Consider the following 57,671-nt stretch of genomic DNA (forward strand, 5'->3'; position numbering starts at 1 on the left):
AAAGTCAAAAATCGCATACACACCCAATCCAATCCAGAGTGCAAATACATAAAACGATCCAACTACAGAATAGTCACGTTCTCTTGGCTCAAATGGTCTGACGTTAGTATAAACTTGAATGGCTAATCCTGTAAAGAGGAAAAAGACTAAGGTGACCCAAAACAGTTTTTTATCTCTGTTAAACAGGAAAAATAGACCTATTAATCCTAAGATTAGCGGAAGGAAATAATAAGTGTTTCGACCTTTATTTTGGGCAACATCACTAGGTAGATTATCCTGCGACTGACCCAAATGCCACTCGTCTATAAATTTAACACCACTAATCCAGTTACCATGTTGGTCGTAACGACCTTGTAAATCGTCTTGACGACCCACAAAATTCCACATAAAATAACGCCAATACATATAACCTAATTGATACTCAAAAAGGTAAGAGATATTATCTGCTAAAGAAGGTTTTTTGATGTTTACAAATTGCCCAAACTGTTTTAAAAAGTTGTGGTAATCTTCATAGTCTATACGTCCACTTGCAACATCACTTTTAAAGTCTATCATAGACTGTACTAAACGTTGTTCTCCTTGATATTCTGGCTTGAGGTTAAATTCTAAAAACCCAGTAAATAACATGTAGTTTTCAGCATTTTCGCCACTCCACATTCTTGGTAAAATGGCAGCTTGCTCAGAATTATAATTCTGTTTTGCACGTTTGTAGTTGTTAACTATAATGTATTTTCCTGAAGCTTCATCTTTTTCATATTTAGGCTTATCATCTACATAAGGTTCGTTTTCGTCTAGACCAGTGTATTGATCTGTAAATAATGGTCCATAAAACAAGTGGGTTTCAGGATATTGCTCTAAGTTATAATAGGCTAATAATTCTCTTGCACTAGATGGATTATTTTCATTAATAACTACGTTAGCATTGGCGCGTATTGGTAACATTAACCACGTAGAAGACCCTATTAACACAAATAATAAGCAAAGAATACCAGTATTTAAATGATGTAATTGTTTTGCTCTGGTGTATTTTAATCCAAAATAAAACGCTGCAGCTAATAAAATAGCAGCTATAATAGACCCAGAATTAAACGGTAAACCTATTTGATTTACAAAAAACAGCTCCAACGCACTAAAGTAACGTAATACGTTAGGAAACATTAATTTGAAAACAAACAATAAAACAGCTACAGCAATAAGGTTGATTTTAGCAAAGTCTAAATTTTCTAAAATAAACTGTTTAACAGTAAAGTCTTCATTTTGCTTGATTAAAGTGTAAAATCCTAACCCAATTATTACTAGTAATACTAAAAGTAATAATAACGAAGAGGTATCTGTAAAAGGGGAAGATGAGGTAATTTCAATTAATACAAAAAGAATTAAGAAAATAGAAAGCACAAAAAGTAAAAACGAATGTAAAAAATGAGCTTTTAAATTAAAGTGATTTTTAAAATAGTAAATCAATCCAATAGCTGGAATGGTTAATAATCCCATAAAGTGAATCCCAAAAGATAAACCTACTACAAAAGCAATTAAAATTAACCAGCGATTACCTCTTGGATTGTGCATGTCTTTTTCCCAGCGTAACCCTAAATAAAACATGACGGTCATTATTAGAGTCGCCATAGCATAAACTTCAGTTTCTACTGCATTAAACCAAAACGAATCTGAGAAAGCAAACGCTAAACTACCCACAAATGCACTACCTAAAATAGCTATTTGTTGACCTTTTGAAAGAGTTTCTGGTTGACCAACTATTTTTTTTAGTAATAAAACAATTGTCCAAAACATAAATAAAATAGCAAATGCACTGGATACTGCACTCATCATATTCATAACAAATCCTATTTGCGAAGGGTCTAATGCAAATACAGAAAATACAGCACCTAGCATCTGAAACAAAGGGGCTCCTGGTGGATGTCCAACTTGTAATTTAGAGGAGGTTAAAATATATTCTCCTGCATCCCAATAACTTACAGTGGGTTCTACGGTAAGTGTATAAGTAATTAAAGCAATTAAAAAAGCGAACCAACTTAAAATTAAGTTCCATTTTTTAAAGTTAAAAGACATCATAAAGTATCAGTTTGTTATGTGTTGGCGAATTTAGTAATTATATTGTAATGGTCACGGTTTTTAAGTTAACGTTAAGTTTTAAATCATATTTTATTAAAAAAATGTTTGCTTGAATAAATATTTGTTTTAAATTTGCGTCCTCATTACGAGATTGGCCTATGGTGTAACTGGTAACACGTTGGTTTTTGGTACCAAAGAGTCTAGGTTCGAAACCTAGTGGGCCAACAAATACCAAAAAAATCCTAACTATAATTTTAGTTAGGATTTTTCTTTTTAAAAAACATTGGGTTGAGAAGTTTAAGCTGAGTGCAGTCGAAGTAAAACCTAGTGGACCAACAAAAAAAGCTTCCTTTTAAAGGAAGCCTTTTTATTTTATGTAATTATTTGGATTATATTTTAAAAGTAATGACTGGTCTTTTGGCATGATTAACTAAATCTTCACTTATGCTTCCGTTAAAAAAATGGGCAATTCCTTGTCTTCCATGAGTGCTAATTCCAATTAAATCGGCATCTACAATTCTGGAAAAGTTTAAAATACCTTTTTCTACGGTTTCGTCATTGTAAATATTTAATGTGTAATTATCAAATGGGCTGTTTTCAATAAACTCCATCATTCTAACTTTAGAAGCAGCAGTGGTTGTAAAATTACTAGGCGTGTTCACATTTAACAAATGGATTTTAGCTTCAAATAATTCAGCTAATTTAACAGCTTGAAGGTAGGTTTCTTTATTATCGTTATTAAAATCGGATGCAAACACAAATTCTTTAATGTCAAAATGCTCATGTTCGTTTTTTATAACTAAAACAGGAGTGTTTGAAGTACGGACAATTTTCTCTGTTGTAGATCCAATAAATAATTCTTTTAAGCCTTCAGCGCCATGAGAGCCCATAACTATTAAATCTACATCATATTTTTTGCAGGTCTCCAGAATTCCGGTAGAAATTTCGTTAAAATCAACAGTTTCATAAACAGTAAGCCCTTTTAAATAGTCTTTTTCCATAACTGTTTCAAATTCTTTATGTGCTAGTTTCATAAAGTAGACAGCTTCTGGTAAATCTGCTGGCATTCCACCTGCGTTTAATTGATTAAATGGCAGCTCTAACATATGCAGAAGTATGATTTCGCAGTCATGTTTTCTAGCTAATTGAGCAGCAACTTTAACCGCATTTTCTGCCTCTTTAGAAAAGTCAGTAGGTACAAGTAGTTTTTTCATAAATGAAGATAGTTAGTTAATAAAGAACTTATTATAAAGTTAGTAATAAAAATTGACTTTTAAAAAGTTATGAAAATCAATAAAATTATGTATATTTGCAGCGTTGTAAGAGAAAAACGAAAATTGAGGGGACCTAAAGTCCCCTCTTTTTATACTTTAAAATGTTTATAGAACAAGTAAAATCTTTATTAGAAGAAGCACTAGCAGAGCGACAAGATTTATTTTTGATAGATTTTAGCGTCACAAACGATAATGCTATCAAAATTATAATTGATGGTGATCAAGGCGTAAAAGTTGAAGATTGCATTTTTATTAGTCGTGCTATAGAGCATAATATGGATAGAGAAGAGCATGATTTTGCTTTAGAAGTTATGTCAGCTGGAGCTGCTGCACCATTGACATTACCTAGACAATATCCAAAACATGTTGGACGTATTTTAGAGGTTAAAACAGCAACACAAAAAATAGAAGGTAATTTAACTGCTGCTAATAGCGAAGAGTTTACTTTAGAGTGGAAAGCTAGAGAACCAAAACCTGTTGGTAAAGGTAAAGTTACTGTAAATAAAAAAGAAAATATTGCCTACAAAGATGTTGTAGAAGCAAAAGTTATTATAAAATTTTAATTCAAGTAGAGTTATGGAAAATATAGCGTTAATTGAATCTTTTTCAGAGTTCAAAGACGACAAGTTAATAGATCGTGTCACCTTAATGGCTATTTTAGAAGATGTTTTTAGAAATGCTTTAAAGAAAAAATTTGGAGATGATGATAATTTTGATATTATTATAAACCCAGATAAAGGAGATTTAGAGATTTGGAGAAACCGTGTTGTTGTTGCAGATGGAGAGGTTGAAGAACCAAACCAAGAAATATCATTATCCGAAGCAAGAAAAATAGAACCAGATTTTGAGGTTGGAGAAGATGTGTCTGAAGAAGTTAAATTAATAGATTTAGGTCGTCGTGCTATTTTAGCATTACGCCAAAACTTAATTTCAAAAATTCACGAGCACGATAACACAAATATTTTCAAGCAGTTTAAAGAGCTTGAAGGCGATTTATATACTGCAGAAGTACATCACATACGTCACAGAGCGGTTATTTTGTTAGATGATGAAGGTAACGAGATTATTTTACCAAAAGACAAGCAGATTCCTTCAGATTTTTTCAGAAAAGGAGATAACGTTAGAGGTATTATTGATAGTGTAGAGCTTAAAGGAAACAAGCCAGCAATTATTATGTCACGTACATCACCTAAGTTTTTAGAAAAACTTTTTGAATCTGAAATTCCAGAAGTGTTTGATGGTTTAATTACCATTAAAAATGTGGTGCGTATTCCAGGTGAAAAAGCTAAAGTAGCAGTAGATTCTTATGATGATAGAATTGACCCAGTTGGAGCTTGTGTAGGTATGAAAGGATCTCGTATACATGGAATCGTACGTGAGTTAGGTAATGAAAACATAGATGTTATTAATTACACCAATAACTTACAGTTATACATCACCAGAGCATTAAGTCCTGCAAGAGTTACATCAATTAAGATTGATGAAGAAAACAAACGTGCAGAAGCTATACTGAAGCCAGAAGAGGTTAGTAAAGCAATTGGTAGAGGAGGTCACAATATTAGATTAGCAGGTCAATTAACCGGTTACGAGATAGATGTGTTAAGAGAAGGTGCAGAAGAAGATGTAGAATTAAGAGAATTCTCTGATGAAATCGAAGAATGGATCATCTCAGAATTTAGCAAAGCAGGTCTAGATACAGCTAAGAGTATTTTAGAGCAAGACGTAGCAGATTTAGTTAAAAGAACTGACTTAGAAGAAGAAACAATTTTAGATGTTATTAGAATTCTTAAGGAAGAATTCGAAGATTAACATATATTTGAGAAAAAAAAGAAAAGGTTAAAGGCAATTTATGGCTGAAACAATTAGATTAAATAAGGTATTACGTGAGCTTAACATCTCTCTTGATCGCGCTGTAGAATTTTTAGATTCTAAGGGTGTCGAGATTGAGAAGCGACCGACTACCAAAATTTCAGAAGAAACTTACAAAATTCTTTCAGACGAGTTTGAAACTGATGCGAACAAAAAAATGGCGTCGCAAGAGGTTAATGAAGCTAAGAATAAAGAAAAAGAAGAGTTGCGTATTAAACGCGAAAAAGAGCTAGAAGAAAAGCAAAAAGCAGAAGACGCTGCAAAAGCTGCTCAGCTTAAAAAAGATCAAGAAGTTATTAAAGCTTCTAAATCACTCTCTGGACCAAAAAAAGTTGGTAAAATCGACTTAGATACCGACAAAAAAGCAGTCAAAAAGGAAGAGAAAGTTGTTGAAGCTAAACCAAAAGCTGATAAACCTGAAGAAACTACTAAAGCTAAAGAAACACCTAAAGCCAAGGATAAGCCAAAGGTAAAACCTGCAGCTAAAAAAGAAGTTGTTGTTGAAGCAGAATCTGACGAACCAGTAGAAGAAACGCTAAAAACACAATACACCAAGCTTTCAGGACCAAAAATTGCTGGAGATAAAATTGATTTATCTCAATTTAAAAAGCCTAAAAAGAAAAAAGAAGATCCTAAAAAAGACGATAACGCAAACAAAAAGAAGCGTCGTCGTATCTCTAAACCAGGTGATAATAGAAATACTTCAGGTCCTTCAAGAGGAAACGATAGATTTAAAGGTAAAAAACCAGGAGGGCGTAAAAGTCCTGTAATCAAGGAGGAGCCAAGCGAGGAAGAAGTACAAAGACAAGTACGTGAAACCTTAGAAAAGCTTCAAGGAAAATCGTCTAAAGGTAAAGGAGCAAAATATAGAAGAGAAAAAAGAGATCAGCATAGAGAGCAGTCAGAAATCGATCAACAAATCGAAGCTGCAGAAAGTAAAATCTTAAAGGTTACAGAGTTTGTTACAGCAAACGAGGTAGCAACCATGATGGATGTTCCAGTGACGCAGATTATCTCTGCATGTATGTCATTAGGAATGATGGTAACCATGAATCAAAGATTAGATGCTGAAACCTTAGCGATTGTAGCTGAAGAATTTGGGTACAAAACAGAATTTGTTACTGCAGATATAGAAGAATCTATTGAAGAAGTTGTTGACAAACCAGAAGATTTAGTAACTCGTGCTCCAATCGTAACCGTAATGGGTCACGTAGATCATGGTAAAACCTCTTTATTAGATTACATCCGTAAAGAAAATGTAATTGCAGGAGAGTCAGGAGGAATCACTCAGCATATTGGTGCTTATGGTGTAACTTTAGATAACGGTCAGAAAATAGCATTTTTAGATACTCCAGGTCACGAAGCCTTTACAGCAATGCGTGCTCGTGGTGCTCAAGTTACAGATATTGCTATTATTGTAGCAGCTGCGGATGACGATATCATGCCTCAAACCAAAGAAGCTATTTCTCACGCACAAGCAGCAGGAGTTCCTATTGTTTTTGCAATTAACAAAATAGATAAACCGGACGCTAATCCAGAAAAGATTAAAGAAGGTTTAGCACAAATGAATTTACTTGTAGAAGATTGGGGAGGAAAAATCCAATCGCATGATATTTCTGCAAAGGTAGGTACAGGTGTTAAAGAATTATTAGAAAAAGTATTACTTGAAGCCGAATTATTAGAGCTTAAAGCCAATCCAAAAAAACCAGCAGTAGGAACAGTAGTGGAAGCCTTTTTAGATAAAGGTAGAGGTTATGTGTCTACAGTCTTAGTGCAAGCAGGAACACTACGTATTGGTGATTATGTTTTAGCAGGTAAAAACAGTGGTAAAGTAAAAGCTATGCATGATGAGCGTGGACATGATATTGAAGAAGCTGGACCATCAACACCAGTTTCAATATTAGGTTTAGATGGTGCGCCTCAAGCTGGTGATAAATTTAATGTATTTGCTGACGAGCGTGAAGCTAAGCAAATAGCAACAAAACGAACTCAATTACAACGTGAGCAGGATGTTAGAACAACAAAAACATTAACACTTGCAGAAATTGGACGTCGTATTGCTTTAGGAACATTTAAAGAATTAAATATCATCCTTAAAGGTGATGTGGATGGATCGGTTGAAGCTTTAACAGATTCTTTCCAAAAGCTATCTACTGAAGAAATTCAGGTAAATATCCTTCATAAAGGGGTTGGTGCCATTACAGAAAGTGATGTGTTATTGGCAACTGCATCAGATGCTATTATTATTGGGTTTAATGTACGTCCTGTTGGAAACGCCAGAACAATTGCAGATAGAGAAGAGGTAGATATCAGAACCTACTCAATTATCTATGATGCTATCAACGATCTTAAAGATGCAATGGAAGGTATGTTATCTCCAGAGGTTAAAGAAGAAGTTACTGGTACAGCAGAAATTAGAGAAGTATTTAAAGTATCTAAAGTAGGTACTATTGCAGGTTGTATGGTCATGAATGGTAAAATATTCAGAAACTCTCAAATTCGTTTAATTAGAGATGGTGTTGTGACATATACAGGTGAATTAGCGTCATTAAAACGTTTTAAAGATGACGTTAAAGAAGTATCTAAAGGATACGATTGTGGTATGCAGATTAAAAATTACAACGACATTGCAATTGGTGATGTTATTGAAGCATTCCATGAGGTAGAAGTCAAGAAAAAACTGAAATAATACTCAGTTTAATATATTAAAAAAGCGATTCATTAATTTTGAATCGCTTTTTTTTGTATCGTTATTTTAAGTAATATTTTATTCTTTCTTCGGTTTAAAAATAAAAGCATCTCCAAACTTGCGTTGTACAGCTACTAAAGCACGATCGGCTTCTAGTCTGGTTCTAAAACTACCCACCCAAACTTTGTAATTTGGCGAGTCAAAAACTAACTGAGAGCGCCATTGTCCAACAGAACTGTCAAACTTAGATTTTGTACTTTCAGCAGTAGCTAAATTACCAGAATAAACTTGTATTTTATAACGATCGCTATTTTTTTCGTCGCTATTCATATCCTTCTTAATGGCTAATAATTTATCAATTGCAGGATCTTCATTTATTACTACAGTTCCTTGCTGTGCGTAACTAAACACTGATAAAAATAGTGTTGCAAATAGCGTTATAAATAAGGTTTTAGTTTGTAATGTTTTCATTTTAAGTGGTATTTAATGCAAATGTAAAAGTATTAAACTTAAAAGTGACTAATTTTATTATTTAGAATTTCTCTAAATTAGCAATTAAGACTTCTTTAAGATTTCTAAAATGGACTTTAAGTATTACTTTTGCATAACGTTTTTTTATGCTGTATTTTCGTGATGTAGATGAAAAAACCATACCAAAGTTTAGAAGTAAATTCAATTTATAATATGAAACAGGTGATTCACCGTAAGTTAAGCAGCAACAATCTTGGTTTAAGCTTAATTTTTTTACTAACATTCTCAATCTCACTTTTCGCTCAAGAAGGCGATCCCGTTGTTGGAAAATCTTTATTTAATGCTAACTGTATTGCTTGTCATAAATTAGACAAGAAAATGACAGGTCCTGCACTGCGTAATGTAGAAGCACGTTTAGCAGAAGAGGAAGGTCTTGACAGAGAATGGCTGTATAAATGGATTAAGAATAGTGCAGGAATGATTAAATCTGGTGATGCTTACGCTAACAAGATTTATAAAGAGTACAACGGAGCAGCCATGAGTGCGTTTCCAACGTTGACTAATGCAGATATTGATAATATTTTAGCATATACTGCTACTGAAGCTCCTGCTCCAGTTCCTGTTGAAACTAATGTAACAGGTGGAGGTGCAACGTCAACAGGTGGCGGAATTTCAAACAAATTATTACTAGGTGCTTTAGGCCTTTTATTTGCTTTATTAGCAGGAGCGTTATACTTAGTAAATCAAACATTGCGTCGTTTTGCAGATGCTAAAGGTGTGGCTTTACCAGAAGTAACAAAACGTACACCTATCTGGAAAGCATTTGTTCAAAACCAATTTTTAGTATTTGTTACCGTAATTGCTTTAATGTTAGCAAGTGCGTACTTTGTATATGGATACTTTATGCAAGTAGGTGTTGATCAAGGGTACGAGCCAGTTCAACCTATACATTACTCGCACAGAATTCACGCAGGTGACAATGGTATAGACTGTAAATACTGTCACTCTTCTGCAAGAGTTAGTAAACATTCAGGGATACCGTCTTTAAATGTGTGTATGAACTGTCACAAATCAATTTACGAAGTAGCTCCTGAAACTCAACAAGAAGGGTTAGCAGAATACGGAGTAGATTATAATGCTGAAATCAAAAAACTTTACAAAGCAGTAGGTTGGGATGATGCAGAGCAAAAGTACACAGGTGAAACGTCTCCTGTAAAATGGATTAGAATTCACAACTTACCAGACTTTGCATATTTTAATCACTCACAACACGTTGTTGTTGGAGGTATAGAGTGTCAAACATGTCATGGACCTGTTGAAGAGATGGAGATTATGTACCAACATGCGCCATTAACCATGGGTTGGTGTATTAATTGTCACAGAGAAACTAACGTAAAAGTTAAGGATAACGCATACTACACTAAAATACATGAACAGCTAGCAAAAAAGTACGGAAAAGAAGACTTTACTGCAGCTCAAATGGGAGGTTTAGAATGTGGTAAGTGTCATTACTAAAAAAGTATCACACTAAGCATAGTCTAAGTGTAGTTTAAATTAATAAAGAAATAAATTCAATTATATAATATGTCATCAAACAAGAAATACTGGAAAAGTGTTGAGGAGCTAAAAGATAGCTCTATTGTTGAGACGCTAAAACAAAACGAATTTGTTCAAGAAATTCCTACTGATGAGTTCTTAGGTGATAAGGATACATTAGAAGCTTCTTCAACAACACGTCGTGATTTCTTAAAGTATGTTGGTTTTAGTACAGCAGCAGCATCTTTAGCAGCTTGTGAAGGACCAGTGGTAAAATCTATTCCGTACGTAGTACAACCTGATAGAATTATTCCTGGTGTTGCAAATTATTATGCAACCACTATTGCTAACGGATTTGATTTTGCAAGTGTTTTAGTTAAGACTCGTGAAGGTCGTCCAATTAAAATTGAAAACAATACACTAGCTAAAACTAATGGTCATGCTAATGCTAGAGTTAATGCATCAGTTTTAGATTTATATGATAGTTTAAGAGTACAAGGTCCTAAGAAAGGTGGAAAAGCCATTTCTTGGTCAGAATTTGATGCTGAAACGACACAAGCTTTAAATAGCTTGAAAGATTCAGGGAAGCAAATTGTATTATTAACACAAACTTATGCTAGCCCATCAACATCTAAATTAGTTGCTGAGTTTACAGAAAAATATGGCAATGTAAACCATGTGGTTTATGATGCTATTTCAGAATCTGCAGCGTTAGATGCTTATCAAGCGATGTATGGTGAGCGTGGATTAGCTAACTACGACTTTTCAAAAGCAATGACTATTGTGTCTGTTGGAGCAGATTTCCTAGGCGATTGGCAAGGCGGAGGATTTGATTCTGGATATTCAAAAATGCGTATTCCTACCAATGGTAAAATGTCCCGTCACATTCAGTTTGAATCTAACATGTCATTGTCAGGTGCTAATGCAGATAAGCGTGTTCCTTTAACACCAACTCAGCAAAAATTAGCTTTAGCACAATTACATAGTTTAATAGTAGGTGGTTCTGTAAATGCAAACGACTTACCAGCTAGAATTAAAGAAGCAGTTCAAAAAGCAGCTTCAGAATTAGTTAAAGCAGGAAGTAATGGTGTTTTAGTAACAGGAATTCAAGATGTTAATGCACAAACGGTTGCTCTAGAAATAAATAAGGCATTAGGAAGCAAAGCTTTTGATCCAAAAACACCAATAAAAACACGCCAAGGTAATAACAAAGCTGTGCAAACTTTAATTTCTGATATGAAATCAGGAAAAGTGGGTGCTATTATCATGAGTGGTGTTAATCCATTATATACACTACCTAATGCAAACGACTTTGCAGAAGGTTTAAAAAACACAACATTATCTGTTGCGTTTACCTCTAAAGAAGATGAAACTGCAGCAGCAGTTCAATACATAGCAGCAGCACCTCATTATTTAGAATCTTGGGGAGATGTAGAATTAAAGAAAGGGCATTTTGCATTAATGCAACCAACTATTCGTCCTTTGTTTGATACAAGACAATTTCAAGACGCTTTATTAAAGTGGAACGGGAATGATGTTGCATTAAACGATTATATTAAATCCACTTGGAAAGACACAATCCTTAACGGAAGTTCTTACAACCAAGCTTTACATGACGGTGTGTTTAGCAGTACAACAACTGTAGAAACTGCATCTGAAGATGTGGAACAAGATGAAACTCCTGCTGGAAATGCAGCTAGAGCTTTAGCAACGTCTGCAACTGGAAAAGGAGTAGAGTTAACATTATATTCTAAAATAGGAATGGGAGATGGTCAACAAGCCAATAACCCATGGTTACAAGAGTTTCCAGATCCTATTACAAGAACGTCATGGGATAATTATTTAACCGTTTCAAAGTCTGATGCTGAAGCTTGGAACTTAGTTAACACTAATGACGCTACAGGCGCATTAAACGGTAGCTATGTAAATCTTAAAGTTGGAAAAGCTGAGTTGAAAAACGTACCAGTAATTATTCAACCAGGACAAGCCAAAGGGTCTGTAGGTTTAGCATTTGGATATGGTAGAACCGCTGGTCTTAAAGACGAAATGAAAACTGGTGTAAATGCATTTGCACTTTACAACGATTTTGATACCGTACAAAACGTGTCAATCGAGCCAGCTACTGGAATGCATGAATTTGCATGTGTACAGTTACAAAACACCTTAATGGGACGTGGTGACATTATAAAGGAAACAACTTTAGAAATCTTTAATACTTATGACAAAGAAGATCATAAGCATGGATGGAATAAAATCCCTGTAGTATCATTAAACCATGAAGAAACACCAGTTACTTCACCAGAAGTAGATTTATGGGATGAGTTTGATCGTTCTATTGGACATCACTTTAACTTATCTATAGATTTAAATGCGTGTACTGGATGTGGTGCTTGTGTTATTGCTTGTCATGCAGAAAACAACGTACCAGTTGTTGGTAAAGAAGAAATAAGACGTAGTCGTGATATGCACTGGTTACGTATTGATAGATATTATTCATCAGAAGAAACTTTTGCTGAAGATGATGCTAAAAAAGAAGGTTTCTCTGGATTATTTGGAGATAATGGTTCTTTAGGAGGATTTGGAGAATTAGAAGATCCTGCAGACAATCCACAAGTAGCATTCCAACCAGTAATGTGTCAGCATTGTAATCATGCACCATGTGAGACCGTTTGTCCAGTTGCTGCAACAGCACACGGTAGACAAGGTCAAAACCATATGGCATATAACAGATGTGTTGGTACAAGATATTGTGCAAACAACTGTCCTTATAAAGTAAGACGTTTTAACTGGTTCTTATATAACGGAAATGACGAATTTGATTACCACATGAATAACGATTTAGGTCGTATGGTAATTAACCCAGACGTGACTGTTCGTTCTCGTGGTGTGATGGAAAAATGTTCTATGTGTATTCAGAAAACACAAAAGACAATTCTTGATGCTAAACGCGATGGACGTGAAATTAAGGATGGCGAATTCCAAACTGCTTGTTCTGCTGCTTGTAGCAATGGTGCAATGGTATTTGGAGATATTAACGATAAAGACAGTAAAGTTGCAAAACTTTTAAAAGACGATCGTATGTATCACTTATTAGAAAGTGTTGGTACTAAACCTAATGTTCAGTATCATACTAAAGTGAGAAACACGAAAGAAGCATAAAAAAAATTAATTAATAAACAATTATAAAAGGATTATGGCGTCTCATTACGAAGCACCTATTAGAAGACCTTTAGTTACTGGCGAGAAATCGTATCACGACGTAACTGTAGATATCGCAGCTCCTGTAGAGGGTAAAGCAAATAAACAATGGTGGATAGTCTTTTCTATCGCTCTTGTGGCTTTTCTTTGGGGAATAGGTTGTATTATTTACACCATTTCAACAGGAATTGGAACTTGGGGTCTAAACAGAACAGTAAACTGGGCTTGGGATATTACTAACTTCGTTTGGTGGGTTGGTATTGGTCACGCAGGAACATTAATTTCTGCAGTACTTTTATTATTCCGTCAAAAATGGAGAATGGCAATTAACCGTTCTGCAGAAGCAATGACCATCTTCTCAGTTGTTCAAGCAGGTTTATTCCCAATTATTCACATGGGTCGTCCATGGTTAGCCTATTGGGTATTGCCAATCCCTAACCAATTTGGTTCGTTATGGGTAAACTTTAACTCACCATTACTTTGGGATGTATTTGCAATTTCTACGTATTTATCAGTATCATTAGTATTCTGGTGGACAGGTTTATTACCAGATTTTGCAATGCTACGTGATAGAGCGGTAAAACCTTTTCAAAAGAAAATATATAGCTTATTAAGTTTTGGATGGACAGGTCGTGCAAAAGACTGGCAACGTTTTGAAGAAGTATCATTAGTATTAGCAGGTTTAGCAACACCATTAGTATTATCTGTACACACTATTGTATCTTTTGACTTCGCAACGTCTGTAATACCTGGATGGCATACCACTATATTCCCTCCTTACTTTGTTGCTGGAGCGATTTTCTCTGGTTTCGCGATGGTAAACACACTACTTATCATCATGAGAAAAGTGTGTAGCTTAGAAGATTATATTACTGTACAACACATCGAGTTAATGAACATAGTCATCATGATTACAGGTTCTATAGTAGGTGTGGCTTATATTACTGAGTTGTTTGTAGCTTGGTATTCTGGAGTAGAATTTGAGCAATATGCTTTCTTAAACAGAGCAACAGGACCTTACTGGTGGGCGTATTGGGCAATGATGTCTTGTAACGTATTTTCACCTCAATTTATGTGGTTTAAAAAATTACGTACAAGTATTATGTTCTCGTTTGCAATTTCAATTGTAGTAAATATCGGAATGTGGTTTGAGCGTTTTGTAATTATTGTAACATCGTTACACCGTGATTACTTACCATCTTCTTGGACAATGTTCTCTCCAACATTTGTAGATATTGGAATATTTATAGGTACTATAGGATTCTTCTTTGTGTTATTCTTATTATACTCTCGTACATTCCCAGTAATTGCACAAGCAGAGGTTAAAACTATCTTGAAATCATCTGGACAACGTTATAAAAACATTAGAGAACGAGGAGATAGTCTTGTAGGAACAGGATCTGATGCTAGAACATCAGTACCAAAATTAAAAGATGAAACGACTCTAACTCCAACTTTTGCAAAGGATTCGGATAAAGTAGACAGCATTTTAAAAGGTGTAGGTGTTTTTGATCCTAGCGTTCAAACAGCAGACGATCTTAAAAAGATCAATGGTATTGGACCAAAAATGGAGGAATCACTTAATAGTATAGGTATTTATACTTATGCTCAAGTAAGTAAAATGACAAAAAGAGAATATACCTTGTTAGACGAAATTACTGGTTCTTTCCCAGGAAGAGCAGAACGTGATGATTGGTCTGGACAAGCTAAAAAATTAATAAACTAAAAGTAGCATATGGAAGCTTCAAAAGTAATTCACGCTATTTATAACGATGACGATGTGTTAATGCATGCAGTTAAAAAAGTGAAGGCTGCAAAACATCATATCGAAGAAATATATACACCTTTTCCAGTTCACGGACTAGATAAGGCAATGGGATTAGCGCCTACAAGATTAGCAATTTGTGCATTTATGTATGGTTGTGTTGGTTTAACAGTAGCTATCTTAATGATGAATTTTATAATGATTGAAGATTGGCCACAAGACATAGGTGGTAAACCAAGCTTTAGTTATTTAGAAAATATGCCAGCATTTGTACCAATTATGTTTGAGTTAACGGTATTTTTCGCAGCACACTTAATGGTAATTACATTTTATTTAAGAAGTAAAATGTGGCCATTTAAGAAAGCAGAAAACCCAGACCCAAGAACAACAGATGATCATTTCTTAATGGAAATCCCGGTTCATGGTAATCAACAAGAATTACACGACTTGTTAGCCCAAACTGGTGCAGTAGAAATTAACGTAGTAGATAAAGCACATTAATTAGATATAATGAAACATTTAATTAAAATAACAATTATAGCCATTCTTGCAGTGTCGTTTACGTCTTGTAATAAAAAGTCACGACCTAATTATCAATACATGCCTAATATGTATGAGTCTGTAGGTTATGAAGCTTACCAAGAGTCTGATGCATTTGCAAATGGTCAAGAAGCACAGTTGCCAGTAGAAGGGACTATTTCAAGAGGTTATACATCTTTTGATTACACTAATGATGTAGAAGGGTATGATTTAGCTAAAGCTGAATTAAAATCACCACTTGATTCTACACAATTTGACGAGCCAAGAGCAAAAGAATTATATACAATTTATTGTGGAATTTGTCACGGTAACAAAGGAGCTGGGCAAGGTAAGCTAGTAAAAAGAGAAAAAATTCTTGGAGTACCAAGTTACGATGATGCTGGACGAGCAATTAACGAAGGAAGTATTTACCACGTCATTTATTACGGTAAAAACTCGATGGGTTCTTATGCTAATTTTTTAAGTGAAGAAGAGCGTTGGCAAGTAGTGTCATACGTTATGAAACTTAAAGCAGACCTAGAAAAATAAGATTTAGATAAAGTTTATATATAGATATGTACACACTTTCAAATAGACTAAAAATAGTTTCTCTTATCCTAATCATCTTAGGAGCAATTATGTGGGGAACAAGTTATTATTCGTCACATCACGTAACTACAGAAGATGTTAAAACGATGTTAGCTGAAGAAGCTAGTCATGGTGGTCATGGTGATACTCACGCTACAGAAGATGCACATCATGGTGAAGAACATGCTACTACCTCTCATGAAAATGAAGCACATGCAGATGCAGGAGAACATCATGGTGATGAGCATGCAGAGCATGTGATGCACCAAATTCATAACAGACCTTGGTCTGCATTATACGTTGCAGCATTTTTCTTTATGATGATTTCATTAGGCGTATTAGCATTTTATGCAATTCAGTTTGCAGCTCAAGCTGGATGGTCTCCATTATTATTTAGAGTAATGGAAGCAATTACTTATTACTTATTACCTGGTGCATTAATTGTGTTAGCAATAGCAGTATTAGCTGGAGATCATATTTTTGTATGGATGAATCCTGATATGGTTAATCCAGAAAGCGCCGACTATGACAAATTAGTAGCTGGTAAATCAGGTTGGTTAAATAAAACTGGATTTATTATTAGAGCTTTAATATTTATTGGTGGATGGAGTTTATATAGATTCTTTGCACGTAAATTCTCTTTAGCTCAAGATGAAGCTCCAGAAGGTGATATTAGAAACTTCAAAAAATCATTCCGTATTGCAGCAGCATTCTTAGTATTTTATATTTATACAGAATCTATGATGTCTTGGGATTGGATAATGAGTGTAGACCCACACTGGTTTTCAACATTATTTGGATGGTATGTATTTGCAAGTATGTTTGTAAGTGGTATTACTGTTATAGCTTTAATGACTATATATCTTAAATCAAAAGGCTTATTACCTGCAGTTAATGATAGTCATATCCATGATTTAGCAAAATTCATGTTTGGTATTAGTATCTTTTGGACCTACTTATGGTTCTCTCAATTTATGTTAATTTGGTATTCTAATATACCAGAAGAGGTAACTTATTTTGTGACTAGAATTGAAGATTACAAGTTGCCATTCTTTGGTATGGTAGCCATGAACTTTATATTCCCATTATTACTATTAATGAATAGCGATTACAAGCGTATACCTTGGTTTGTAGTTATGGCTGGTATAGTTATTTTGGCAGGTCACTATTTAGATATATTTAATATGATCATGCCAGCAACAGTAGGTGATAGATGGTTTATTGGTATGCCAGAAATAGGTGCAATATTATTGTTTGCAGGACTATTCTTATTATTAGTATTCTATGCATTATCTAAAGAATCGTTGACTGCAAAAGGAAATCCTTTTGTTAAAGAAAGTGAACATTTCCATTATTAATAAAAATTAAATAAAGAAGAACGATAACAATGACGACTTTATTATCAATTTTAGTTTTAGTATTTATTTTCGTTGCTATCTGGCAAATGGTTAAAATCTTTGATTTAACTCAAGTTGGAAAAACAACCGATAATAATCAAGTTGCTAACGATAACGACAACAAAATAAACGGTTATTTAATGATAGGTTTTTTAATCTTCATTTATGTAATTACTATTGTTTGCTTTGTAAAATATGGGGATTTACCTCTAATGTCTAATTCTGCTTCAGAGCATGGTCCAGGATTAGATAATTTAATGGTAATTTCAATGATAGTAATATTCTTTGTGCAAACAGTAACACAATTTTTATTACACTATTTTGCTTATAAATACAGAGGTGAAAAAGGTAAAAAAGCCTTATTCTATGCAGATAATAATAAGCTTGAAGCTATCTGGACAATCATACCAGTAATTGTACTTGCAGGATTAATTATACAAGGACTTTTTACTTGGACTAGCATCATGAATATCGATGAAGAAGCAGACCCAATGGTTATAGAGTTGTATGCACAACAATTTAACTGGAAAGCTAGATACTCTGGCCCAGATAACACATTAGGAAAAGCTAATGTTAGATTAATTGATATCAATAATGCTAACGAGTTAGGGGTTGATGCTAATGATCCAAATGCAAAAGATGATGTTATAGTTACAGAATTACATTTACCAGTAGGAAGACCAGTAGTATTTAAAATGCGTTCTCAGGATGTATTACACTCTGCTTACATGCCTCACTTTAGAGCCCAAATGAACTGTGTTCCAGGAATGATAACTCAATTTGGATTTACTCCTACTGTTACTACTGCTCAAATGCGTGAAACGCAAGAAATGCAAGAAAAAGTAGCTAATATTAATAATATTAGAAAAGAAAAAAGTCAAGCTTTAATAGCAGATGGTAAAGAAGGGTTAGAACCTTACGAATTTGACTATTTACTATTATGTAACAAAATTTGTGGTACATCACATTATAACATGCAAATGAAAATTATTGTCGAAACACAAGAAGAGTTTGATGCATGGATGAGTGAGCAAAAGCTATTTGTTGATTCATTAGTAAAAAATTAAAAGAAAAAGAAAACAATTTAAAAGATTTTAGATTATGTCAGCACACGTAGAAGAACATGGACATGACGATCATGGTCATCATCATAAAGAAACATTTATAACTAAATACATATTTAGTCAAGATCATAAAATGATTGCCAAGCAGTATTTAATTACTGGTCTTATCATGGGAATCATAGCTGTAGTAATGTCAATCATGATGCGTATGCAAATTGCTTGGCCAGAAGAATCTAACCCACTTTTTAAAGCATTACTAGGTAAATGGGCTCCTGATGGTGTCATGAGTGCGGATATTTATTTAGCATTAGTGACTATTCATGGTACAATCATGGTCTTTTTTGTTTTAACTGCAGGTTTAAGTGGAACGTTTAGTAACTTATTAATTCCGTTACAGATTGGAGCACGAGATATGGCATCAGGTTTTTTAAACATGGTTTCGTATTGGTTATTCTTTACTTCTAGTGTAATAATGGTTTGTTCTTTCTTTGTTGAAGCTGGACCAGCTGCTGCAGGTTGGACAATTTATCCTCCTTTAAGTGCTTTACCAATGGCTCAGGGTGGATCTGGTTTAGGGATGACTTTATGGTTAGTCTCTATGGCTATCTTTATTGCATCATCTTTATTAGGATCATTAAACTATGTTGTAACTGTAATCAACTTACGTACTAAAGGAATGTCTATGACTAGACTACCTTTAACTATCTGGGCATTTTTTGTAACTGCTATAATTGGTATTATTTCATTCCCAGTATTATTATCTGCTGCATTATTATTAATAATGGATAGAAGTTTTGGAACTTCATTCTTCTTATCAGATATCTTTATTCAAGGTGAAGTTTTACATTATCAAGGAGGTTCTCCAGTATTATTCGAGCACTTATTTTGGTTTTTAGGTCACCCAGAGGTTTATATTGTATTACTGCCAGCATTAGGTATTACTTCAGAGATTATTGCAACTAACTCTCGTAAACCAATTTTTGGTTATCGCGCAATGGTCGCTTCAATTTTAGCAATCGCATTTTTATCGACAATTGTTTGGGGTCACCACATGTTTATTTCTGGAATGAATCCATTTTTAGGATCTGTATTTACATTTACAACCCTATTAATTGCAATTCCATCAGCTGTAAAAGCATTTAATTATATAACTACACTATGGAAAGGTAATCTCCAGATGAATCCAGCCATGCTATTCTCCATAGGATTAGTATCTACATTCATTACAGGAGGATTAACAGGAATTATACTTGGAGATAGTGCACTTGATATTAACGTACACGATACTTATTTTGTAGTTGCGCATTTCCACTTAGTAATGGGTATTTCTGCACTTTACGGATTCTTTGCTGGTGTTTACCACTGGTTCCCTAAAATGTTTGGTCGCATGCTTAATAAAAACTTAGGTTATGTACACTTTTGGGTAACTGCTGTTTGTGCTTACGGAGTTTTCTTTCCAATGCACTTTATAGGTATGGCAGGTTTACCAAGACGTTATTATACAAATACTAACTTCCCATTATTTGATGATTTAGCAAGTGTAAATGTTGTTATTACAGTATTTGCTATTGTAGGTAGTATTTTCCAAATTGTATTCATATATAATTTCTTCTCTAGTATTTTCTATGGTAAGAAAGCAGAGCAAAACCCTTGGAAATCTAATACATTAGAATGGACAACTCCAGTAGAGCATATGCACGGAAACTGGCCAGGTGCTATTCCACATGTACATAGATGGGCTTATGACTACAGTAAACCAGGTCATGATGAAGACTGGGTTTCTCAAATTGTTCCTTTAAAAGAAGGCGAAGAAGAGCTACAGCATTAATAAATTAAACATACTTATATAAAGCGCATTTTATTATTTAAATGCGCTTTTTTTTTATCTCTTTTTTGAGTAAATGTTAAAAAAAATTAAAAAAAATCGATGAAATACAAAAAAATCAGTTAAATTGCCCTGTTAAAAATAATTACTCAGTAATTACTTTAAAGTGTAAATATTAAATTTTATTTGAAAAAATTTAGTGAAACTATTAACTAACTTAACCTATAATTATGAAAACAAAATCCTTGTTTGGGAAGGTGGCTGTTGCTATAACTTATCTTATAGTTTTTTTGAGCGGTATATCAAACACCTATGCTCAATGTCCTACAATTACAGATTCAAACCCAATAGTTTGTGATGCATCTGGTTTAATTTTTGATGACCTAAATATTTATGCTACAAGTAGCAATGGTATTATTTGGTATGATCAGCCAACAAACGGTAATCCTTTTAACGGTAGTCAACTAGTTAATGAAGGTACTTATTATGCAGATGATAATACTGGATCTTGTGGTGTTAGAAACTCTATAACAGTATCTTTTCAAGTACCACCTACAGGTCAAAATCTAGATGCCATATTTTGTGATAATGAAAATGCTACAATCCAAACTTATATAGATCAGGAGTTACAGTCTCATATACCAATTGGTGGTTCCGTAGCAGTATATTATGATGTCAATTTAACAAGCCAAGCAAATAGTACTGATGTAATACCATTAGGTGCTACAAACTATTTTATTGTATTCATAGATAGTTCTGGTTGCGAAAGCCAAATTGAGCCAGGTAGTACAGCAGTATTTTCTGCACCTGCAGATCCAACACCAGCAGATCCGCAAGAGTTTTGTTCTGACACAAATCCCACAGTTGGAGATCTTGATCCGGGAACCACTGGGTCGTTTAGTTGGTATCAAAATATTAATGGATCTGGAGATCCTATTTTACCAGCACTACCTAATGGAACCCCTTTAATAAACGGGAACACTTACTACGTTCAAGTAAACGATTTATTTTGTAATAGTAACACAGTGCCTGTAACTGTAATTATTAATGACCCAGTAGATCCTGGTATGTCCAATACCTTAGAGTATTGCGAAGATAGTATACCAACCTCAGATTTTAATTTGTATGATGTTTTAGGTGGTACTCCAGATACAACAGGTAGTTGGTCAGGACCATTACCAACCACTGGTGGACATTTAGGGACAGTTAATATTTCTACATTAACAGCACCTGGAGATTATGTGTTTACATATACTGTACCAAGCACTGGTGTTTGTCCAGATGGTGTGTCTACTGTTACAATAACGATATATCCAGTATTATCTTCAGGAGTTCCTTCTGCAGCAAATCCTGCGACATTTTGTGTTGCCGACTTACCTGCTGCTTACGATTTATTTTTGTTATTAGATAATGAAGACCCTAACGGACAGTGGTCTCAAAATGGAACAAACTTAACTTCTCCAGCAGATTTAACTGGTTTGACACCTGGAACATATGATTTTATATATACTCAAAATTTAGCGCCAAATCCATGTCCAGAAGAATCAACAACTGTTCAGGTTGTAGTGCTTCAGGATCCTGAAGCAGGAAATGCTATTAATCAGGTGTTTTGTGAAAATGATTTAGCAGCAAATTCGCCTTTCGATCTATTTAATGCATTAGATGGAACACAAGATAATAATAATGGTGTTTGGACTGATGCTGCAAATGTTGTAGTTTCTAATCCTATAGATATTTCAACGTTTACGGTAGCAGGAAGCCCTTATTCATTTACATATACTATTGACAATGGTACATGTATGGATTCTGAAACAATAACAATTACAGTAGAACCTGCTCCAGAATCAGGAACACCTGTTGCAACTTTTCCAGAGTTTTGTGAAGGTGAAGCACCTTCTAACTTTGATTTATTCGATTTATTGGATAACGAAGACCAAACAGGAACATGGTATTTAGGAACAGATAATACTGGTTCAACAATTGCTAATCCGGTAGATTTATCAGGATATACTGATGGAACGTATAATTTTACTTTTGATGTTGATGCAATAGGATCTTGTGATGATGTTTTAGTTACAGTACAAGTAACTATTAATCCTTTACCAAATACTGGAGTACCGACGCCTGCAACATTTTGCGAAAATGATTTAGCAGCCAATTCTCCATTAGATTTATTGGGACAATTATCTGGTCAAGATGCTGGTGGTACATGGACTGATGATAATGCAACTGGAGCTTTGTCCGGAACCAATGTAGATTTAACAATATTAACAATTGGTTCTTATAATTTTTCATACACCATTACAGATGCTAATGGATGTACTAATAGTAGTACAGTTGTAATTACAGTAGAAGAAGCACCAGAATCTGGAAATGCTTTAATGCCAGTAGAATTTTGTGAAAACGAAGTAGCAGCTAATTCACCATTTGATTTATTTTCATTATTAGATGGAACACAAGATAACAACGGGACATGGTATGTTGGATCAGATACATCAGGATCTGTAGCAACTAATCCAGTGGATATTTCAGGTTTAACAACAGGAACTTATGACTATACTTATTCAGTACCAATTATTGGATCCTGTAGCGATGTGGATGTAACAGTACAAATTATAATTAACCCAATACCAAATACAGGAGTACCGACGCCTGCAACGTTTTGTGAAAATGACCTAGCAGCTAATTCGCCATTAGATTTATTGGGTCAGTTATCAGGTCAAGATGCTGGTGGAACTTGGACAGATGACGATGCTACAGGAGCATTGTCTGGTACAGATGTAGATTTAACTTTATTGACTATAGGTTCATATAATTTTACATATACCATTACAGCTAATGGATGTACTAATAGTAGTACAGTTGTAATAACTGTAGAAGATGCTCCGGAATCTGGTACAGTAAATGCACCAGCAGAGTTTTGTTTGGCAGACATAACTACAGGTCAAACTTTTAATTTATTTGATTTATTAACAGATGAAGATCAAACAGGTACTTGGACTGACGATGATGCTACAGGTGCTTTAACTGCAAACACAGTTGCTTTAGATGCATTATCTACAGGGACTTTTAATTTTACATTTGATGTTGATGCAATTGGAACTTGTGATGACGTGTTAGTTACTGTAAGTATAATCATTAACGACACACCTGCACCTACAGTTAATGCAAATCAATCTTTTTGTGATAATGCTACAGTAGCAGATTTAACAGCAACAGGGAATTCTATTCAGTGGTATGATGATGCAACTGGAGGAGTTGCTTTAGCAGATACAACAGTTTTAGTTGATGGTGAAAATTATTTCGCTTCTCAAATAGATCCTGTAACTGGCTGTGAATCTTCAACAAGATCTGAAGTTATAGTTACTATAAATCCAACACCTAATCCAGGTAATCCTGCAACAACTCCAATATCTGTGTGTAATGATAATAATGCTGTAGATTTAAATACAGGATTAGATGGTACACAAGATACAGGAGGAGTATGGCAAGATGATGATGCTACAGGTGCTTTATCTGGTAATATTTTGGATGCAACTGGGTTAACAGCTGGTTCATACAATTTTACATATTTAGTAACAGCTACAGCACCTTGTATAGATCAGAGTACAACAATTACAATAACAGTTAGCGAACCTTTAAATGCAGGGACAGACGCTATTTTAGATGTGTGTGATGATAGTGGGACAACAGATTTATTTACCTTACTAGGTACAGCAGATACTGGTGGAACATGGTCACCAACTTTAACTAGTGGAACAGGTGTATTTGATCCATTATTAGATGCTGAAGGTACATATACTTATAGTTTAATTAACGCTTGCGGAATTGATTCTGCAGACGTTATAGTTACAGTTACACAAGCTCCAAACGCTGGTTTAGATGGTAGTTTTGATATTTGTGTAGTAGATATAGATACCACAAACAGTACTTTAGATTTATTAACTGTTTTACAAGGGACACCAGATGCAACAGGAACATTTGTTAACAACGATGGTGCAGCAGGCTTTTCGGGTACGCAACTAGATTTAACTGCAGTTGCAGTTGGAACCTATACTTTTACATATTCCGTTACCGCTATGTCACCTTGTACAACTGATGCGACTTCAATTGCAACAGTAACTGTTAATGATAGTCCATCCGTAACTATAATAGACGCTAATCCAGAATTTTGTAGCTCAGAAAATCCAACAATTGCAGATCTAAACGCTTCAGTTAGCGGAACAAATATTGTCTGGTATGAAGATGCTAATTCAACTACACCTTTGGATGCGACAGATGCATTACCATTAGGAACTGAAGATTATTTTGCAACTCAATCTACAGGTTCAGGTTGCGAGTCTTCTGTTAGAATTCAAGTTAATGCTACGGTTAATGATGTACCAACTCCAACTCTAATAGATCCAAATCAAGAGTTGTGTATTAATGATGCTCCAACAATTAATGATTTAACATTAAATATATCAGAATACGATTCAACATTAAATAATGTAATATGGTATGATGCAGCAACAGGAGGTTCAGCTTATAATAGTACAGCCTTGCTTATAGTTGGGTCAACGTACTTTGCTGTGTTAGTAGATGCAAGTACAGGTTGCGAAAGCAGTGTTAGACTTCAAGTAACACCAGATTTAACAGGTTGTGGATTGTTAGTTATTCCAGATGGGTTTTCGCCAAATGGAGATGGAACTAACGATACTTTTGATATAGATAATGTTAACATTCTTTACCCTAATTTTGAAATTGAAATTTTTAATCGCTACGGAAACATAGTATATAAAGGAAATGCATCTACTCCTCGTTTTGACGGTAGATCCAACCAGTCTGGCTCTATGAATCAAGAAGAATTACCAGTTGGTGTTTACTTCTATGTTTTCAACTTTAATGATGGAATAAACAAGCCTAAGCAAGGACGTTTATACCTAAGCAGATAATTTTAAATAAACAAAATTTTAAAAAATGAAAAATTTAAATATATATCATAAATCGGCTATCATTTTAGTTCTGGCATTAGTGTCATTAAAAAGTGTAGCGCAACAAGATCCTCAATTTACACAGTACATGTATAATATGAGTATTATTAATCCTGCTTATGCCACAGCAGATGAAGGCATGCTAAATCTTGGAGGATTATACAGAACACAATGGGTTGGTATAGATGGTGCACCAACCACAGGAAGCTTTTTTGCACATACACCAATCAATGAAAAAATTGAAGTAGGATTATCCTTTACCAACGATAATATTGGTGATGTTGTAAACGAAAACAATATTTATGCAGACTTTGCTTATGTATTACCTGTTGGACTTGATGCAAAATTATCTTTTGGGTTAAAAGCAGGTGTAACCTTGTTTAATACAGATTTTAATGGATTTAACTTACAATCTGGAGACCAATCTACAGATACAGCATTTAACGAAAATACAAGTAAAACGTTTCCAAATTTAGGTATTGGTGCATTTTACTTTTCAGATAATTATTATATCGGATTATCAGCACCTAATCTGTTAACTACCAAACATCTTGAAACAGAAAACGGAATTAAAACCACAGGAGTGCAAAATGTACACTACTTTTTAACGGGCGGATATGTGTTTGATATAAATAAAGATTTAAAATTTAAACCTTCCTTTATGGTTAAAGGTGTTACAGGTGCACCATTGGCAATAGACATAAATGCTAATGTTTTAATTAATGAAAAACTAGAAGCAGGTTTAGGATATCGTTTAGAAGATGCCATAATGGCAATGGTTAATTTTAAAGTAACACCTCAATTAAGAGTCGGTTATTCTTATGATTATACCATCTCAAACTTAGGCGATTATAACTCAGGATCCCATGAAATATTTTTACTATTTGATGTAGATATATTCGGATTTAAAGGTGGATATGATAGATCACCACGTTTCTTCTAATAAAAAACTGAAAACAATGAAAAAATATATATACCTATTAGTAACTTTTTTAATAAGCACCTTGTCTGTTGCTCAAAAAGGAAGTTTAAAACGTATTAATCAACTTTTCGAAATGAAAGCTTATGCAGAAGCTGCAGATTTATACGAAACAAAAGAACGAACTCAAGAAGTATTGCAAAATTTAGCAGATAGTTATTATTATAATAGCGCTATGCAAAAAGCTAATAAAACTTACAGAGAGTTATTTTTAACTTACGGAGACTCTATAGAAATAGAATACTATTTTAAATACGGTCAAGTTTTAAAGGGTGTTAAACAATACAAAGAAGCAGATAAATACTTAGATATTTACTACGGTAAAAGACAAAATACATTAGCCTTTTTTGAACAATTAGCTAAAACCACTCCTCATACTTTCAAGTTAAAACCATTAGAAAATCCTAACTCAAAAAACGATTTTGGATTATCTTTTTATGGTAAAGATAAAGTGGCTTTTGCTTCTGGTAGAAATAACAATAATCCAGCATTTGCTTGGAATAATTTACCATACCTAGATTTATACCATGCTACTTTAACCCAAAATAGAACACTAGAAAACATTACACCTTTTTCAGATGCTATTAATACAGACACGCATGAAAGTAATGCGGTGTTTACTAAAGATGGTAAAACAATGTATTTTAATAGAACCAATACAAAACGTACCAAAAAAGATGAAGAGCGTGTAGCACATATTAAAATTTATAAAGCCGAGTTGATTGATGGTCAATGGACAAACGTAACACCATTACCATTTACTTCAGATAAATTTAGTACAGAGCATCCTGCATTAAGTAATGACCAAAAAACATTATACTTTGCAAGTGACCAGCCAGGAGGCTTTGGAGGTTTTGACCTTTATAAGGTTTCCATTATGGAGGATGGTACATATGGTACACCAGAAAATCTAGGAAGCACAATTAATACTAAACATAGAGAGCAGTTTCCGTTTATTAGTAGTTTAGATGTCCTGTATTTTGCTTCAGATGGTCATCAAGGTTTTGGAGGATTAGACGTGTTTAGAAGCAATTCAGTTAACGGTAATTTTGATAAACCTGTTAATTTAGGAGAGCCAATTAATAGTAATTTAGACGATTTTGCTTATGTTGTTAAAGAAAAAGAAGACAAAGGGTATGTGTCTTCTAATCGTTCTGGTTACGACAGGTTATATGGTTTTGGTAGAGAAGAAAATATCTTAACAAAATACCTTGTAGAAGGTGTAGTAACAGATAAAAACAGTAAAGAACTTCTAGTAGGTGCTTTAGTAACATTATTTGACGATTCCGATAGAGTATTACAAGACACTATAGTTGGTAATGATGCTACCTATTTATTTAAAATAGAACCTAATAAAAAATATAAAGTCCGTGGGACACGTAAAGCTTATATTCCTCAAGATGTCGAGTTTTCAACAGATAGTAAAGGAAAAATTCAACATAATATAGAGTTGATTTTAGAGTCTTATGCAGATGCTGAAGAACGAGTAAACGAAAACGAAAAAGGAGATGTGCTAATTACGTTAGACAGAATATACTTTGATTTTGATAAATCAGATATTCGTCCAGATGCTGCAAAAACACTTGATGTGTTAGTAGATATCATGAAAAAATACCCAGATATGGAGGTGGAAGTATCCTCTCATACAGATGCAAGAGGACCAGATCAATATAATTTAGATTTATCTAAACGTCGTGCAGCTTCAACAGTAGCATATATTGTAAGTCAAGGTGTATCTGCTAACCGACTTAGAAGTATTGGTTATGGAGAAATGCAACCTTTAAACCAATGTGTTAAAGAAGGAATATGTACAGACGAAGAATATGATATTAATCGTAGAAGTGAATTTAAAATTTTGAATTAGTAAATTTTAGTTTCGTTTAAACAGAAACCTAAAAGCCTTTTAGTTAATTAATAAAACTAAAAGGCTTTTTCTTTATATTTGTTTTATAGAACTATTAGTTATTTCTGCATAGGCAGGAATCCACTTATAATCAAAAGATTTCCACTAACGTGGGAAATGCTATGAACGAAAACCTAGACCCAACAAACGAAAATTTTTCTACAGAAGAGTTTGATGCAGAAAAGCAATTAAGACCCTTGTCATTTGATGATTTTACAGGTCAGGATCAAGTGTTGGAAAACCTTAAAATATTTGTTCAAGCAGCCAATAAAAGGGACGAAGCTTTAGACCATGCGTTGTTTCATGGACCTCCAGGATTAGGTAAAACTACTCTTGCAAATATTTTAGCAAACGAGCTAGAAGTGGGTATTAAAGTTACCTCTGGTCCAGTTTTAGACAAGCCAGGAGATTTAGCAGGTTTACTAACTAACTTAGATGATAGAGACGTTTTATTTATTGACGAAATCCACAGGCTTAGCCCAATTGTAGAAGAGTATTTATATTCTGCAATGGAAGACTATAAAATTGATATTATGATCGAGTCTGGTCCAAATGCAAGAACCGTTCAAATCAATCTTAACCCGTTTACTTTAGTTGGTGCTACCACACGTTCGGGATTATTAACAGCTCCTATGAGAGCGCGTTTTGGTATTCAAAGCAGATTACAATATTATAATACAGAATTGCTAACTACCATTATTCAACGTAGTGCATCTATTTTAGATGTACCAATATCTATGGAAGCTGCAATAGAAATAGCAGGACGTAGTCGTGGGACACCTAGAATTGCTAATGCCTTATTACGTCGTGTGCGTGATTTTGCACAAATAAAAGGTAATGGTAGCATCGATATTAAAATTGCAAAATATAGCTTAGAAGCATTACATGTAGACGCCTATGGTTTAGATGAAATGGATAACAAAATCTTATCTACCATTATCGATAAATTTAAAGGTGGTCCAGTTGGTATAAGTACCATTGCAACAGCAGTATCAGAAAGTACAGAAACAATTGAAGAAGTTTATGAACCCTTTTTAATTCAACAAGGCTTTATTATGCGAACACCTCGTGGTCGTGAAGTCACAGAATTAGCCTATAAGCACTTAGGAAAAATTAAAGGACCTACACAAGGTGGATTGTTTTAATATCGCATCATTATAAACTGAAATATCAGATACTAGAATTTCTTTCTTATTAATGCTGCTGTCAGTCTGAGCGTAGTCGAAGACTCTTTATAAAAGATAAATGAAAAAGAAAATACCAGAAGTTTCACTACTAAAATTCATTAAGCATTCACTAGAAATTCTTAAAAATCCATTACCCTTTCACAATAAAAATTTTACTCAAAAAGGCGATATTTTCAAGTTAAACGTTGGCTTTAATTCTAAAATATATTTTTGTCGTGACGCAGGTCTTGCCCAATATGTACTTCAAAAAAATCAAAAAAATTACGTTAAGTCTTCAATTCAAACAGTAGATTTAGTCAAATATGTCGGAGAAGGATTGCTAACTTCTGAAGGTGAAAAATGGAAAAAGCAACGTAAAATGATGCAACCAGCTTTTCATAAAAAGCAATTGCAAAATTTACTTAGCGAAATGCAAAACACCATAGTTTCAGAATTTAAAAAAATTGAAACTAAAAAGACCATAGATATCTATCCATTACTTAATGATTTAGCATTTCAAACGGTTGTAAAATCTCTGTTTACGCAAGCTGCAAATACTAAAGATATGGAACGCCTTCAGTTTATTACTGAAGCTAATCAACGAATGTTGGTTAAAGAATTGCGTCAACCTTACTTAGGTTGGTGGTTTAAGATTGGTGGTCAATTAAAAAAGCATTTAAAATTGTCTGAAGAAGCTAGAACAATTTTGAAACAGATAGTTGAAGAAAGGAAAGCATCAGGAAAACGTTATGATGATTTGTTGGACATGCTATTAGAAACCAAATACGAAGACGGTAAAGGTATGAGTGAAGAGCAGCTTATAGATGAAATATTAATCATATTTACAGCAGGACACGAAACCACTGCAAATGCATTAACCTTTACCTTTCAATTGTTGGCAAAGCACCCAGAATGGCAAAAAAAAATTTATGAAGAATGGCAGAATCTAGGAGGAGACAAAACCGATGTAATGACGCGTATTTCTACATCCAAAGTATGCCAACAAGTTTTAGAAGAATCTTTACGCTTGTATCCTCCAGCTTATTTTATAGATCGCGTCAATATTAAAGCAGATAATTTTAATGATTTACAGTTTGAGCCTGGTTGTAATTTATTGTTCTCGGTTTACGAAATGCATAGGCATCCAAAGCTATGGAAGCAACCAGAACACTTTTTACCAGAACGATTTGCAGATGGAGGTCGTCAATATTCAGCACAATACTTTCCCTTTGGAGCAGGTCCACGTAAATGTATTGGAAATAACTTTGCGATGTTTGAAATGATTATAGCTGTAACAGAACTAATCAAAAACTATAAAATAATTCCAGAATTTAAAGAAATTGGTATTACGCCTTTAATTACTTTAAAACCTAAAAACGCGTATCTTAGATTTGAGACTAGGGTCTTGTAATTTATTATATATAGAGAAGAAATAAAATGTATAGTAATAAAGCACTTCGACAAGCTCAGTGTGACAAAAAGAAGTTTAACTGTCAGTCTGAGCCTGTCGAAGACTTTTGAAGCAATAACATACAATTGAACAATAAAGCTAAATACACGCAACAAATAAAAGCAGAAGCCAAGCGCCTAGGGTTTTTGTCTTGTGGTATTAGCAAAGCAGGCTTTTTAGAAGTAGAAGCGCCAAGATTAGAAAAATGGTTAAATAACAATATGCATGGCGAAATGCAATACATGGAAAACCATTTTGATAAACGCTTAGACCCAACCAAATTGGTTGAGGATTCTAAAAGTGTGATTTCGTTATTGCTCAATTACTATCCAAGCCAAGAGCAAACAGATAATAGCTATAAAATATCCAAATATGCTTATGGAAACGATTATCACCACGTTATAAAATCAAAACTAAAAGAGTTAACACATTTTATTCAAGATGAAATAGGTGAAGTGTCAGGTCGTGCTTTTGTGGACTCTGCTCCAGTTTTAGATAAAGCTTGGGCTGCAAAATCTGGACTAGGGTGGATAGGAAAACATAGTAATTTATTAACGCAACAAGTAGGTTCATTTTATTTTATAGCAGAACTAATTATCGATTTAGAACTGGAGTATGATCATGCAACAACAGACCATTGTGGGACTTGCACAGCCTGTATTGATGCCTGTCCAACTCAAGCTATTACAGAACCTTACATAGTTGATGGTAGTAAATGTATTAGTTATTTTACTATTGAATTAAAGGAAAATATCCCTACAGAATTTAAAGGAAAAATGGACGATTGGATGTTTGGTTGTGATGTCTGTCAAGACGTGTGTCCTTGGAATAAGTTTTCTAAACCACACAACGAGCCATTATTTAATCCACATCCAGAGTTATTAGAAATGACAAAAAAAGATTGGGAAGAGATTACTGAAGATGTGTTTAAAAAAGTGTTTCAAAAATCTGCTGTAAAGCGAACTAAGTTTTCTGGTTTACAGCGAAATATTAGTTTTTTAAAACCAAATTAGTAGATTCTCGTTTAATAAGTTTAGTATTAAGCTCTATTATTTTTGGAATGATAGGCTCATCTTTTTTAACTTTTTTAATTTCTTTATATAATTGTTTAAAAGCTGTTTTACCCATTAAATAACCTGGTTGGTCAATGGTACTTAAAGTGGGAGAGATTACAGAAGACATAAACCAATTACTAAAGCCAACAATAGAAATATCTTCTGGAATTTTAACTCCTAATTTATTAAATTCAGAAATAGCTCCAATTGCAACTAAATCTGTATTAATAAAAATGCCATCAACATCATCATGATCTTCTAATAATTGTTTAGCGGTATTTTTACCATCTTCAAAACTAGTGTCTCCACAGTCACATATATAGACTAAAGAAGGGTCGTAAGGCAAGTTGTTATCCAATAAGGCTTTCTTGTAACCAAGAAACCTGTCTATTGAGTTTTGTGGTAAAAGCGGTCCTCTAAAATGAGCAATTCTTTTACAACCAATATCAATCAAGTGTTGCGTAGCTGCATAAGCAGCTTTCCTGTCGTCAATTATAACTTTAGAGCATTTAACAATTTTAGCTATTTTATCAAACATCACGATTGGTTTGTCTTGATCAATAACCTCATTTAAATGTTTAAAATCTGCAGTACCATTTGCTAAAGAAATTAAAATACCATCAACACGTTGACTTAATAATAAGTCCAGTTGTTTTTTCTCCAGCTCATAAGATTCGTTAGACTGAAGTATAATTACCAAAAACCCTTTTTTTTCAGCTTGTTCAACAATTCCCTTAATAACATTCGAAAAAAAGTGATGAACAATTTCTGGGATTATTAATCCTATTGTTTTGGATTCTTTATTTCTTAAATTAACAGCAAAAGAATTTGGTTTATAATTAAGCGTTTTTGCAAGTTCTTTTACTAAACCTTTAGTTTTATTACTTATATCTGGATAATCTTTTAAAGCTTTAGAAACTGTTGTAACAGAAATATTTAGTTGTTCTGCAATTTGTTTAAGGGTAACAGGTTTCATTTTATATGATATTTTAGAATAAATATAGTAAAAATTAATGAAACGAAAATAGTTTCGTAAAAAACTAAATTATTTAGTAAAGGTTAGAATATAATTAGTTCTAAAATTGAATTGAATTTAAAACGAAAACGATTTCGGTATGTAAATAGTCATTTTAAATAGATAATTTTTATTCAATGTTTAAAGTTTCTCTATTTTGGTTTTCTAAACCTTAAAACCATGAATAAAAAAATATTAATTTGGTCCATAACAGCTGCACTAGCAGGATTTCTATTTGGATTTGATACCGTTGTAATTTCTGGTGCAGATAAAAAATTGCAAGCTCTTTGGGGTTCTTCAGATGCTTTTCATGGCTCTGTAGTAATGGCAATGGCACTTTGGGGAACTGTTGTTGGAGCTTTATTTGGAGGCATTCCAACCAATAGATTAGGACGTAAAAACACCTTATTAATTATAGGTATTTTATATACAGTTTCAGCAATAGGTTCCGCTTTTGCTAATGACCCTTTTACATTTGCGTTTTTTAGATTTATTGGCGGTTTAGGTGTTGGTGCTTCTACCATTGCAGCTCCAGCATATATTTCTGAAATTGCTCCTGCAAAAGATAGAGGAAGACTAGTGGCTTTGTACCAGTTTAATATTGTATTCGGAATTCTAGTTGCTTTTCTATCTAATTATTTATTAAACGGAATTGGAGAAAATGCTTGGCGATGGATGGTAGGTGTGGAAGCTATACCTGCAATAATTTATACGTTATTTATGTTAAGCGTCCCAAAAAGTCCAAGATGGTTAATTTCAAAATTTAGAAATGATGAAGCAAAAAAAGTTTTGTCTATAATTAATCCTGAAGCAGATCCTGAAAAACTCTTGTTGGAAATAAATAACTCTAACAATCTGGAAGGCACAAAAAAAGAAAATATTTTTTTGAAAAAATATAGGTTTCCGTTAACCTTAGTATTTTTAATCGCCATGTTTAATCAGTTGTCTGGTATTAACGCGTTTTTGTATTACGCACCCAGAATTTTTGAAGAGGCAGGTTTAGGAGAAAGTACAGCATTGTTAAGTAGTATTGGTGTAGGGGTTACAAATTTAGTATTTACACTATTAGGTGTGTTTTTAATTGATAGGTTAGGACGTAAAACATTAATGTATATTGGTTCTATTGGTTATATAATTTCTTTAAGTCTAGTGGCTTGTGCTTTTTTCTTTGGTTGGACAGGTATGGCAGTTCCTATCTTTTTATTCTTATTTATAGCAGCACATGCTATTGGTCAAGGTGCAGTAATATGGGTATTTATTTCCGAAATTTTCCCTAATCATTTACGTGCCTCAGGTCAATCGTTTGGTAGTTCCACACATTGGTTTTTAGCAGCATTAATTCCTGCATTAATTCCTATGTTATTTTCTACAATTGGAGCTGGAGTTGTATTCTTATTTTTTGCAATTATGATGGTTTTTCAGTTATTATTTGTAATTTTTATGATGCCAGAAACCAAAGGAGTCTCACTTGAAGAATTAAGTAAAAAATTGATAAAAGATGAAAAATAGAATACACAATTTATTAATCCTAGTTTTAGTATTATCACTAATAGTTACAAGTTGTAAAAAAAAGGAAGCAGCTGAAAAAACTAAAACAGATGTTTCATTAAATTCAACTACTGAAGAAACATTATATAGACCAAATTTTCATTTTACACCAAAAGCAAATTGGATGAATGATCCTAATGGTATGTTCTATTTAAACGGAAAATATCACTTATATTTTCAGTATTATCCAGACGGAAATGTTTGGGGTCCTATGCATTGGGGACATGCAATTAGTAAAGACATGATTACTTGGGAAGAACAACAAATAGCACTTTATCCAGATGATTTAGGGTTAATTTTTTCTGGAAGTGCTGTGGTTGACCATAATAATACTTCAGGCTTTGGTAAAGATGGTATTACACCAATTATTGCCATGTTTACACATCATAATATGCAAGGCGAAAAGGATGGTACTTTAGACTTTCAAACGCAGTCTATCGCTTATTCATTAGACGAAGGGTTGACTTGGACTAAGTATGATAAAAACCCAGTGATTTCAAATCCTGGAATTAAAGATTTTAGAGACCCTAAAGTAATTTGGGATAATAAGACTAATAAATGGATTATGGTTTTGGCAGCAGCAGATAAAATCATGTTTTATAGCTCTGCAAATCTAAAAGACTGGACTTTAGAGTCAGATTTTGGTAAAGATTTAGGACAACATGATGGTATGTGGGAATGTCCAGATTTATTTCCTATTAAGGTTGAAGGAAGCGATATTACCAAATGGGTATTAATTGTTAGCATAAATCCAGCAGCACCAAATGGAGGTAGTGGTACACAATATTTTATTGGTGATTTTGATGGTAAAAAGTTTTCTGTAGATGCAGATTTTAATAAACAACTACAACAAGAAAAAGCGGTTTGGATAGATTACGGCAGAGATAATTATGCAGGCGTGACATGGTCTAATATACCAAAAAACGATGGTAGAAAATTGTTTATGGGATGGATGTCTAATTGGGAATATGCCAGAGACGTACCAACCGAAACTTGGAGAAGCACTATGACCATTGCAAGAGAATTGAAGCTTAAAAAATCTGACAATGGTTACTTGTTAGTTTCTAACCCAGTAACTGAGCTGTATAAACATGTATCAAAAACTATTAAAAAGGACTCACTTATTGTTAAAAAACAAGAAGATATTATTTCTAAAAACAAAATAGACTTAGCACGTTTAATAGTGGAGTTGCAAATAAATAATTTAAAAGAAGAACAATACACATTTTTGTTTCATAATAAATTTGGAGATACGCTTTCATTTGGATTAGATAATAAAAACAAGCTTTATTTTTTAAACAGACAAAAATCTGGAAAAGTAGATTTTTCAGAAAAATTTGCCAATACCATTTCAAAAGCCAAAAAAGGAAATACTTCAAACAATTTGAAAGTACAAGTCCTGTTAGATAAAACATCTATTGAAGTATTTTATAATAATGGAGAAACCGTATTTACAGAGTTGTTTTTTCCTAACCAACCATTTGAAACTTTATCTATAATGTCTTCAGATGAAAAGTTAATTTTAGAAAATATAAAAATTGAAGAATTAAAGTTAAACTAATTAAGAGTATGTCTAATATTGTATGTTTTGGCGAAGTATTATGGGATGTGTTTCCGTCACATAAAAAGATTGGAGGTGCACCTCTTAATGTAGCACTAAGGCTTCATTCATTTAATAATAATGTGACAATAATTAGTAGTGTTGGTAAGGATAAAAATGGTACTAATTTGCTAAATTATCTAAAGGAAGAAGGGTTAGATTATTCAAACATTCAAATTACAGAAGCTTATAATACAAGTGAAGTGATTGTAAGTATAGATAGTAAAGGTTCTGCTAGTTACAGTATAGAGTTTCCCTGTGCTTGGGATTTTATAACATATAATGATGATTTATTGGGTACAATAAAAAAAGCAGATGCCTTTATTTTTGGAAGTTTAATAGCAAGAAACGAAGTATCTTATAATACGCTTTTAGAGCTTTTAAAAGAAGCTTCGTTTAAGGTGTTTGATGTAAATTTAAGACCTCCTCATTATAAAATAAGTGCATTAAAATCATTAATGCAAAAAGCCGATTTCATTAAATTTAATGATGATGAACTATTTGAAATTTGTAATACGTTACAATTTAATTCAAAAAATATAGAAGAAAACATAAAATTTATTGCAAAATATACCAATACCAAAGCTATATGCGTAACTCTTGGCGCAAATGGAGCAGTTATTTATATAAATGATACTTTTTATTTTAATGATGGATATAAAGTAAATGTAAAAGACACCGTTGGCTCTGGAGACTCATTTTTAGCTACTTTAATAGATAGATTGCTTAAAGATGAAACACCACAACAAGCTTTAGATTTTGCTTGTGCTATTGGTGCATTGGTAGCATCTAGTAAAGGTGCAAATCCTAAACTAAGTAGTGCTAAAATTAATGAGTTAATTAATGGTTAATTTTTAAATAATAACTTAAAAGAGAATTCATTCTGCCTCTTTTTAATATTATACTTGGACTTCTATATTTTAAGTAAATAGAGGTGTTAATTTTGGTAACAATTTTTTGTTACCATTTTTTTTTCAGTTACAGTACTTGTAATTATCCAGTAAATACTTTAAAACTTCATTATTTCTTAGAATATGGATAATGAGAATTATGCAAAAACACTATGTAATATATAAGAATAAAAAAAAATCATCCTTATATAATATTAATCTTACACAAAACAAGGGTTTTATTTGTTAAAATGATAAATACCGAAAACGTTTTCGGTCAATTTTTAGACGATTTTAATATTATTTTTTTGATAATCATGAAAAAAATCAAACATTCGTTAAATAATAGTTAAAGCTGTTATTTAAGGTTAAAATTTAAACAAACATAAAAACTAAATTAATTACTAACCCTAATATTAAATCAAATATGAAAAACAAATTACTTAAAAGAATAATCCTACCAATACTATTAGTGTGTGGTAGTTTTGTTTATGCTCAAACCTCTGTGTCAGGTGTTGTCTCTGACGCAACAGGTCCATTATTTGGCGTAAATGTTATTGTGAAAGGAACATCAAATGGTGCACAGACTGATTTTGACGGAAATTATACGATAAACAATGTGTCTAGTAATGATGTCCTAGTTTTTAGTTATGTTGGTTTTTCAACACAAGAAGTTCAGATTAATAATTTAACTACAATTAATGTTGTGTTAGAAGAGGATGCTGCACAATTAGATGAGGTAGTTATTATTGGATATGGTACAGCATCAGTTAAAGATGCAACTGGTTCTGTAGATGTTGTTGGTGAGAAAGACTTTAACAGAGGTGTAACAACTTCTCCAGAGCAATTATTACAAGGTAGAACAGCTGGTGTACAAGTAACCACTTCTAGTGGTGAACCAGGTGCTAGTGCATCTATTAGAATAAGAGGAGCTTCATCTGTAAGATCAGGAAATGACCCATTATATGTAATTGATGGTGTTCCATTCAATAATTCTTCAAATTCTCCAGGTTCTAGTACTGGTAATATTTCTGGTACAACTAGTGCAAAAAACCCTTTAAATTTTATTAATTCAGATGATATCGAATCTATTTCTATTTTAAAAGATGCGTCTGCAACTGCAATCTATGGTTCTCGTGCAGCTAATGGAGTTATTATTATTACAACTAAATCTGGAAAAAGAGGTGAAGGAAAATTAAATTATTCTTTTACAACTACAACGTCTACTGTTGCTAATTCTTACGACTTGTTAAGTAGTAGTGCTTTTGCAAGTGCTAATCCTGCAGCAGATGCTGGATCTAGTGTAAATGCGTTTGATGAAATTACAAGATCAGCACCAACATCACAACACAACTTATCTTATTCTGGTGGATCAGAAAAAGGTAAATACAGAGTGTCTTTAGGGCTTTTAAATCAAGAAGGTATAATTGAAAATACTGGCTTAGATAAATATACATTAAACACTAATATTTCTCAAAAATTCTTTGATGATTTTATTGAAGTATCTGCTAGTGTTACAGCATCGCAAATTAACAGTGAAGCTACAGCTTTATCAGAATCTATTGGTGCTGAAGGTGATTTAATGACCTCTGCATTAAAATGGAATCCTACACAATCATTTTACAATGCAGATGGAACTTATTTTCAACCATCAGATAACCAAAGAAACCCTCTTGCTTTTCTAGATTACTTTAGTGATGATAGCGAAACAACTAAATTGTTTGGAAATGTAAAGGCTGCCATTAATTTTACTGATAATTTAAAATATGAATTTACTTATGGTTTTGACAGAACTAGTACTTATAGAGGTATTGGTGCCTCAAGATTATTAAATACTAATAACACTTTAGATAGAGGATTTGCTAGTGTGCAAAATTCAAGATTTTCTAATCAATTAATAACAAATACATTATCTTATAATAAAGATGTTAGCGAAGACTTTAATATCAACGCTGTAATTGGACATACTTATGAAAAGTACGAAGGTGGTGGAGAAAGTTTAGTGTTAAGAGATTTTGATTTTGATGATCAAAACTTTTATTTAGAAAATATCTTTGCTGCAGAAACTATAGACAGAAATGGATATGCATCTGCTTCTTACGATCCTGTTGCACGTGCTGTAGGATTTGTTCCAATATCGCTTCAATCATATTTTGCAAGAGGTATATTTAATTATAAAGGTAAATATATTTTAACTGCAACAGTAAGAGCTGATGGTTCAAGTCGTTTTGGAGGGAATAATAAATATGGATATTTCCCATCTATAGCAGCAGCTTGGAAAATTCATGAAGAAGGATTCTTACCAGAAAGCATCAATGAACTTAAATTAAGAGCAGGTTGGGGTCAGACTGGTAATCAGCAGTTTAACGCTGAGGCTTCTAAAGATGTATTTGTACCTCAAGATGGAGGTGGTGTAACACGATTAAATATTGGTAACCCAGATTTAAAATGGGAAACAAGTACACAAATAAATCTTGGAGTTGATTTTGAACTTTACGATGGTGTAGTTTCTGGTAACATTGATTATTTTAGAAAAAATACAGGAGATTTATTATTTAGATTGCCTGTTTCTCAACCAGGACCAGTAGGATCTTTCACATGGTCAAACTTTGATGATGAAATTGTAAATTCTGGTGTTGAAATTGGATTGAACTTTAAAGCAATTGAAAATGACAACTTTACATTAGATGTAGGAGGTAATATTTCCTTCTTAAAGAATGAAATTAATGGAAAAGATGCTTTTGCTAACTTTGGAACACCAACTGGTTTTGCTAGTGGTCAAGGACTTTCTGGAGAAAACTTACAATTACTATATGATGGACAACCATTATATGCATTTTACTTACCTGTATTTGAAGGATTTGATTCAAGTGGGTCACCTGTTTATGCAGACACCAATGGAGATGGAGTTGTAGATACTAATTTTGATCAACCAGGTGGAGGTAGTGATAGGGCTTTTGTAGGTGATCCTAATCCAAATATTAATATTGGATTGTATTTAAGAGCTAGTTATAAAGACTGGGATTTTATTGCTAATGGTTATGGTGCTTACGGACACCAAATTTATAATAACACTGCAAATGCTTTATTTAATGCTAGTGCACTTAATAGAGGAGAAAATGTTATTACAAGTGTGGTTGGAAACGGAGAAGATCCAAGTTCTAGTCCAATAGTTTCTACGAGATTTTTAGAATCAGGAGATTTCTTTAGACTTTCTAATGCTAGTATAGGATATACACTAAATGGTGATAAATTAGGTAAAATTGGTCAATATTTATCTAGTGCTAGAATATCTTTAACAGGACAAAACTTATTTATCATTACACCTTATAGTGGATTTGACCCTGAAGTAAATACTAATAAACAAGTAAATGGAGTTCCTTCATTTGGAATTGAATACTCTGGATATCCTAGAGCACGTTCATTTTCATTAGGATTAAATTTAAATTTTTAAAAAAAGAATTATGAAAAAACAATTAATTTTAGCATTAAGTGCTGTATTTATGTTTGCATGTACAGACCTTGAAGAAGATTTAGACGGACTTTTAGAAGAAAGTGGACTTTCAGATCAAGAAATAGTTTCTGGTCAAATTGCTTCAGCATATAACCAGTTGCGTTCATTTCAAACTGTAGGTAACCAGTATGTATTACAAGAGCATTCTACAGATGAAATGGCTGGTCCAACTCGTGGAGCAGACTGGGATGATGGTGGAGCATGGAGAGCATTACATTTACATTTATGGAATTCATCTCATCCTCAAGTAAATAATACATGGAACCAATTACTAGGTGGATTATTCTCTGCTATTGACGCCTTGTCAAGTAATCCAGGGGTTGAAGAAGAAGCAGTTGCAACGTTCTATATGAGCTTTTATATGTTCAATGCTTTAGATATATTTGGGCAAGTACCATTTAGAGAACCTGGTTCAAACTATGCAGATTTTCCAACAGTATTATCAAGAACAGAAGCAATAGATTATGCTATAAATTCTTTAGAAGCTGTATTTGATAATTTACCAGCAACATCAGAAAGTAATTCAGTAAATAGATATTCTGCAGCAACTTTGTTAGCTAAATTATATTTAAATAAAGCAGTTTACAAAGCTACTGATGCAGATGGAACACCTCAAGCAGGACCTTATACATTTGACAATAATGATATGCAACAAGTTATAGATTATTGCGATATAGTAATGGCTGGACCATATAGTTTACAAACTAATTACTTTGATATGTTTGCGCCTGACAATACTGCTTTATCAACAGAAGATATTTTAGTATCAGAGAATGATAATGCTACAGGTGGAAACTTAAGAGAGTTGTACTTTATGACACTTCACTATAATCAAGGAGGATGGAATGGCTTTGTAACTTTAACTGACTTATACGATAAGTTTGATGATAGTGATGCAAGAAGAGGAGGTTCTTATACCGGATTAACTGATGTTTCTGGATTAAATGCAGGAATTTTAGTTGGACAGCAATTTGATGAAAATGGAGTTCCTTTAGAAGATAGACAAGGTAATCCATTAAACTATACTCCAGAATTTGAAATTGCAACTTCTACAGAAGTTAGAGGGATGAGAGTAGTTAAATATTTACCAGATTATAATAATATAGATCGTCCTGCAAATGATTATGTAATCTTTAGACTTGCAGATGTGTTATTAATGAAGGCTGAAGCTATGGCAAGAATGGGTGGAGATCCTTCTGCTTTATTAACTACATTAAGAACAGCAAGAGGAGTAGAAACAGTATATACTGGAACTACTTTAAACGATATTTTAGATGAACGATCTAGAGAATTATATTGGGAAGGTTGGAGACGTAATGATCAAATTCGTTTTGGTACTTTTTTAGACCCTGTTCAGGAAAAACCAAATGCTTCTGATGTTACTAGATTGATATTTCCAATTCCTGCAACTGCATTAAGTACAAATCCTGATTTAAAGCAAAATCCAGGATATTAAAATAGAAAAATAATTTATTAAATTAGTCTTATTGAATTATTGTTCAAAAGAAAAAGGGGATATTCATCCCCTTTTTTTGACTTACAAAAAGAAAAATATTATCTTAAAAATTATTAATAGATCTGCAGTTTTTAATTTTATGAATAACAATATTTTAGCATTTTTAATTCTAATTCTTCTGGTTTCTTGTAAAGAAAAAACAACAAATAATGAGCAAAATTTGTTGTTTTCAAACCTAAATTCAACCCAGACTGGAATTAATTTCATCAATACCATAGAAAACGAAAAAGAGTTAAATATCTTCACGTATAGAAACTTTTATAATGGTGGTGGCGTTGCTATTGGCGATATAAATAACGATAGTCTTCCAGATCTGTATTTAACAGCCAATCAAGGTGAAAACAAACTGTTTTTAAACCAAGGTGATTTTAAATTTAAAGACATTTCAGAAACTGCTAAAGTAAAAGGGACTAACATTTGGTCAACTGGTGTGGTGATGGTTGATATAAATAATGATGGTTTATTAGACATTTATGTATGTAATGCAGGAAACGTAGAAGGTGATAATCTAAAAAACGAACTTTTCATAAATAATGGCGATTTAACCTTTACAGAGCAAGCCGAAAAATATAATCTTGCTGAAAACGGGCTAACAACGCATGCTGCTTTTTTTGATTATGACAAAGATGGAGATTTAGACGTCTATATACTTAACAATAGCTTTATTCCTGTTAACACCTTAAATTATTCTAATAAAAGAGATTTACGTGCTAAAGATTGGGAAGTGCCTGGTTTGTTAAAAGGTGGAGGAGATAAATTACTAAGAAATGATAACGGAATATTTGTAGATGTAAGCGAAGAAGCAGGAATTTTTGGAAGCCTTATTGGTTTTGGTCTTGGTGTAACAGTAGGCGATTTAAATAACGATAACTACCAAGATATCTACGTTTCTAACGATTTTTATGAACGCGATTACCTATACATTAACAATCAGGATGGAACATTTACAGAATCTATAAAAGATTGGACAACACATACTAGTCAATCTTCTATGGGAGCAGATATGGCCGATTTAAATAATGATGGCAACCCAGATGTATTTGTAACAGATATGTTGCCAGAACACAATAAAAGAGTAAAAGAAACTACGCTTTTTGAAAATTATGATCTATATCAGAGAAAACAAGGTTTAGATTTTGATCATCAATTCATGCAAAACAGTTTGCAATTAAACAGTGGTAATAACGATTTTTCTGAAATAGCCAATTTAAGTGGTGTCTCAAAAACAGACTGGAGTTGGGGAGCTTTATTATTCGATATGGATAATGATGGCAACAAAGATATATTTGTTTGTAACGGAATTTATCATGATTTGACCAATCAGGATTTCATGAACTTTTTTGCAAACGATATTATTCAAAAAATGGCGATTACAGGTGAAAAAGAAGAGATTTCTAACATCATTAATAAAATGCCAAGTAATCCTATAACCAATTATGCATTTCAAAATAATGGTCAATTAGGTTTTAAAAATGTAAGTAAAAATTGGGGTTTTGATAAGCCTACCTTTTCTAGTGGAGCAGCTTATGGCGATTTAGATAATGATGGCGATTTAGATTTGGTTATAAATAACGTAAATCAAGAAGCGCTAGTTTATAAAAACAATACCGAAACGGTTTCAAAAAACAAGTATTTAAAAATTCAATTAAAAGGGAAATCCCCAAATATTAATGCAATTGGAAGTAAAATTAAATTATTTTCTAATCAAGAAGTTATTCTTCAAGAAGTCATTCCGTCAAGAGGTTTTCAGTCTTCTGTAGATTATGTTCAAACTATAGGAATTGGAACAAAAACTATCGATTCTATTCAAATTATTTGGCCAGATGATTCATTTCAATCAAAATCAAATATTCTTCCAAATAAGAAGTACACATTCAATCAAAATAACGCATCTAATGTATTTAAACCTTCTTCTCAAAACAGTAAGACTTTCTTTACAGAAATTAAGAATACAAATCTAACACCTCATGATGAAAATAATCATGTCGATTTTAATTACGAAGGATTAATTCATCAAATGCTATCTAAAGAAGGACCAACAGTAGCTGTAGGAGATGTTAATCAAGACGGTTTAGAGGATGTTTTTGTTGGAGGAGCAAAAAAGCAAGAAGCACATTTATATATACAAGGCATTAACGGAACGTTTAAAAAACAAAACGATAATGGTTTTATTGAAGATATTAATTTAGAAGACACAGCTTCTGCTTTTTTTGATGCAGATGCAGATGGCGATTTAGACCTCATGGTTGGCTCTGGAGGTAATGAGATTAACGACGAGAAATTGTATAAAACTAGGCTATACCTAAACAATGGAAAAGGTGTGTTTACCAAAAGCAAAACTAATATTCCTGCAACATTTCATAATGCATCTGTAATTGCAGCTTTAGATTTTGATAATGATGGCGATATAGATGTTTTTGTAGGTAATAGAAGCGTTCCTGCGGTTTATGCTATTAAAGCAAAACATCAATTATTAGAAAATATTGGTAAAGGAGAATTTAAGGATATCACCCAAAGTAAAGCTTACGCCTTTAATACTTTAGGAATGGTAACTGATGCGGTTTGGACTGATATTAATGGTGACAATAAAAAAGATTTAATTATTACTGAAGATTGGGGAACGCCTAAAATTTTCAAAAATAACGGAAAACAATTAGTGCCATTTAAAACCAATTTAAGTAATTATTCTGGATGGTGGAATACTGTAAAAGTAGCCGATGTAAATAATGATGGTTTAATGGATTTAATTTTAGGTAATAATGGATTAAATTTACCTTATAAACCTTCAAAAGAAAAACCTATTAAAATCTATGTTAACGATTTTGATAATAACGGAACTATTGAGCAAATCTTAACAGAAACTATAGATGGTAAAGATGTACCAATTATTACTAAGCATGAATTAACAGCTCAAATCGTGTCTTTAAAAAAGAAAAATTTAAAGTTTTCTGATTATGCTACCAAATCCATTGATGAGTTGTTTTCAAAAGAAATTATAGACAATTCTATTGTTAGAGAGGTTAATACTTCAGAAACTGTAATAGCCCTAAATAGTAAAGAAGGTGTTTTTAAAATACAACCATTACCAGTTCAAGTTCAATTTTCAAGCGTTAAAGCCATACAGGTTTTAGATGTTAATAATGATGCTAATTTAGATTTACTTTTAGGTGGAAATCAATACCAACTAAAACCACAATATTCTAGATTAGATGCCAGTTTTGGTAGTCTTTTATTAGGAAATGGTAAAGGTGATTTTAATTGGATAGATAAAAATAAATCTGGCTTTTTTGTTGAAGGTGAAATGAAAAATATTTCCATTGTAAAAGGAAAAAAAGACACATTTATTATTGCTGGAATTAATAATGAAAAACCTAAAATATTCAAGCTAAACAATGAATAAATTTATTTTATATAGTATCCTTTGCTTGCTTTTTTTGGGTTGTAACAAAAATGCCAATAAACAATTTGATGTTTTAAGTCCAGATAAATCAGGTATTCATTTTTCTAATACTTTAAAAGATACTTTAGGTCAGAATATTTTAGATTATTTATACTATTATAATGGTGGAGGAGTAGCAATAGGAGACATCAATAACGATAATCTTCCTGATATTTTCTTTACCTCAAATCAGCAAAAAAACAAACTGTATATAAACAAAGGCAATCTTCAATTTGAAGACATATCTTTTAACGCTAAAATTGAAGGTGAAAATACGTGGAGTACAGGTGTTGCTATGGCAGATGTAAATAACGATGGTTTGTTAGATATTTATGTGTGTGCAGTTGTTGGTATTAATGGCTTTGTTGGTTCTAACGAGCTATTTATTAATAATGGTGACTTAACCTTTACAGAAAGTGCAAACGCTTATGGTTTAGATTTTGATAATTACAGCTCTTCTGCTACGTTTTTTGATTACGATTTAGATGGCGATTTAGATATGTACTTATTAAATCATGCTATTCATTCTGAAGAATCTTTTGGAAAAGCCAGTATTAGAAATAACAGAACTTACGAAAGTGGCGATAAATTACTTAAAAACAATAACGGAAAATTTGTTGATGTAAGTGAGGAAGCAGGTATTTATGGAGGCGCAAATGGTTATGGTTTAGGGCTGGCAATTTCAGATTTTAATGCGGATGGCTTTCCAGATATTTATGTAAGTAACGATTTTCATGAAGACGATTACTACTATTTAAACAATGGAAATGGCACTTTTACCGAAACATTAAAAACACATTTTGGACATGTTAGTAAGTTTTCAATGGGTAATGATGCTGCAGATGTTAATAATGATGGTTTTCCAGATTTAATTACTTTAGATATGTTGCCTGAAGACGAAAAGGTACTAAAATCTTCTGCTGGAGACGATAATATTCAAATTCAAAATTTACGTATAAAGCAATATGGTTACCACTATCAGTATGCAAGAAATATGCTTCAAATTAACCAAAATGGAGGCAGTTTTACCGAAACAGCTCTAATGAGTAATCTTGCTGCTACAGATTGGAGTTGGAGTCCGTTAATTGCAGATTTTAATCAGGATGCTAAACAAGATATTTTTATTGCAAACGGAATTCCTAAACGACCAAATGATTTAGATTATATAAAATACATTTCAAATAGTCAGGTTAAAAAGAAAATGGAAACCACAAACCTAATCGATAAAGAAGCTCTAAACTTTATGCCTGACGGTAAATTGAAAAATAATTTTTTTGAAGGTGATTCAGATTTAAAATTTAATAATAAAACCCAAGATTGGGTTAGCCAAAATGCTACTTATTCTACAGGTTCCGCTTATGGCGATTTAGATAATGATGGCGATTTAGACATCATAACCAACAATATAAATGCTCCAGCAAGTATTTATATTAACACAACTAATGCTTCAAAAAACTACCTAAAACTAAAGTTTAAATACACTAATAAAAACCGTTTTGGTATTGGTGCTAAAGCCATAATATATCATAAAAATAAGTTGCAATCTAAAGAGTTGTATGTACAACGTGGTTTTCAATCGTCCTCTCAACCTATTTTGCATTTTGGTCTAGATTCTATAAAAACCATCGATTCAATAAAAGTTATTTGGCCTAACAAAACGTTTCAAACATTAAAAAATGTAGCCTCAAATCAGACTTTAGATGTTTCAATAGATAATCCAAAAGCACATGATTATAAGGTTGCAACTACCAATAATCATTCTGTTTTTAATTTAGAGGAAGACAATTTAGGAATCAATTACACACATTCCGAAAATAATTATATAGATTCTAACAGAAATAAATTAATTCCATATCAAATTTCAGATAGAGGTCCAGCACTTGCTATTGGCGATTTAAATAATGATGGTAAAGCAGATTTGTATTTAGGAAACGGAAAACATAATGCTTCAGAAATATATTTACAAAACGAATCTGGATTTATAAAATTTGAAGACAGCTTACTTACCAAACAGGCTTTAATTGAAGATAATTCAGCCATTATTTCAGATTTTAATAACGATAATAGTAACGATTTGCTGGTAGCTTCTGGTGGTGGAGAATTTTTTGGTAAATCTAAAGCCCTTCAAAATAATTTATACACAACTGCTAATAACAGTTTACAAGCATTACCATTTCCAGAAGGTTTTGAGGATACTTCGGTTATTAAAGCAATGGATTATGATGCAGATGGAGATTTAGATGTTTTTGTTGGAAATGCCTCGATGTCTAACGATTTTGGGAACAGTCCAAAAAGTTACATCTTAGAAAATAACAAAGGGACTTTCTCTAAAAAATCGTTAGGTAAATTAGGCATGGTTAGAGATGCCATTTGGACCGATTTTAATAACGATAATAAACAAGATTTAATTGTAGTTGGCGAGTGGATGCAACCCTTGTTTTTAGAGAATACTAATGGCGAATTTATAGATAAGTCCAGCAATTATATCTCCAATCCACTAAACGGATTATGGCGTGCAATTATACCTTTTGATATAGATGGAGATGGCGATTTAGATTATCTGCTTGGAAATTGGGGAACCAACTCAAAATTTAAAGCTTCAGAAGCGTTTCCTATGCTTATGTACTATTCAGATTTTGATAATAACAACAAAACGGAAACCCTTTTAGCTATCGAGAAAAATGGTGTGTATTATCCGCAAGAAGGATTAGATGAGTTAAGTTCACAATTGGTAAGTCTTACTAAAAAGAAGTTTACTACCTATAAAGACTTTGCAGGAAAACCTATTAACCAAGTTTTTGATGAGGCAGTTTTAAATAAAGCAACCACGTTGAAGGTACATACGTTAGCATCTGGATTTTTAAGGAATACCAATGGTAAATTTAAGTTTGTTCCGTTTAATAATCAATTACAAGTATCACCAATTAATTGTTTCACAAAACTCAAAATATCTGGTAAAGAACAAGTGCTTTGTGCAGGAAATTACTTTGGCGTAAAACCTTATCATGGCAGATTTGATGGTTTTTTAGGTGCACTAATTCAAAATGAAAATGAGATTAAATTAGGAAACACGCTAGGTTTAAACTTTTTTAATAAAGCGGTTACAAAACTAGACACAATAACAATAAATAATAAACAATATTTAATTGCTGTAATACATAATGAAGCTATTCAAATTTATCAAATACAATAAAATAATTGCAATACTTACAATAAGTATGTTATTACATAGCTGTAATACCAAACAAGAACCTATTGATATAACTGCAAACGATTTTTACAATGGTGTAGATCTTGTAACGCAAATAATGGTACACGATATTTTTTCGCCACCTGTTGCTAGCCGAATTTACGCGTACCCAAACATTGCTGCTTTCGAAATAATAGCACAAAATGATAGTGCTTATAAATCTTTAGCAGGACAATTAAAAGGACTAAAACCAATTCCTAAAGCAAATTCTAAAGATGTTAATCTTAAAGTAGCAGCATTAGTTGCACATATGGAGTTAAGTAAATCGCTTGTTTTTTCTGAAGAAAAAGTAATACAATACAGAGATAGTTTATATAATATTTGGAGTAATAAAAACCTAAAACAATTTGAAGCTTCTAAAGACTATGGATTACAAGTAGTAAAAAGTTTAAAAACTTGGATTGATGTAGATAATTACCACCAAACAAGAACCATGCATAAGTACAATGTAGATGCAGATAATCCGTCGCGTTGGCAACCTACACCTCCAGCTTATATGGATGGTATTGAACCACATTGGAAAAAAATTAGAACCTTAGTTTTGGATTCTGCTTCGCAATATAAACCCGTTCCTCCTCCAGAATTTTCTTTAAAAAAGGACTCCCAGTTTTATAAAGAACTTTTAGAAGTGTATAATGTAAGTCAAGACATAACCCAAAAAGGAGATACCTCTAAAGAAATCGAAATTGCACAATTCTGGGATTGTAATCCTTATGTATCTGTAACACGTGGACACTTAATGTTTGCTACAAAAAAAATCACTCCAGGAGCACACTGGATTGGCATTACAAAAATTGCCTGTAAAAAAAGTGATTACGATTTTGAAGAAGCAGTATATGCGTTTACAAAAACATCCATTGCTATTTTTGATGGTTTTATTAGTTGTTGGGACGAAAAATACAGAAGTAATTTAATTAGACCAGAAACTTTAATTAATCAACATATAGACGAAACCTGGAAACCTATTTTGCAAACACCACCTTTTCCAGAATATACAAGCGGACATTCTGTTGTGTCTGGAGCAGCTTCAACCGTATTAACAACAATTTTTGGAGATAATTACTCATTTGATGATGATACTGAAGTGCCTTATGGTTTACCAATTCGATCATTTGCTTCATTTAATAAAGCAGCAGAAGAAGCTGCTGTTAGTAGATTATATGGCGGAATTCATTACAGGGCTGCTATAGACGAAGGGCTTACACAAGGAAGAAAAGTGGGGAATTTAGTGGCTAATAATGTGAAAATGAAATAATTTAAATGAAGAAAACTAGCTTATATATTATCTTAATAATAGCAGTATTTACTGCTAGTTGGTATTTTTTAATTAAAGATTACGATTATAAAGTAACGTTTAAAACAACGCATGCTCCAGGAACCGTTTATTCTACATTAATTGGCTGGAATAATTGGGAACCAAATTCTACACAAGCAGTAACAACCATTTCAAAAAAACCGTTTTCAGAAATTGAACAAAACCTGAAAGTTTCAGACTCAATTATAAACATTAAATGGTCAATACATAAAGAGTCCGATTCCATCACAAAAGTAACAGCGTTATTAAAGGATACAGAACATAGTTTTATTCAAAAATTAAAAGTGCCATTTACTAAAACAGATTTTGTAAAACGAAGTATTAATACTGTTAGCAAAATAAGAAAAGGATTAAAAATCCATGAAGAAGAATACAAAGTATCTTCAGTTACAAAAGAAGTTTTTCCTGCTCAAAATTGTGCTTACATAACTTTATCTGGTAAGTTAAACGAAAAAGCTAAGCTAATGATGACGCATACCATAGATGTCATGAATTATATAAGAAATAATGAATTGCAATTAACTGGACATCCTTTTTTAGAGGTAACCAATTGGAATCAAAAAGAAGATATAATGACTTTCGATTTTTGTTTTCCTATTGCAAAACAAGATAGTTACCCAAAATCTGAAATGGTAAAAATTAAAACTTCAGATAAAAAAGAAGCTATAAAAACCATGTTTAATGGTAATTATAGAATTTCAGATAGAGCATGGTTTTCATTAATCGATTATGCAAAAAATAAAAATATTGCTATAAACGAATTGCCAATAGAAGTGTTTTTAAATGATCCGCATTCTGGAGGAAACGAATTAGAATGGGAAGCAGAAGTATTTATGCCAATTAAAAAATAACTCATTATGAAAAATAATTCTTATGTATTATTAATACTAGTTACATTTATTTTGGTAGCATGTAGCACGTCTAATAATACTACTGTTATTACATCGCCAGATAAAAATATTTCTATAGAATTTGGGTTGTCAAAAACAGGTGAGCCAATGTATATAGTGTCTCACAAAAACAAAACAATTATAGATACCTCGTACATAAGTTTTGATTTTAAAGATTTACCTTCATTAAAAAGTGATTTTAAAATAATAAAAACAACATCAGGATCTTCAGATGAAACTTGGCAAATGCCTTGGGGAGAACAATTAGAAGTTAGAGACAATTATAACGAATTGGTTGTTTTTTTAGAAGAACAATCCAATAAAAAACGACAATTAAACATCCACTTTAAAGTATACAACGATGGTTTAGGTTTTAGGTATGAATTTCCTGAACAAGCAAACTTAAAAGATATTTTAATTACAGACGAAAACACACAGTTTAACCTCACAGGAAACCATAAAGTATGGTGGATTCCTGGAGATTGGGATATTTATGAGCATTTATATAATCAAACAAATTTTGCAGATATTGATGCACTTTCTAAACAAAACCATCCAAATTTATCAGCAACATATATTCCAGAAAATGCTGTAAATACTCCAGTTACAATGAAAACTGATGATGGTTTGTACTTAAGTTTTCATGAGGCAGATTTAACTAATTATGCTGGTATGACGCTAAAAGTAGATGCTGACAATTTAAGTATGACTAGTGCCTTGGTAGGATCTGAAAGATTAGGCGGAAAAGCAAAAGTAACAGTGCCATTCAATACACCTTGGAGAACTATTCAAATAGCCGAAAAAGCTGGCGATTTAATAGAATCTAAAATGATATTAAATCTTAACGATCCAAACGCAATTGGCGATGTTAGTTATTTTACACCAATGAAATACGTTGGTATTTGGTGGGAAATGCATATTGGTAAATCCACTTGGGATTTAGAAGGAAGCCAAGACATGAACACTTATACAACAGGTAAAGTTGGGACTTCGCGTCATGGAGCTAACACAGAAAATGCGAAACGGTTTATAGATTTTGCATCTGCAAATGGTATTAAAGGTCTGTTAGTTGAAGGCTGGAATACAGGTTGGGACAAATGGATAAGTAATGACAGAGAAGGTGTTTTCGATTTTATGACGCCTTATCCAGATTACAATTTTCCAAAAGTTATGGATTATGCTAAAGCTAAAGGTGTTGAGGTGATTATGCATCACGAAACCTCTGCTGCACCACTTACTTACGAAAAACAAATGGATGTAGCTTATGATTTTATGAAGTCGAATAATATTAATTCGGTTAAAACAGGTTACGTTGGTAAAATAATTCCAAAAGGAGAATACCATCATGGACAATGGATGGTCAATCATTATCAAAAAGTTTTAGAAGAAGCTGCTAAAAAGAAAATTGCAGTTAATGCACACGAGCCAATAAAAGCAACAGGAAAACGCAGAACGTATCCAAATGCTATTGCAAGAGAAGGGCTAAGAGGTCAAGAGTTTAATGCTTGGGCTTCAGATGGCGGAAATCCACCAAACCATATTCCAACTGTTGCGTTTACCAGAATGTTATCTGGTCCAATAGATTATACTCCTGGTGTATTTAATATTAAGTTTAACGAGTTTAAAAAAGACAATCAGGTCAATACAACCTTGGCACATCAATTAGCCTTGTATGTTGTTATTTATAGTCCATTACAAATGGCTTGCGATTTACCAGAACATTATATGAAAAATGGTAAAATACATCCAGCATTTCAATTTATTACAGATGTTGGTGTCGATTGGCAACAATCTAAGGTGTTAAGTGGCGAAATAGGAGAACATGTAACTATTGCTAGACAAGAAAAAAATACTGGCAACTGGTTTGTAGGAGGTGTTACAAATGAAAATGAAAGAACAGAATCTCTAACTTTCGATTTTTTAGAAGAAGGCATTAACTATAAAGCTACAGTTTACAAAGACACTAATAAATCACATTGGGACACCAATCCAGAAGCTTATACAATTGAAACTTTAAAATTAACTAAAGATTCAGTTTTAGATATTAAACTAGCTTCAGGTGGAGGTTTTGCAATAAGTATCAAAAAAAAATAACTAATACACTAAGACATGGAAATAAAAAAACCTAGATTATCCTTTTGGCAAATTTTTAATATGAATGTCGGATTCTTAGGGATTCAATATAGTTTTGGTTTACAGCAAACTGCTATAAATCCAATCTTTTTGTATTTAGGAGCACCAGAAGAGATGTTACCTATTTTAAATATTGCAGGACCTGTTACAGGATTATTAGTGCAGCCTATTATTGGAGCCATGTCAGATAAGACATGGTCTAATCGTTGGGGAAGACGAAAGCCTTATTTCTTAATTGGAGCCTTGTTAGGTAGTCTGTGCTTATTTGCATTTCCGCATAGTCCAGTACTTTGGTTTGCAGTAGGTTTATTATGGATTCTAGATGCTGGAAACAATATGGCAATGGAGCCTTATCGTGCGTTTGTTGGAGATAAATTACCAGAAAAACAGTTAAGTTTAGGATTTCAAATGCAAAGCTTATTTGTTGGAGCAGGAATTTTACTAGCCAATGGTTCCATTGTTTTATTTCAATATTTATTTGGAGGAGACTCTGTAGAAGTTGCAGGTACTATACCACAATGGCTATATTATTCATTTTACATTGGTGCTTTCTTGTCTTTAACAACCATTTTATGGTCGGTTTTTAAAACACCAGAAATTCCACCAAGTAAAGAGGAACTAGCAGATATTAATGCTATAAAAGCATTACCACTTAAAAAGCGTATATCACAACCTTTTGCAGAAATTGCCGAAGCTATAAAACAAATGCCAAAATTTATGTGGAAAATTGGAGCTGTATATCTATTTCAATGGTATGCACTCTTTATTTACTGGCAATTTACAACACCATTATTTAAACTAACTCTTGGCTATTCAACATCTGAAGCAGCATCACAAGCAGCAAAAATGAGTTTAACCTACAACATAGTAACTATGGTAGTGGCTCTTGCTTTAGTGCCATTAACTTTACGTTTTGGAGGTAAAAAAGTTTATGCCTTAAGTTTAGTAGGTACAGCAATCGCTTTATTTACAATACCATTTATTTCAGATCCAATGTTAGTACTTGTACCAATGGTTTTATTTGGAATAGGTTGGGCTGCAATGATGGGAATTCCTTACACAATGGTTTCAAAAATTGTACCTCAAGACAGAAGAGGTGTGTATATGGGTATTTTAAATATGATGATTGTTATTCCAATGTTTATACAAACGCTAACTTTTGGTCCAATTTATAAATATATATTAGGAGGAAGTGCTGTAAACGCCATGTTATTTGCTGGTGTATTTTTTATTATAGCAGCTTTTTTAGCGTTTCGATTAAATGAAAAAAAAACGATAGTTAACAATTAATCATTTGTCATGAAATATACAGGTACAATAATTTTAATTCTGTTTTTTTCATTTTTATCATGTAAAAATGAGTCTAATAATAAAAATTCTAAAGATGTGTCTTATCAAGTAGATATTGAAAGCACCTTAGAACAATTGTTAAAGCAAGAAGATACGGATGGTGATAAAAAAATTACTGTGGAAGATATATCGCCAAAATTATTTCAATTAAAATCAAATTCTGGAAACATATTTCAAATAGAAGGTACATATAAACTATCTAATTTACTTCAAGAGCTAGTATTTGCTCAAAATAAAGGTCAAACAATTGCCAATATTAAACCAAAATACATTAACGAACCTCCTGTTGATAGAACATCACGATTAATAAAAAACTATTATTGGGATGGTCTCACAAGACACTTGGATAAGGATGGTGTTGAAGCATTAATTAAAGACTCCAAAAATAAAAATTTAATCTCCGAAGCGCTCAGAATTTATGTGCCATTCAAGGATTCAATAGCTTTTAATTACTTTAAAAAACTAGAGCAGGATTTACCCATTACAACAGTTAGGTTGCCAGAAATTATTACACCAAAATATGTAAAATCTATTAACAATCAACCTGGAATTTTATCATTAAAACTTGAAAATAGATGGGGAAAATTGCAAGGTGTACCCTTTGTTGTTCCAGGAGGACGATTTAATGAAATGTACGGATGGGATAGTTATTTTGAATCTGTAGGTTTAATTGTTGACGGTAGAGTAGATTTGGCAAAAGCTATGGCAGATAATTTTCAATATGAGATTGAGAATTACGGAAAAATTCTAAATGCAAATAGATCCTATTACCTTACCAGAACGCAACCACCTTTTTATTCAAGTTTAATTACAGAAGTTTTTGAAGTAACACAAAACAAAAAATGGTTAGAAAACCATTTGGATACTGCAATTAAAGAATATGAAACTGTTTGGATGGAAAACGGTATCAGGTTAACAGAAAATGGACTAAACCGTTATTTATCACAAGGTATTGGTATGCCACCAGAATGTGAAGAAGGTCATTTTGATGCCATTATTAAACCTTATGCGTCTGTAGCAAACTTGTCTGTTAAAGAATATATTAAACGCTATCAAAATGAATTAGAATCTAACCCAGAACTTGACCCTTACTTTGTTCATGATAGAAGTATGAGAGAATCTGGTCATGACACGTCTTATCGCATTGAAGGAAATTGTGCAGATCTCAACTTGGTAGAGCTAAATGCATTTTTGTATAAGTACGAAAAAGACTTTGCTTTTTTAATAGCAAATCATTTTAATAATAAATTCACCACATCGTCAGGAAGAAGTTATACTTCAGAATATTGGGATGAAAAAGCAAAAAAACGTCAATCTATTTCAAGTAATCTATTATGGAATGATCAAAAAGGCATGTTTTTCGATTATAATATCGTTACCAAAAAACAATCCAATTTTGTTTCTGCAACAACTTTTACGCCAATGTGGTCTGGAATGGCATCTAATGAACAAGCAAAACAATTAGTTAATAAAGCCTTACCATTATTAAAAGAACAAGGCGGTATTGCAGCTTCAACAAAAGAAAGTAGAGGAGATATATCAGATAACAGACCAGCTAGACAATGGGATTACCCTAATGGTTGGGCGCCACACCAAATGATGATTTGGAAAGGACTTATTAATTACGGATACAATAATGAAGCACAAGAATTAATTTACAGATGGTTACATATGATAACCAAAAATGCTGTGGATTACAATGGGACAATTCCAGAAAAATACGATGTTGTAGCTGCCACACATAAAGTGTTTGCCGAATATGGAAACGTAGGTACCGATTTTGAATATATTACGCAAGAAGGTTTTGGATGGATGAATGCTTCTTATCAATATGGATTATCCTTATTAAAAAATCAGTATAGATTAGAGTTAAATAAGTTAGTAGAACCTAATAAACTATTCAATTAAATAAAAACTAAAACGTTTTAGTAAGTATTAAAGCCATTTTATTTAAGTAATTAATAAAAAATTACAAGAGGATTGTAAATTTATATTTATTACAATTAAAAGTAACAATTAAACTAGTATGATAGATATTTTATGTGTTGGAGAAGTCCTAATAGATTTTATAGGACATCAAGCTGAAGTAGAGATAAATGAAACAAGAGATTATCACAGATTTCTAGGTGGATCTCCAACAAATGTCGCAATGAATTCTGCTCGTTTAGGACTTAATGCAGTACTAGTTTCATCAGTTGGAAACGATGGATTTGGAGAATATATTTTTAAAAAATTAGCAGAAGTTGGTGTCGATGTGACTTACATGGATATTATTCATAAAAAACCAACAAGTGTTATTTTTGTTTCAAGATCTTCTGGGACTCCAGATTTTATTCCATTTAGAGAGGCAGATTGTATAATTTCCGAAAATCAAATTCCTACTGAAACTTTAAAAAAAACCAAAATATTCCATACCACATGTTTTGCTTTAAGTAAAAATCCTGCACAATCTACTATTTTAAAAAAAGCAGAAGAAGCCTTTAATTTAGGATGCCAACTTAGTATAGATATTAATTATTCTGATAAACTATGGAGCTGTCAAGAAGAAGCTTTAAATGTTATAAAATCCTATTGTAAATTAAATCCTCTAGTTAAAGTTAGTGAAGATGATATGTTTAGGCTTTTTGAGAAAAAATTACCAGATGAAGAAATTTTTAAGTTTTTTCATAATATAGGTGTTGATACTGTGTGCTTAACACTAGGTAGCAATGGAGTTAAGCTATCTCAAAAAAATAAAGACATCATACAGTTACCTGCAATAAAAATTGAAAAAATAATGGATGCAACAGGTGCTGGAGATGCGTTTTGGTCTGGATTTTTATATGCATACATCAATAAAAAAACTGTGGTTGAATGCTTAGAAGTTGCACTAAAATTAGCAGCTTTAAAGCTTCAAAATGTTGGTAGATTACCAGAAAATATTAATATAGTCTCCAAGCTTTTATAGCACTTCATAAATTTTATAAATAATTAATAAAATATGCCGACAAGTACAATCTCAAATGGTGTAATGCTAAATGCATATCCAGATAGTATTGGAGAAAAATGGAGCGATACCATAAGTATGCTTCAAAGAACAGAGTTTAAAGATGTTTTTTCTCTGTTTTATGTATTACCAACCTTTTTTAATAGCGATTTAGACAGAGGGTTTTCTATTATAGACTATAATTTAAATAAAGATTTAATAGCAGAAGAAGATTTAAAAGCTTTAAATAAACTTAATATCAAACTTAAATTTGATATTGTTTTAAATCACTTGTCAGTTGCTTCTCCTCAATTTAAAGATTTATTAAAACATGGAGACCAATCTAAGTACAAAGATTTTTTTATTAACTGGAATACCTTTTGGCAAGATCATGGCGATTTAAACGAAGAGGAAATAGTTATTCCTAAAAAACAGTATTTAGACAAATTGTTTAT

Annotated in this window: 35 protein-coding genes and 1 tRNA gene (2 of these 36 only partly in view); 32 read left to right on the forward strand and 4 right to left on the reverse strand. The window is 32.7% G+C overall.

Features of this window, described 5'->3' with window-relative positions; genetic code table 11:
• On the reverse strand, nucleotides 1-2,070 hold the 5' portion of the coding sequence (locus LY08_RS02330; protein ID WP_245907537.1) for a glycosyltransferase family 117 protein. The gene continues 1,437 nt to the left of window position 1, outside the view; 2,070 of the gene's 3,507 nt are visible here — the first part of the coding sequence; its start codon is at nucleotides 2,068-2,070; the stop codon falls past the left edge of the window.
• A 152-nt stretch (nucleotides 2,071-2,222) separates the two neighbouring features.
• Between LY08_RS02330 and LY08_RS02340 the strand changes: the two genes are divergently transcribed.
• Nucleotides 2,223-2,295: transfer RNA gene (locus tag LY08_RS02340), tRNA-Gln, on the forward strand.
• Between the two features lie 164 nt (nucleotides 2,296-2,459).
• On the opposite strand, the gene LY08_RS02345 is transcribed toward LY08_RS02340, so the two are convergent.
• Nucleotides 2,460-3,284, reverse strand: coding sequence for a universal stress protein (locus tag LY08_RS02345; RefSeq protein ID WP_111658823.1), 825 nt, complete (start codon nucleotides 3,282-3,284; stop codon nucleotides 2,460-2,462).
• A gap of 161 nt (nucleotides 3,285-3,445) precedes the next feature.
• On the opposite strand from LY08_RS02345, the gene rimP reads away from it, so the two are divergent.
• The 3 genes from rimP to infB are packed head-to-tail and all read left to right on the forward strand — an operon-like array spanning nucleotide 3,446 to nucleotide 7,902.
• Nucleotides 3,446-3,907 carry a ribosome assembly cofactor RimP gene (gene rimP, locus LY08_RS02350; protein WP_111658824.1) on the forward strand — a complete coding sequence of 154 codons (462 nt, stop codon included), beginning with the start codon at nucleotides 3,446-3,448 and terminating at the stop codon, nucleotides 3,905-3,907.
• Nucleotides 3,908-3,920: 13 nt separating this feature from the next.
• Nucleotides 3,921-5,153, forward strand: coding sequence for a transcription termination factor NusA (gene nusA, locus LY08_RS02355; RefSeq protein WP_111658825.1), 1,233 nt, complete (start codon nucleotides 3,921-3,923; stop codon nucleotides 5,151-5,153).
• A 40-nt stretch (nucleotides 5,154-5,193) separates the two neighbouring features.
• A complete protein-coding gene (gene infB / locus LY08_RS02360; protein ID WP_111658826.1) occupies nucleotides 5,194-7,902 on the forward strand; it encodes a translation initiation factor IF-2 in 2,709 nt (902 codons plus the stop codon).
• A gap of 78 nt (nucleotides 7,903-7,980) precedes the next feature.
• Here the strand turns inward: infB and LY08_RS02365 are convergent, their stop codons facing one another.
• Complete coding sequence (locus LY08_RS02365) at nucleotides 7,981-8,373, reverse strand: SPOR domain-containing protein (RefSeq protein WP_111658827.1); 393 nt, start codon at nucleotides 8,371-8,373, stop codon at nucleotides 7,981-7,983.
• Between the two features lie 213 nt (nucleotides 8,374-8,586).
• Here LY08_RS02365 and LY08_RS02370 point away from each other — a divergent pair, with 213 nt between their 5' ends.
• From LY08_RS02370 to queG, 14 genes are all read left to right on the forward strand, one after another.
• Nucleotides 8,587-9,888: a c-type cytochrome gene (locus LY08_RS02370; RefSeq protein ID WP_111658890.1), complete on the forward strand. Its 1,302-nt coding sequence runs from the start codon at nucleotides 8,587-8,589 to the stop codon at nucleotides 9,886-9,888.
• A gap of 69 nt (nucleotides 9,889-9,957) precedes the next feature.
• Nucleotides 9,958-13,068 (forward strand): TAT-variant-translocated molybdopterin oxidoreductase, encoded by a 3,111-nt coding sequence (locus LY08_RS02375; RefSeq protein WP_111658828.1) that lies wholly within the window; start codon nucleotides 9,958-9,960, stop codon nucleotides 13,066-13,068.
• A 34-nt stretch (nucleotides 13,069-13,102) separates the two neighbouring features.
• The gene (gene nrfD / locus LY08_RS02380; RefSeq protein ID WP_111658829.1) at nucleotides 13,103-14,833 is read left to right on the forward strand and encodes an NrfD/PsrC family molybdoenzyme membrane anchor subunit; all 1,731 of its coding nucleotides are present in this window, start codon (nucleotides 13,103-13,105) and stop codon (nucleotides 14,831-14,833) included.
• A gap of 9 nt (nucleotides 14,834-14,842) precedes the next feature.
• Nucleotides 14,843-15,373 (forward strand): DUF3341 domain-containing protein, encoded by a 531-nt coding sequence (locus tag LY08_RS02385; RefSeq protein ID WP_111658830.1) that lies wholly within the window; start codon nucleotides 14,843-14,845, stop codon nucleotides 15,371-15,373.
• 9 nt (nucleotides 15,374-15,382) lie between these two features.
• Nucleotides 15,383-15,940: a c-type cytochrome gene (locus LY08_RS02390; protein ID WP_170120592.1), complete on the forward strand. Its 558-nt coding sequence runs from the start codon at nucleotides 15,383-15,385 to the stop codon at nucleotides 15,938-15,940.
• A 26-nt stretch (nucleotides 15,941-15,966) separates the two neighbouring features.
• Nucleotides 15,967-17,337 carry a quinol:cytochrome C oxidoreductase gene (locus LY08_RS02395; protein ID WP_111658831.1) on the forward strand — a complete coding sequence of 457 codons (1,371 nt, stop codon included), beginning with the start codon at nucleotides 15,967-15,969 and terminating at the stop codon, nucleotides 17,335-17,337.
• A gap of 29 nt (nucleotides 17,338-17,366) precedes the next feature.
• Nucleotides 17,367-18,443: a cytochrome c oxidase subunit II gene (locus LY08_RS02400; protein WP_111658832.1), complete on the forward strand. Its 1,077-nt coding sequence runs from the start codon at nucleotides 17,367-17,369 to the stop codon at nucleotides 18,441-18,443.
• Nucleotides 18,444-18,477: 34 nt separating this feature from the next.
• Nucleotides 18,478-20,268: a cytochrome c oxidase subunit I gene (locus LY08_RS02405; RefSeq protein ID WP_111658833.1), complete on the forward strand. Its 1,791-nt coding sequence runs from the start codon at nucleotides 18,478-18,480 to the stop codon at nucleotides 20,266-20,268.
• A 227-nt stretch (nucleotides 20,269-20,495) separates the two neighbouring features.
• Entirely contained in the window at nucleotides 20,496-25,199 is a 4,704-nt protein-coding gene (locus LY08_RS02410) for a gliding motility-associated C-terminal domain-containing protein (protein WP_111658834.1), read from the forward strand.
• Between the two features lie 25 nt (nucleotides 25,200-25,224).
• Complete coding sequence (locus LY08_RS02415; protein ID WP_111658835.1) at nucleotides 25,225-26,181, forward strand: PorP/SprF family type IX secretion system membrane protein; 957 nt, start codon at nucleotides 25,225-25,227, stop codon at nucleotides 26,179-26,181.
• A 16-nt stretch (nucleotides 26,182-26,197) separates the two neighbouring features.
• Complete coding sequence (locus tag LY08_RS02420) at nucleotides 26,198-28,081, forward strand: OmpA family protein (RefSeq protein WP_111658892.1); 1,884 nt, start codon at nucleotides 26,198-26,200, stop codon at nucleotides 28,079-28,081.
• A gap of 161 nt (nucleotides 28,082-28,242) precedes the next feature.
• On the forward strand, nucleotides 28,243-29,265 hold the full coding sequence (ruvB, locus tag LY08_RS02425; protein WP_111658893.1) for a Holliday junction branch migration DNA helicase RuvB: 1,023 nt from the start codon (nucleotides 28,243-28,245) through the stop codon (nucleotides 29,263-29,265).
• A 100-nt stretch (nucleotides 29,266-29,365) separates the two neighbouring features.
• Entirely contained in the window at nucleotides 29,366-30,697 is a 1,332-nt protein-coding gene (locus LY08_RS02430) for a cytochrome P450 (RefSeq protein WP_111658836.1), read from the forward strand.
• Nucleotides 30,698-30,822: 125 nt separating this feature from the next.
• Nucleotides 30,823-31,749 carry a tRNA epoxyqueuosine(34) reductase QueG gene (gene queG / locus LY08_RS02435; protein WP_111658837.1) on the forward strand — a complete coding sequence of 309 codons (927 nt, stop codon included), beginning with the start codon at nucleotides 30,823-30,825 and terminating at the stop codon, nucleotides 31,747-31,749.
• Here queG and LY08_RS02440 read toward each other — a convergent pair.
• A complete protein-coding gene (locus LY08_RS02440) occupies nucleotides 31,727-32,767 on the reverse strand; it encodes a LacI family DNA-binding transcriptional regulator (RefSeq protein WP_111658838.1) in 1,041 nt (346 codons plus the stop codon). The genes queG and LY08_RS02440 overlap by 23 nt on opposite strands.
• 219 nt (nucleotides 32,768-32,986) lie before the next feature.
• Here LY08_RS02440 and LY08_RS02445 point away from each other — a divergent pair, with 219 nt between their 5' ends.
• The 14 genes from LY08_RS02445 to LY08_RS02510 all read left to right on the forward strand — a co-directional run.
• Nucleotides 32,987-34,315 (forward strand): sugar porter family MFS transporter, encoded by a 1,329-nt coding sequence (locus LY08_RS02445; protein ID WP_111658839.1) that lies wholly within the window; start codon nucleotides 32,987-32,989, stop codon nucleotides 34,313-34,315.
• Nucleotides 34,305-35,915 (forward strand): glycoside hydrolase family 32 protein, encoded by a 1,611-nt coding sequence (locus LY08_RS02450; protein WP_111658840.1) that lies wholly within the window; start codon nucleotides 34,305-34,307, stop codon nucleotides 35,913-35,915. The genes LY08_RS02445 and LY08_RS02450 overlap by 11 nt, the downstream gene beginning before the upstream one ends.
• An 8-nt stretch (nucleotides 35,916-35,923) precedes the next feature.
• On the forward strand, nucleotides 35,924-36,805 hold the full coding sequence (locus LY08_RS02455; protein ID WP_111658841.1) for a carbohydrate kinase family protein: 882 nt from the start codon (nucleotides 35,924-35,926) through the stop codon (nucleotides 36,803-36,805).
• Nucleotides 36,806-37,271: 466 nt separating this feature from the next.
• Nucleotides 37,272-40,298 carry a SusC/RagA family TonB-linked outer membrane protein gene (locus tag LY08_RS02460; RefSeq protein ID WP_111658842.1) on the forward strand — a complete coding sequence of 1,009 codons (3,027 nt, stop codon included), beginning with the start codon at nucleotides 37,272-37,274 and terminating at the stop codon, nucleotides 40,296-40,298.
• A gap of 10 nt (nucleotides 40,299-40,308) precedes the next feature.
• Nucleotides 40,309-41,814: a RagB/SusD family nutrient uptake outer membrane protein gene (locus LY08_RS02465; protein WP_111658843.1), complete on the forward strand. Its 1,506-nt coding sequence runs from the start codon at nucleotides 40,309-40,311 to the stop codon at nucleotides 41,812-41,814.
• 139 nt (nucleotides 41,815-41,953) lie between these two features.
• Complete coding sequence (locus LY08_RS02470; RefSeq protein WP_111658844.1) at nucleotides 41,954-45,274, forward strand: VCBS repeat-containing protein; 3,321 nt, start codon at nucleotides 41,954-41,956, stop codon at nucleotides 45,272-45,274.
• Complete coding sequence (locus LY08_RS02475) at nucleotides 45,267-48,506, forward strand: VCBS repeat-containing protein (protein ID WP_111658845.1); 3,240 nt, start codon at nucleotides 45,267-45,269, stop codon at nucleotides 48,504-48,506. The genes LY08_RS02470 and LY08_RS02475 overlap by 8 nt, the downstream gene beginning before the upstream one ends.
• On the forward strand, nucleotides 48,475-49,818 hold the full coding sequence (locus tag LY08_RS02480) for a vanadium-dependent haloperoxidase (protein ID WP_111658846.1): 1,344 nt from the start codon (nucleotides 48,475-48,477) through the stop codon (nucleotides 49,816-49,818). Before LY08_RS02475 ends, LY08_RS02480 begins: the two co-directional genes overlap by 32 nt.
• Nucleotides 49,819-49,823: 5 nt before the next feature.
• A complete protein-coding gene (locus LY08_RS02485; protein WP_111658847.1) occupies nucleotides 49,824-50,729 on the forward strand; it encodes a hypothetical protein in 906 nt (301 codons plus the stop codon).
• Nucleotides 50,730-50,735: 6 nt separating this feature from the next.
• Nucleotides 50,736-52,862, forward strand: a complete 2,127-nt coding sequence (locus tag LY08_RS02490; RefSeq protein WP_111658848.1) for a glycoside hydrolase family 97 protein — start codon at nucleotides 50,736-50,738, stop codon at nucleotides 52,860-52,862.
• Nucleotides 52,863-52,877: 15 nt separating this feature from the next.
• A complete protein-coding gene (locus LY08_RS02495) occupies nucleotides 52,878-54,191 on the forward strand; it encodes an MFS transporter (RefSeq protein ID WP_111658849.1) in 1,314 nt (437 codons plus the stop codon).
• Between the two features lie 9 nt (nucleotides 54,192-54,200).
• Nucleotides 54,201-56,159 carry a trehalase family glycosidase gene (locus LY08_RS02500; protein WP_111658850.1) on the forward strand — a complete coding sequence of 653 codons (1,959 nt, stop codon included), beginning with the start codon at nucleotides 54,201-54,203 and terminating at the stop codon, nucleotides 56,157-56,159.
• Nucleotides 56,160-56,277: 118 nt separating this feature from the next.
• Nucleotides 56,278-57,198: a carbohydrate kinase family protein gene (locus tag LY08_RS02505; RefSeq protein ID WP_111658851.1), complete on the forward strand. Its 921-nt coding sequence runs from the start codon at nucleotides 56,278-56,280 to the stop codon at nucleotides 57,196-57,198.
• A 33-nt stretch (nucleotides 57,199-57,231) separates the two neighbouring features.
• Nucleotides 57,232-57,671 carry the start of an alpha-amylase family glycosyl hydrolase gene (locus LY08_RS02510; protein WP_111658852.1) on the forward strand. 1,291 nt of this gene lie beyond the right edge of the window, so 440 of the gene's 1,731 nt are visible here — the first part of the coding sequence; it begins with the start codon at nucleotides 57,232-57,234; its stop codon lies beyond the right edge, outside the window.

Source organism: Olleya aquimaris (genome assembly GCF_003259525.1).
In the GTDB taxonomy this organism is placed as follows: Bacteria; Bacteroidota; Bacteroidia; order Flavobacteriales; family Flavobacteriaceae; genus Olleya; species Olleya aquimaris.

Bases quoted from the DNA above. Each gene is read 5' to 3' on its own strand.
- LY08_RS02470 (WP_111658844.1), top strand. From the start codon at position 41,954: ATGAATAACAATATTTTAGCATTTTTAATTCTAATTCTTCTGGTTTCT.
- LY08_RS02345 (WP_111658823.1), bottom strand. From the start codon at position 3,284: ATGAAAAAACTACTTGTACCTACTGACTTTTCTAAAGAGGCAGAAAAT.
- LY08_RS02390 (WP_170120592.1), top strand. From the start codon at position 15,383: ATGAAACATTTAATTAAAATAACAATTATAGCCATTCTTGCAGTGTCG.
- LY08_RS02490 (WP_111658848.1), top strand. From the start codon at position 50,736: ATGAAAAATAATTCTTATGTATTATTAATACTAGTTACATTTATTTTG.
- LY08_RS02365 (WP_111658827.1), bottom strand. From the start codon at position 8,373: ATGAAAACATTACAAACTAAAACCTTATTTATAACGCTATTTGCAACA.
- nusA (WP_111658825.1), top strand. From the start codon at position 3,921: ATGGAAAATATAGCGTTAATTGAATCTTTTTCAGAGTTCAAAGACGAC.
- LY08_RS02415 (WP_111658835.1), top strand. From the start codon at position 25,225: ATGAAAAATTTAAATATATATCATAAATCGGCTATCATTTTAGTTCTG.
- LY08_RS02495 (WP_111658849.1), top strand. From the start codon at position 52,878: ATGGAAATAAAAAAACCTAGATTATCCTTTTGGCAAATTTTTAATATG.
- LY08_RS02370 (WP_111658890.1), top strand. From the start codon at position 8,587: ATGAAACAGGTGATTCACCGTAAGTTAAGCAGCAACAATCTTGGTTTA.
- nrfD (WP_111658829.1), top strand. From the start codon at position 13,103: ATGGCGTCTCATTACGAAGCACCTATTAGAAGACCTTTAGTTACTGGC.
- LY08_RS02450 (WP_111658840.1), top strand. From the start codon at position 34,305: ATGAAAAATAGAATACACAATTTATTAATCCTAGTTTTAGTATTATCA.
- LY08_RS02395 (WP_111658831.1), top strand. From the start codon at position 15,967: ATGTACACACTTTCAAATAGACTAAAAATAGTTTCTCTTATCCTAATC.
- LY08_RS02465 (WP_111658843.1), top strand. From the start codon at position 40,309: ATGAAAAAACAATTAATTTTAGCATTAAGTGCTGTATTTATGTTTGCA.
- ruvB (WP_111658893.1), top strand. From the start codon at position 28,243: ATGAACGAAAACCTAGACCCAACAAACGAAAATTTTTCTACAGAAGAG.
- LY08_RS02410 (WP_111658834.1), top strand. From the start codon at position 20,496: ATGAAAACAAAATCCTTGTTTGGGAAGGTGGCTGTTGCTATAACTTAT.
- LY08_RS02485 (WP_111658847.1), top strand. From the start codon at position 49,824: ATGAAGAAAACTAGCTTATATATTATCTTAATAATAGCAGTATTTACT.
- LY08_RS02385 (WP_111658830.1), top strand. From the start codon at position 14,843: ATGGAAGCTTCAAAAGTAATTCACGCTATTTATAACGATGACGATGTG.
- LY08_RS02405 (WP_111658833.1), top strand. From the start codon at position 18,478: ATGTCAGCACACGTAGAAGAACATGGACATGACGATCATGGTCATCAT.
- LY08_RS02500 (WP_111658850.1), top strand. From the start codon at position 54,201: ATGAAATATACAGGTACAATAATTTTAATTCTGTTTTTTTCATTTTTA.
- LY08_RS02455 (WP_111658841.1), top strand. From the start codon at position 35,924: ATGTCTAATATTGTATGTTTTGGCGAAGTATTATGGGATGTGTTTCCG.
- LY08_RS02475 (WP_111658845.1), top strand. From the start codon at position 45,267: ATGAATAAATTTATTTTATATAGTATCCTTTGCTTGCTTTTTTTGGGT.
- LY08_RS02445 (WP_111658839.1), top strand. From the start codon at position 32,987: ATGAATAAAAAAATATTAATTTGGTCCATAACAGCTGCACTAGCAGGA.
- LY08_RS02430 (WP_111658836.1), top strand. From the start codon at position 29,366: ATGAAAAAGAAAATACCAGAAGTTTCACTACTAAAATTCATTAAGCAT.
- LY08_RS02375 (WP_111658828.1), top strand. From the start codon at position 9,958: ATGTCATCAAACAAGAAATACTGGAAAAGTGTTGAGGAGCTAAAAGAT.
- LY08_RS02420 (WP_111658892.1), top strand. From the start codon at position 26,198: ATGAAAAAATATATATACCTATTAGTAACTTTTTTAATAAGCACCTTG.
- LY08_RS02505 (WP_111658851.1), top strand. From the start codon at position 56,278: ATGATAGATATTTTATGTGTTGGAGAAGTCCTAATAGATTTTATAGGA.
- LY08_RS02440 (WP_111658838.1), bottom strand. From the start codon at position 32,767: ATGAAACCTGTTACCCTTAAACAAATTGCAGAACAACTAAATATTTCT.
- infB (WP_111658826.1), top strand. From the start codon at position 5,194: ATGGCTGAAACAATTAGATTAAATAAGGTATTACGTGAGCTTAACATC.
- LY08_RS02460 (WP_111658842.1), top strand. From the start codon at position 37,272: ATGAAAAACAAATTACTTAAAAGAATAATCCTACCAATACTATTAGTG.
- rimP (WP_111658824.1), top strand. From the start codon at position 3,446: ATGTTTATAGAACAAGTAAAATCTTTATTAGAAGAAGCACTAGCAGAG.
- LY08_RS02400 (WP_111658832.1), top strand. From the start codon at position 17,367: ATGACGACTTTATTATCAATTTTAGTTTTAGTATTTATTTTCGTTGCT.
- LY08_RS02480 (WP_111658846.1), top strand. From the start codon at position 48,475: ATGAAGCTATTCAAATTTATCAAATACAATAAAATAATTGCAATACTT.